A 57,671-nucleotide genomic window follows, 5' to 3' on the forward strand; every position below is an offset into this window, starting at 1 on the left:
TGACATCGTGAATTACCAGCCGGCATGGACTGAATCGGGCTGCGAACTGTCTGGCGCATGGTGTGAAGAGGTTGGTTTAACCATGCCAATTCTTGATGCAGAAAGTGCGATGTTGGTGACGTTCGAACGTATTCACTAAATAGACGCTTTCGACGTTTCTCCTTGGTTTTTTATTGCCGTACAGATGTCAGATTTGTACGGCTTTTTGCGTTGTTTTACGCTCTGTTTGAAATCGTTCTCATGTATTGGTGTCGAACTTTGTCGATAAAATAAGGGAAATGTACGCAATATCGTGAGTTTTTGTTACTTTAAAATTGTTCAATGTCTCATTTTGAAAATTGAACTGTAAACGTTTCCATAAAGTAGTTTTTGATCACAGTAAGGCATTCAGTGTGTGAGTAGCATTAGCATCGAAAACTAAATAAAAGACGTCGACGTGATGGCTTCTCGATAGGGGAGTGCAGCGCGATACGATACTAAGGAATGATTATGTCTGAAAAAATTACGCTACAAACCAAGCTGTCCTACGGTCTTGGTGCACTCGGTAAAGACTTTGCCTGTGCACCTATCTATATCTTCTTAATGTTCTACTTTACGGACGTGGCAGGCTTGTCTGCTGCTTTCGTTGGTACCATCTTCTTAGCCGCTCGTATTATCGATGCGATTACTGACCCAATGATGGGGGTGATCGTCGACAATACGCGTTCTAAGTTCGGTAAGTTCCGCCCTTGGATTGTGATTGGCACGCTGTTAAATGCGATTGTCTTAGTTGGCCTTTTTAGTACGCACATGTTTGAAGGGACAACGCTTTACATCTACGCGGCCGCGGCTTACATCCTTTGGGGTTTAACTTACACCATTATGGATATTCCTTATTGGTCAATGATTCCTGCGCTATCAAGTTCTCGCCAAGAGCGTGAAAAGCTGGTGGTATGGCCGCGCCTGTTCGCAAGCCTTGCATGGTTCATTACGGGGACATACGGTCTGCACATTGTCGGCGAGCTGGGTAACGGCAACCAAGGCGACGGCTTCTTTAATGTTGCGATGCTTATTGCCGTTCTGTTTGTGATGAGCGCATTCTTGATTGCGCGTAACGTCAAAGAGAAAGCGGCGCCGGCAAACGCGAAACCCGCAGAGAAATTCAGCTTCAAAGATGTACTGACTATCATCGGTAAAAACGACCAGCTTAAAGCGCTGATCGGCACGGTTCTCTCTTTCCAAATTGCGAACCTATTGGTGGGTGGTTTTGCGATTTACTACTTCTCTTACGCGCTGGGTAACGCAGAGCTATTCCCAGTTTACATGGCGGTGGCAGGCGCGGCAGAAGTAGCGGGGGTGTTCTTGTTCCCTCGCATTGCTGCTCTACTACCACGCAAGTTGCTATGGCCTATCGCTTGTGGCTTCCCAATTCTGTCTTGTGTGCTTCTACTACTGATGGGCTTTGTTGCGCCAGCTAACGCTCTGATGATTGGTATGGCGGGTGCGGCAATTAAGTTCGGTGTAGGTATCGCGAACGCACTGCAAACGGTCATGCTGGCGGACGTTGTGGATTACGGTGAGCACAAAACCGGTCGTCGTAGCGAAAGCGTTATCTTCTCAGTACAAACCATGCTTGTGAAATTCGCAGGCGCAGCAGGTGGCTTCATTGTCGGTGTGGGCTTGTCGGTTGTCGGTTACGTCCCTAACGTAGAGCAATCTGCAAGTACCATCATGGGGCTTGAATTTATGATGATTGGTTTACCAGCCATCATGATGACCGTCAGTGGTGTGATTTACCAACGTTACTACCATCTGCATGAAGGGTTTGATAAGTCTGCAGTTGAATCTGAGGTAAAAGGAAAGGCTTCTCTGGCTCAAGCCTAACCCGAACAAGCATCAGTCTGGCGTAGCGCCAGACTGATGCTTTCTGCTTATCTTGTTTCCATTCAATCCCCTTTAGCTCGTCGCGGCTTTGCTCTATAATTCGCACGCTTTTATCTGGGACAATGCAATGATTTCAAAAAACCAACTAAAACTGCTTCGAGCTTTGGGGCAAAAGAAACAGCGCAAAGCGCTTGGCTTATTTCTGGTTCAAGGTGAAAAAAATGTCCTTGAGTTGGCCAACAGCACGCTCAAGGTGAAACAGGTTTTTGCCACGGCAGAGTTTCTACAGCAACATGCGGTTGAGCTGGCTGGTTATGAATGCATTGAAGCATCGCTGGATGATTTGACGAAGGCGAGCACACTGGTGAGCAACAACGCGGCGATTGCGGTGGTAGAAATCCCTGCGATTGAAACGCCAAAAGCACAAGGTTTGATGATCGCCCTTGATGGTGTGTCTGACCCCGGTAACCTTGGCACCATCATCCGCGTGGCGGATTGGTACGGCATCAAACACATTATTGCCAGCAGCGATTGCGCCGACCCATACAACCCGAAAACCATCAGTGCCACCATGGGCAGTTTTGGCCGTGTGCAGGTGAGCTTGGTTGATCTGCCCAGTTACTTAGAGCAGGCAAATTTGCCAATTTACGGTGCGTTTCTTGAAGGGGAAAGTGTTCATAAAACGACGTTTTCAGCGCAAGGCATTTTGCTGATGGGCAGCGAATCTCACGGTGTTCGTGAACAAGCGTCGAAGTTCGTCACCGACAAGATCACCATTCCAGCGTTTGGTGGGGCAGAATCGCTCAATGTGGCGATGGCAACGGGCATTATTCTCGACAATATTCGCCGTCAGCACAGTTAGTTAAGCGTACTGTTTTGCCGCTGTGAAATAGCAAAAAAGCGTCGTGGAATACGACGCTTTTTTATTGAATCCGTTTTTCTCGAATCGGCTTAACCCATCGATTCGCTGGGAAAACTTATCTTTCGAGCATGTCCAACTTGTTTGGCACGCCATTCCACTTTTCTGCCTCATCCATTGCTGGCTTCACTTCGGTTTGTACTGGCCAGAGCTCGGCCAATTCCGCATTCAGCTCTTTGTAGATCACTTGATCTTCTGGCAACTCATCTTCTTGGAAGATTGCCGCTGCGGCACACTCGTCCACACACAAACCACAGTCGATGCACTCGATGGGGTTGATCACCATGAAGTTCGGCCCTTCGTGAAAGGCATCCGCCGGGCAAACGGCGACACAATCCGTGTATTTACATTGGATACAGTTATCAGTTACCACAAATGCCATGACATAGCGCTCTTTAGTTCGGTGAAACACATTCTTCAATGACACGTTGCGGTCAAAAATGAAGAAGGGGGATGATACTGATCCCAAGGCAAAATTCAACATTGGTGACGGCGATTGTTATGGCGAACTTTGCCTCGTTCTGGTTTTTAGTATGACCCAGTCCTGCTTTTTGTATGACATAGAAAGCAAATTCTCGTAAAATGCGCGCCATTGTGAGCTGCGCGGGTTGCTTTTTCTCAAAGGAAATGATCCAGCAAGGCTAAGACACCAACTGTAACGAGACATCCCATGATACGTTTAACTGAACTTCGACTTCCTCTCGACCATGAGGAAGGCGCGCTTCTCGAAGCCATTACCGCCAAGCTAGGCATTCCCGCAGAGCAGGTTCTTTCTTTTTCCATGTTTAGACGTGGTTACGATGCTCGTAAAAAGACCAACATCCAGTTGATCTACACGCTGGATATTGAAGTGGCGAATCAAGATAAGTTGTTGGCGAAGTTCAGTAAAGATCCCCATGTTCGTGAAACGCCGGATATGGAATACAAGTATGTGGCTCAAGCGCCAGCGAACCTCACTGAGCGCCCAATCGTGATCGGTTTTGGCCCTTGTGGCTTGTTTGCTGGCCTTGTGTTGGCGCAAATGGGTTTCAACCCAATCATTGTTGAACGTGGTAAAGAGGTGCGTGAGCGTACCAAAGATACTTTCGGTTTCTGGCGTAAGCGTACGCTGAATCCGGAGTCAAACGTACAGTTTGGCGAAGGCGGTGCGGGCACCTTTTCTGACGGTAAACTTTACAGCCAAGTAAAAGATCCTAATTTCTACGGCCGCAAAGTGATCACCGAATTCGTTGAAGCGGGCGCACCTGAAGAGATCCTCTACGTAAGTAAGCCGCACATCGGTACCTTTAAGCTGGTCACGATGATCGAAAAAATGCGCGCGAAAATTCTTGAGCTCGGCGGTGAGATCCGCTTTAGCACGCGCGTTGACGATATCCATATGGAAGATGGCCAAATCACGGGCGTGACGCTGTCTAACGGTGAAGAGCTAAAATCTCGCCATGTGGTGCTTGCTGTGGGTCACAGTGCGCGCGATACCTTTGAAATGTTGCATGAGCGCGGTGTTTATATGGAAGCTAAACCGTTCTCTGTCGGTTTCCGTATCGAGCACAAACAGTCGATGATCGACGAAGCACGTTTTGGTTCAAACGCGGGCAATCCAATTCTCGGCGCGGCAGATTACAAACTGGTGCACCACTGTAAGAATGGCCGCACGGTTTACAGCTTCTGTATGTGTCCGGGTGGTACGGTAGTAGCGGCGACCTCTGAAGAAGGCCGCGTTGTGACAAACGGCATGAGCCAATACTCACGCGCAGAGCGTAACGCCAACAGTGCGATTGTGGTGGGCATCTCTCCTGAGATCGATTACCCGGGTGATCCGCTCGCGGGTATCCGTTTCCAGCGCGAGCTTGAATCCAATGCTTACCGTCTTGGTGGTGAAAACTACGACGCACCTGCACAGAAAATTGGTGACTTCCTAAAAGGTCGCGATCCAAGTGCTCTTGGTGACGTGGAGCCATCATTCACGCCAGGTATTAAACTGACGGACCTTGAGAAGGCGTTGCCACCTTTTGCTATTGAAGCGATTCGCGAAGCGATTCCCGCGTTTGATCGCAAGATCAAAGGGTTTGCGTCTGAAGATGGTTTGCTGACTGGTGTGGAAACGCGTACCTCTTCTCCTGTGTGCATCAAGCGCGACAAAGAATACCAAAGCGTGAATCTCAAAGGTTTCTACCCAGCGGGTGAGGGTGCAGGTTATGCAGGCGGTATCCTTTCTGCGGGTATCGACGGCATTAAAGTGGCCGAAGCCGTTGCGCGTAGCATGGTGGCTCAGCTAGAAAACGCGTAAATAAAAAGAACGTTGATCAAGGGCTCGTAAGAGCCCTTTTTTGATCCTTCTTGGCTGCAAAGTTCATGTTCCTTTCAGTGGCTTAGTGTCTTGATGCCCAACCTAAATTCCTGATGCTATTCAGCATGTCTACTCATGTCAGTGCGTGATCAAGATCGTCATTTCATTTGAATCTATGGATACACATCACGTTCACAAACCTTTGAAACGTTGTCCCATCAAAAATGCAGTATATTTTATTTCTATAAATGAAATGATGTTTCATAATTTTAATATATTAATTTTAAATTAAATAACAATGGATTTTAAAAGGGGTATGAATGAAAAGATTTAAACTGTCGGCACTCACACTATCGTTGTTTGCAATCAGCGGGTGTCATGAAGAGGTGAAGTACAAGTATGTAGAAACCTCAAGTTCTTCAAACATGGCTAAGGGCGCGGTTGTGGCTGAAGTCAGCAGCGATTTCCAAAAGTTACAAAGTAGGGTTGTTCCAGATCTAATTGCCAGTGAAGAAAAACGTGCCGCTAAAAACGGTGGTACATTGTCATCTTTAGCCCAAGAGTATCTGATTGCATTGCAAGATGACGGCAGTTGGCAAGGGATAGATTACGCAAGTACTGATAGAAAGAACTGGCCATCGAAATTGCACCTTGAACGTCTTCGCGTGATAGCAGCTGCTTTTGCGCAGACGGGCAATAGCGAATTTGAGCAAGCCGCGATTAAAGCACTCTCCTATTGGTTTCAAGTTGACCCGAGCGCACACTGGTGGTGGGAAGAAATCGGTAAGCCCAATTTCCTTGGCCCTGTAGGCATGATGTTGGGTGAAAGTCTACCGTTGAACTTGCGCTTTGAAACCGCCAATATCTTGCCATGGGGAATCGGTCATCAGGATTCGTGGAAGTTGACTGGTGCCAATCGCACCGATATTGCTATGGGAGTTCTTTACCGTGGCCTATTGACAGAAGACAGTGATCTGGTGGGCACTGCACTCAAAGATATCGAGGGTACTATCGTTATTTCTACGGAGGAAGGGATACAAGAAGATCTTTCTTTTCAACAGCATGGCAAGCAACTTTACACTGGTGGTTACGGGGAATCGTTTTTCAATCCTGTGATTCGATGGGCTTATAATGTGAACGATTTGCAGTGGAAGTTCAGTCAAGAAAAGATCGACATTCTCACGAACTTTTATCTGGATGGTATGCGTTGGATGACCCGAAGTAATACGTTGGATTACAACGTTAGCGGACGCAGTATTACTCGCGAAAATGCACCGCTTACTCAACCTACAGAAGGCGCACAGCAGATCAAGCTGGATAGTATGACCACGATGGACATGGTCGCGGCACTTTCCCCAGAGCGAGCAGCGGAAGCGTTGGTATTCAAGGAGCACGTCTATAACGATGGACCATCCGGTATCAACGGCTTTAAGCACTTTTGGCGCAGCGATTACTCTGTAAAGGTGACAGATGATCACTTGTTTGGCATTAAGATGAACTCTAAGCGTATCGAACCGACGGAAACAGGTAATGGTGAAAACCTTTTAGGCTATTGGCTAGGCTTTGGCAGCACCTTCTTGATGCAACGTGGGGATGAGTACCACAATATTTTCCCTGTTTGGGACTGGAAACTGATTCCTGGTGTCACGGCACCTGAGTATGAAGAAGCATCAGCTTGGTGGGGGGAAATTATGCAACCAGATGTTTCTTTTGTCGGTGGTGTTTCCAATGATAAGTTTGGTGTCAGTGCGATGGATATGAACATAAATATCACCCATCTGGAAAGAATTGAGTCTGACACAAGTAAGGAAAGAGGCAAGAGGATCCCACTAATCGAAGGTGGTGGTAATACCAAAGCGAAAAAAGCTTGGTTTAGCTTTAACGATGAGGTCGTTGCTTTGGGGGCGGGAATTCACTCAACACATAGCGAAAACGTTAATACGACTCTAAATCAGACACTGTTAAATGGAACCGTCACCGTCGATGGCACTCCGCTCGACCAAGGAAATCACGACATTTATAACGCTAATTGGGTACATCACGATCTTGTGGGCTACATTTTTCCGGAACAGGGCCAGCGAATGCTGTCCAATCGAACACAAACCGGCTCTTGGCAACGGATCAACAGTGGCCAGTCTGCTGAAGTAGTGAGCAAGGATGTCTTTACCTTACGTATTCCACACGGTGTCCAACCAGATAATGGCGCGTATCAATACATTATTCTTCCTGGTAAAACAGCCGAAGAAACAGCTACTTACTATCTTGATTTGCCGATAGCTATCTTAGAAAACAGTACGCGCATTCAGGCTGTACGCCACGATGAACTGAAAGTCAGCGGAATAGTTTTCCATCAGGCGGGGTCTATCGTCCTGAACAGTGACTTAACACTTAGTGTTGATCAGCCAAGCATCGTACTGTTGGATGAAAGTGGCAGCGAACCAGTCGTGACGCTTTCTACCCCTGATCAGGTGTACGCTAAAGTGAATCTTACGCTCGATTCCAAAGCAAGAGGTGAGGCCGTGACTCAACTTGTAATCACTCAAGGTAAACCGGAACGACAAGGTAGCAGTATCACTTTCCCTTTTTATAAGGGAGCGGACAATCAAGCAGTTTTAGATGAAATTGCTCAAACCAAAGTAGAAGAAGATACCAGTGCAGACAGCGCAGCAGTAGAGAAACAAGCAGCGGCAGATAAAATGGCCAGTGATACTGGGCTAGTGATCATCACCGGACAGGATGCATTCGTTCGTGGTGGGACAGAGGCTGATAAGGTGTTTGGTACGAACAGCTACATGGGAGTTGAAAATCACACGCTTTACGATCATCTAAAATACAAATCTTTGCTGCGTTTTGATATGACGAGTCTAGCGGGAAACAAAGCAACTTCCGCCAAGCTCAAAATCTATTTGCGAAACGTCAACGCGAGAGGTGAAGCCCATGTACGTTTACAAGCATACGCCGTAGAAGTAGGGGACTGGACTGAAAAAACAATGACCTGGAATAGGTTGCCAGCTATTGAGGGTGCCGCTACATCGAATGTTCTTAGCTTGGTTCATGAAGAAAAAGACAAATGGATTGAGTTAGACATTACAGATATTGTCAACCAACTGAATGGAGCAACAAGCTTGGATTTAGTGTTGAGCAATCCGGATCTACAAAACGGGTATATAGGGCTTTCGACAAGAGAACATGATGGTGAGAACAAAGCTCCACATCTCGTTTTGAAGTAAGTACTCATCTCGGCAACGATAGAATAGGAGCAGGAAGCTGCTCCTATTTGAGGCTGTAACGAAATCTATGCCCGTGTTAGGGATGTAGGCTACTCGGCTATTTTGGTGGTGCGGGATACCGCTTTGCCTCTGAAATGCACTGGCATGGCGAACCGGAGGTATTGGTCCCGAGAGCTGGTGAGCAGTTATTAACTTTGTTTGAACAATACCGTCAACAAATCAACCACTGGACACGAATTCGCCCCGGATTTAGCAACCACTTGCTCGCCGATTTGATTTTAAGTTGTCTGATCAAGCTTCAAGCCATGAGACCTGAACTCGACAATGGCTATATCGAGCAGCAAGCGAAACTTTGGTTGGATGCATTTCATTTATCTGACAAACACTTAGCGAGTCTCATCCAAGAGGAAACTGAAGGTAGGCTCAAACACATTAGGATGAGCTGTTGTTTAGCATACAAGTGCAGCAACGGAACCCTCTGCCAAGATTGCCCCAGACTTTCCACGAACAAACGTTAAAGGCTTGTAAGTTGGGGGAATGCCAGTGTTTTGGTGATCGACTCTATCACGTTGAGTTTGAAAGGGGCGAGGAGGTGAATGCTGGTGCCTATTACTTAATGCGAGTCACATGAAATCTACAAAATAGTTACTTTCACAGGTGACTTAAGTACGTCTCATTTTTCTGAATGAAATGAGCATTTGATCTGAGGCTGTGAATTTTTAATTTAGTATTGATATTTGCAATGACAAGCCTGTTTGACAAATCCATAAAACTGAATGCGAATGTCATTAAAGGGCTGATGGTGATTTTTATCAGAGGAAAAATATCATTATTAAGTATCTTATTGATGGTTTTAGAGGAAAACCCAATTTTGTAAGCAGAGCTCATGCTCGATATCGAATTGATGATCATCTCTATGAATTTTCGTTTCCTGATAATTACTCTAGTTTTAAATACTATCTTCAGGAAACGAACTTAGACGTACTTAATGGCTGTACTGATCCCAACTTTTTTGAGCATAAAGTTGATCTGGGTTTCTTCTCATATCGATTTCACAACGTCATTATTAACCCCATCGATCCCTATAATAGCCAAGGCTTACTGCTAGTGATCGTGAGGCTTAAAAAAGTGCCACAATCATTTGATGGCATTGAATCGTTAAACGCTGTGATAGAACAAGAATATCTAGACTTTTATCATGATCCTGTACCAGTAGAAAGAACGTTGCGTGGTCGGCATACAGAGGATATGAATCACGCCTTTGAATATGCAAAGAAAAGATGGGATGATTATTCGGATGATGAGGATAAGAAATCAAGAGATACCTATATTTTAGGGAACTACATGAGGGCCTATCCGCCAATAAAATGTACATCTCTTACTCTTGGTAAACAGACATATTCTAAGTACGTTGAAGGTGATATTAACTACAAACATATTTTCCAGCGAGTGTACAACCTTCCGCTCAAAGACAACTATGTGTTGAGCTTTTTGTTTAAATACCGCTTAGAAGGCGAAGCGTCTAAGAAAAAATTCCGCAAGTGGCTTCTTTCTTCGGATGAAGCGTTTGAACATAAAGTCCTTGAAACGCTCGAGATATCTCGTTTGGTCGATCCCCAGTTAAACGCTATTTCCGCTAAGTGATAGATATATTATGTTTATTAAAAACTTTCGAGATGGTTTTAGAGGTAAGCCTAATTTTGAAAGCTTAGAACTAGCTCAATATAAAATAGATGATTATTTCTACGAATTTTCATTTCCAAACAATTACTCTAGCTTTGTCTATGAGACGGTGTGTGTGTCTTTACCTATATCTAATGACACTTTTGTTAATGAGGATCATGAAGAAATTGTTCATCTTGGTTTTGTGTCCTATCGATTTAGCAATGACATTAAGAATCCTTTATTTCCATGTAATAGTCAGGGTTTGCTACTTGCTATCGTTAGAATAAAACAAGTGAAAGAAAACATTGATGATGTTGAATCCCTTGGTCGTATACTTGAAGAAGAGTATGTTGGCTATTATCACGACCCAAATCCTGATAATAAAAGCCAGCGCGGAAGGCATACTGAGGATATGAAAAATGCATATAGATACGCTAATAAAGTTTGGGGGAATTTACCAGATAGTGACGATGATTCTATAGAAAGAAATGACTATCTGCTTGGTTCGTATCTGAGGTCATATCCGCCAATAAAATGTGAATCTGTGAAAATAGGAAAATACTGTTATTCTAAGTATGTAGAGGGGAACATCGATTATAAAAATACCGTTAGAAGATTCTATAATTTGCCTATTAAAGATAACTATATATTGAGCTTTGAGTTTAAATATCGATTAGAGGGGAATGCGTCTAAGAAAAAATTCCGTAAGTGGCTTCTTTCTTCGGATGAAACCTTCGAGCATAAAATACTCGAAACATTGGATATTTCTCGTTTGGTGGATGCCTCTACTGAGAACGAGATCGCGTTCATCTCAAACCAAGGTGAGCAGTAGATTCGGCACATGGTTATGTTTCGGGGCTCATTGAGCCCCTTTTGTTACTTAATACCTAATCGCTTGGCTAGACGATGAAGGTTGCCACTGTCGAGCTCTAATTGCCTTGCGGTGGCGGCCCAGTTGCCTTGGTTAGACTCTAATGCTCGTAAGATCAGTTGTTTTTGAAAGGTGTCGGTTGCCTGTTTCAAACCGATGTCGCTGTGAATTTCGTGTTGAGCTTGCGAGGCTGCAACGGTTGGCAGCATGGGAGAAGTCGGCGTTTTGATGTCGAAATCTTGCGAGATCAGTTCGATGTCCATTTGCGGCGTGCGCGCTTTGGCCAAAACGGCGGCGCGTTTTATGACATGCTCCAACTCGCGCACATTGCCCGGCCAGTGGTAGTCCCTAAGCTCTGCGACCAGAGAAGGGGAGAGCCGAACGCTGTGTAAGCCGAGTTTGCCTCTGACTTGTTCAGCAAAAAATCCGGCTAGCAAAATCACATCCTCTTCGCGCTCGCGTAGGGGGGGCACATGCAACGGAAAGACACTGAGCCGGTGATAGAGATCAGCACGGAAACGCCCCGCTTTGACTTCCTCATGCAGAACTCGGTTGGTTGCGGCGACGATACGCGTATTAACGCGAATATGACGATCATCACCAACGCGTTGAATGTCGCCATATTGCAGCGCTCGCAATAGCTTGGCTTGTAGCTCTAACGATAATTCACCCACTTCATCGAGGAACAGCGTGCCACCATCGGCTTGCTCAAATTTCCCTTTGCGGTGGCTGATGGCGCCAGTAAATGCCCCCTTGATGTGACCAAAAAGTTCGCTCTCCGCTACCGATTCCGGCAGTGCTGCACAGTTGAGGTAAACCAAGTTGTTTGATGCTCGGTCAGAACGATGATGAATCGCATTGGCGACCAGCTCTTTGCCCACCCCAGTTTCGCCCATGACCAATACAGACAGCTCGGTGTTGGCGACCGCATCAATCTGATCTTGCAGTGTTCTCATCCCCTGTGAGTTACCGATAATCTCATTACTGAGCGTGCGCTTCTCGGCGTAAGATTCACGCGGCAAGCTGGCTTGGGTTTCCAACTGTTCCAAAAGCAGCGCGGTATGCAAGCCACCGGCGGCCAAGGCACTGATAAAACGCAGTTCTTGGTTTTTTAGCTGATCAAATTGGTTTGGGTCTAACGCATCGATGGTGATGGCACCAATCAGTTGGTCATCAATCAGCAATGGTAAACCAATGCACGAGTGAACGTGGAGTTTGCCTTGGTGGTTGGTGATCAGGCCATCGTAGGGATCGGGCAAAGTGCTTTCAGAGGGAAAGCGCACAATGTCTCCTGCTCGCGCGATGGCTTCCAAGCGAGGATGCTGTTCAATGGAGAAGCGTCTGCCAAGAACTTCTTTGGCCAAACCATTGATTGCTAACGGCTTAAAGTGTTGATCTTCAAATAAAAGCAGCGCAGAGGAGTCGCAATTGAGTACGTCGCGAATGGTGGTGAGCAGGGTATCGAATCGCGCTTGGCGTGTGAGCGCAGAGTTGAGGTCCTGAGTAATGTGCAGCCACTGGGCGATAAGCGAAGTCATAAGGTCATACCAATAATGTCAATATGACAATTATAGTGTCTAGATGACAAAATTCAATAGTGTCATTTGGACACTGCTAAAAGTTGGATTGATTTTAACTTATTGAAATATATTGGTTTTAAAAGTTGGCATGGTCGCTGCAATAAGAATAAGTAGATGTTTAACCAAGAAAAAATTTTCACTTATTTTGCAAGGTAGTAATCATGACGATTCATGTAAAAAACAACATTCATTGGGTAGGACAACGCGATTGGGAAGTACAAGATTTTCACGGTACAGAATACAAAATGACCAAAGGTACCAGTTACAACAGCTACTTGATTCGTGAAGAAAAGACCGTACTGATTGACACGGTTGATCATCGCTTTAGCCAGCAGTTTATTCAAAACCTGCAAATGGAAATCGATTTGCAAAGCATCGACTTCATTGTGATTAACCATGCTGAAGAAGATCACTCAGGCGCACTTTCGGCGCTGATGGAGAAAATCCCCAACACACCAATTTACTGCACAGAAGCCGCAATTGATTCCATTGTTGGTCATCACCACCACCCTGAATGGAACTTCAAAACGGTCAAAACGGGTGACAGCATTGATATCGGTAATGGCAAGCAACTGGTGTTTGTTGAAGCCCCAATGCTGCATTGGCCAGACAGTATGATGACGTATCTGACTGGCGATGCAGTACTGTTCAGTAACGACGCTTTCGGCCAGCATTACTGCGATGAGCGCTTGTTCAATGACGAAGTGGATCAAGCAGAGTTGATGGAGCAGTGCCTTCGTTACTATTCCAACATCCTGACGCCTTTTAGTGCTTTGGTGACGGCGAAGATTCAGGAAGTGCTGAGCTTTAACCTTCCTGTCGATATGATTGCCACCTCACACGGGATTGTCTGGCGTGAGAATCCAACCCAGATCATCGAGCAATACTTGGCTTGGGCGAATAACTACCAAGAAGACCGCATCACCATCTTCTACGATTCCATGTCGAACAACACGCGCATGATGGCCGATGCGATTGCTCAAGGTATTCACGACGTTGACCCGAGTGTTGCCGTGAAAGTATTTAACGTTTCCAAGCAAGATAAGAACGAGATCTTAGCCAATGTGTTCCGTTCCAAAGGGATTCTGGTTGGATCTTCAACCATGAACAACGTGATGATGCCGAAAATCGCCGGCATGTTAGAAGAGATCACCGGGCTGCGTTTTAAAGCGAAAAAAGCCGCGGCTTTTGGTAGTTATGGCTGGAATGGTGGTGCAGTTGATCGTATCCACGCGCGTTTAACCGATGCGGGGTTTGAGACGGCGATTAGCTTGAAAACCAAGTGGCGTCCGGATGGAAAAGCGATGCGAGAGTGTCGTGAGCATGGTCAGCAGATCGCCAAACTGTGGGCCGTTAAAGATAAATCGACCTTGAGTACGCCCGTAAATGCCTTTCAGTCAGCAACACCAATTGAGGGGATCGAAGCGCAGCAGCCGTTAACAGAAACCACGTCAACCGCAGACGCTGCGCATTCAGCCGATTGCCAATGCATGGTTTGCACCGTTTGTAATTGGGTGTATGACCCCTCTAAAGGGGAACCCAATCAAGGCATTGAAGTGGGCACCACTTGGGCCGATGTGCCGGATTATTTCCTTTGCCCAGAATGCCATTTAGGCAAAGACGTTTTTGTTGAATACCAAGGGTAAGGAGGGGGTGATGTCCGATCCCATTATCATCATTGGCAGTGGTTTTGCTGCCTACCAGTTGGTCAAAAGTGTGCGTCGTTTAGACGCACATATCCCAATTCAGATCTTCACTGCCGATGACGGTGCCGAGTACAACAAACCGGATTTGAGCCACGTGTTCAGCAAGCGTCAAACTGCGGCGGACTTGGTGGTGAAAAGTGGCGAGGCATTTGCCACAGAACACAACGTGCAACTGCACGCTCACACGCAGGTCGAACGCGTGCTGACCCAGCAACAGCAAGTGGTGGCCAATGGCCGTTGCTACCCTTATTCCAAACTGGTGTTTGCCACCGGAGCACAAGCGTTCGTGCCGCCGATGCGTGGGGATGGTCTGGCAAAAGTGATGACGTTGAACTCGCTGCAAGAGTATCAAGCGGCTGAACAGCCGTTAAGCCGCGCTCAGCACGTGTTGGTGATTGGTGGCGGATTGATTGGCGTGGAGATCGCGCTGGATTTGGCAACCTCCGGCAAACAGGTAACGGTGGTGGAGCCCAATGCACGTCTGTTAGCCAATTTGCTGCCGGAGTTTATTGCTCTGCCATTAGAACAGCAGTTGATGAAGCATGGCATTCAGTTGGCACTGAACAGCCGTGTGGAAAGCGTGACAGAGCAGGGTCAAACGTTGGCGATTGCGCTGCACGATGGACGTGAGTTTGCTGTGGACGCGGTACTATGCGCGGCGGGGCTCAAAGCCAATATCGCTGTGGCGCGAGAAGCGGGGTTGAGTGTTGAACGAGGGATTTGCGTTGATCATCAGCTCAACACATCCGAGCCGTACATCTATGCCTTAGGGGATTGCACGCAAATTGAAGGGCGTATGTTGCCCTATTTACAACCGATTGTGCTGAGCGCCAATGTGTTGGCCAAGCAGTTAGTTGGTCAAGAGGCACGGTTGATGCTCCCCCCCATGATGGTGAAGGTGAAAACGCCAAGTTATCCCATTCAGTTGGCAGGCGATTTTTCGCCAGAATCGCATTGGCAGGTGCAGCTGTCGCCAGAGGGTATTGTGGCTAAAGCGCAAAGCCCACTGGGGGATTTTACTGGCTTTGTGGTCACAGGTGAGTATGTCACGCAGGCGTTCCCATTGTTGCGCGAGCTGTCTCAGCGCGCGAATGGATAAGTAACAACCAAATTAAAGAGGGCAGACGATGTCACATATGCGCATTCCAAAACAGTGGACGATTCAACGCTCCACCCCATTTTTTACCAAACAAACCGTGCCAGCAGCGCTGCTGACACACCACAATACCGCGCAAGGGGTCTTTGGCCAGCTGTGCGTGATGGAAGGGACGGTCACGTACTATGGTTTTGCCAACGAAGAGGCAACGGAAGCAGAGCAAGTGGTGGTGATCACTGCGGGGCAGTTTGCGACCAGTCCGCCACAATATTGGCATCGTATCAAGATGAGCGACGATGCGCAGTTCAACATCAACTTCTGGTCGGATCGTGATAAACGAAATGAGGTGATGTTCCACGCGAAAACGGAGTGAGAACCATGAGAAGCCGTGTTGCTGGTCAGTGGTTACCACCAACACGGCATGGTTTTATGCTTGTTGTGCCTCAAACTTACTTGATTCGGCTGAAGGTGAAATTCTCATCTGAGTTCGTAAAGTTGAGGCTTTCATTGTCTGTTACCGTGACAGTTGCGCTAAACATGGGGCTATCTTTATCATATAAGCCGCCCGGACCGTCTGCTTCGCTAGTGATGCTGGTGACGGTGAACACACCACCATTGAGGCTAAAGCGACCAAATTCGCCGGATGTGGCCATAACCGCTTCGCCATTGTAGGCTTCTTGGTTATTGCTGTGCACAATCACATATTGATTATTTGGTAGTATGGTTAAGATGTTATCGCTGCTGATGTCATCTTCTCTCAAGTACCAAGCACCCACCATTGCATTACTGCTGTCGGTGATTTTGCTAAATTGAACCTGCTCACCGGCTTCATCAGCGAAAGTGATGTCTAGAGTCGTTTGTGTGGCCTGAACTTCGAGAGTGATTGAGCCAAAGTCGTCTGCTAATCCGCCGGAATTATCCGATTCACTGATTACGTTAAGCGCCAACATTTGCGTGGCAGGATCGTAGGTATAAGTCCCGTATTCTGCCGAGCCTGCAGGTTGGTCGCCATCGTCAGGGATGTCGGAATGTTCGTGCACTATGATGTAGTTGTTATCGTTGAAGAAGGTCAGCACATTGCGCTTTCCTGCGCCTTCACTCAATAACCAACTGCCGGTCAATTGGCCTTTTAAGGTATCGGTAAAGTGAGCCTGAGCGGCTTCTTCGGTGACTAAGGTTTTACTAATGCTGGTTAAAATGGCGCTAGCGTCTGCGTCAAAGCTATCACTGCTGACATCTAATCCTGTGCCGACAAAAGCATCCTTACTGCTATCGCTAATGGTTATACCATCAGAGAGATTGCCGTTTTCGTCTAGGCTTTGCAGCAACTGCAAAATGTTAACCGTGGTGGTGGTAGCGAGTCCGCCACCGATATCAGCTGGCGTCACTTGAGCAGCTGCTTTGACGGCTGGAAAGGTGAGATCGCCAAGGTAAAAGGTGACCGTTTCACCTTCTAAATAGGTAAATTTGCCACCTTCTGTGGTCACACCTTCACTAATGGTTGCGGTGCGATAATTCATGCCGATAACGGGACTATCTAGAAAGACACCCGTTTTGGTTTGTGGTGTCGGGGTAGATGAATCGCTACTGCCGCCGCAGCCAGCCAAAGCAAGTGCCACACATCCTGTTAGTAGTCGTATTTTCATATGTGCTCCAATCGGTTTTTATTTTGCACAAGGCAACCCTTGTCTTGTCATCCAAGCTTAGTATTTCATCGAGAATTTTGCCCAACAATACCCATATGGGTAATGCTGTTAACATTTCTCACATTTATTTGACATTGCCGAGTGGGGGTTTAATACTTTTTGCGCAGTTGACTGCTTCTAGGTTGATGGGTGGATATGAGTCAAGTTGATCAGATTGATATTGTAAAACAGATTTACAGCACCATTGAAAAGCCAGAGCTATGGCAAGAGGTGTTGGTCCGCCTGAGTGAAATATTAGGGTCTTCGCACGCATTTATTGCTAGCCGATCGAGTGTTGATCATTCGCCGTCTCGGTTTGTTGCCCATGGCTTTGAATCTGGCCATTTTGAAACCTATCAAGAGCATTTCTATAAAGTAGATTTGTGGACGCAGGGATTGGCACAACATGATGCCAACCAGTTCCATGCTAGCCATTTGGTTTGCAATGATAAGGATTTTGTTGGTTCCGAAATTTACTCGGATTTTGCGAAGCCTGCGGCAATCAGAAATTCAATTGGCTGTTTACTCGCTAAACCGGATAGCCCATTGATCACCGAAATTGCGTTTATGTCAGGGCCTGACACGGCTTACTATTCTCAGCAGCAGGTGGCGGCGGCCAATGCCTTTCTTCCTCATATTGATCACGCTCTGGGAATGTCACTGCGTATGCAGCAGGCCAACGCGGCAGGCGCTCAAGATGCGTTACTGGATGTGTTGCCTGAAGCCATTTTTGTTTGTGACCACCATGCTGAGCTGCGTTACTTGAATGCATCGGCTCAAGTTTTATTGTCTAGCAGCACGTTGTTTCAATCATCGACTTTCTTTTCACGTCGATTAAGCTTCGCTTCAGCGCAGACAGATGCTCAATTTAAACTCGGTTTAAATCAATCCGCCGCTATCCTTGGCGCAGAGTTTGATAAGCGTTTTTATGCTTGGGATGCGCATATTGTTTATCGAGTGACATTAAAGCCTTGGTTTTACCAAGTCGTGACACCGATTGGACCACACAATGTCGCTTGTTGTTTAGTGGTGGTGCAAGCTTGCGCGAGTCGGTCAAAAATTCATCCTCAAGAAATCATGTCTTTGTTTTCATTAACCTTAGCGGAAGCAGAAGTGACCAGTTTACTTTGCTCTGGCTCTTTGGTTGATGAAATTGCCGTGCTACGTGCTGCAACCAGCAACACGATTCGACAGCAGATTAAAGCGTGCCTAGCGAAGACCGCAACCCGTAATCAGGCTGAACTGGTTGCTAAAGTCATTCGGAGTTTTACTCTGAGTTAGAGCGCTCAAGTGAGCAGAGTTCAGCAACCAAGCCCTCTTTCGCATCTAAAATAGGGGCGAAGAGCGCCCCTTGAATGTGCTTAACTCAACTCTCTTGCCACTCGGCCTTGGCTGGGAAATGACGGGTAAATAATCAGCCCTTCAGCCTCGACTTCTTTTCCTCTTGCTCAATAAGCAACGACAGTTGCTTTAACAGATAGGTTTTTATATCTTCCTGCAAGGATACCATTGAAAAGTGCTCCTTACTCTTCTCTGGGAGATATGGCCGTATTTCTTCCATCGCTTTTTCAACCGCTTTCTTATCGGGTTCGCTAAGCCCGCCTAAAAAAAAGTCCTCTTCCACCTGTTTTGCAATATATTCGTCATATTGCTCTAATGTTTTGATCATCGCCCAGGCACGAGTGGTATCCTCATACTTGTACATAAGGTAAAAAGTGTAGAGTGAAATCCAATCGCCCTTTGGCAATACTCTGTTTAAAGTAAACTGGTAGAATTCATCTTCTCTGCCTAGGTAAGAGTATGCCAGTCCAAAGTATTTTTCGCTCGCCAAAATCTCGGGGATAATTTGTTCATCAACATTCAGCTCAACGTCATAACCGTTTTTGCCATACATGCTGCTTACTAAACGCATCAGCGGAGAAGGGGAATGTTCCGTATCCAGCCAGTAGAACCCGGCAAGATCACGGTTAGGCTCGTAAGGTAGTGACATCAGAGAAAAAGCGATAGTTTCTCTGACTAATGGCACATCAAAATGAGCTAACAGTGCCAGCTTGTTAAGCGTACGGTCCCACTTTTTCAGTTGATCTAATCTGGCCTGATGACTACCGGAAAAATCGAACTCCAATGAGGCCACCTGCTCTTTAAAGAAACGCAGACGGCTGACGTTACTCATTAGCTCTATTTCATTAAATAGCTCTTTATTAAACACGCTGCGACAAAAAAGTGGTCTGCTAAAACTATAGAGCCCTTTTTCAAACTCTGAAGAGTACTGCCTACCTTTGATATTCTCGGCGCACCAACTAATATTTTTAGCTTCCAACAGCCAATTGTTGTATAAAATGTTCAGCCATAAGTAATCATTACCGTACAACTCCATCAGCCGGCGCGCTTTTTTAAGCCTCTCTGCTGCCATCAAAGCGTCATCATCGTCACCAGATAACGAGATAGGCTTCCGCAAATAATACGCCATAGCGACTTGAAGTGCCCTGATATCTCCTCTATCTGCAAGTTCCAATATCTGCGGGGTATAGCGCTGCTTTATATCATCAGAGAGTTGCAATTTTTCAAGGCCTTTATCACGGCTATATTGTGTTGTTTGCGGCACGGTATTGGACAGAACGATTTTTGCTCTGGCGGAAATAGAGCCAGCGACCGCTTTTTCAACCAGAGTCGCATAATCCTTATTCAGCTCCCACTGAGCATCAAAATTACCAAGCTTTGCAAAGTGGTAATTAATACGCTCAAAACGCCCCTCTTTTAACTCAATGCCGGGACAGCCACCACTCGCTATATAATGATAATAATAATAGTTCGATGGCTCGGTCGTTTTCAGCTCTTCCAAATCATTGGTATAGCGTTTATCACAAGCCTGTTGAACCGGCAGAAAATCCTGGCTCACGGCAGGAAAGCCTATCGCCACACAGAGCGTGGCACAAAAACACAGTACTCTTCGTTTCATTTTTCTCTTTAGCTTACATTAGGCAGCACCCAGACTCTGCCCAGAGTGTCAGTGGTTATTACAGGCGGTTTGAGATTGCGCCAAAGTTAGACTGCTGAGCACTGGCCTGTTTAAAGTCAAAGCCAACCAAAGCACCTAAAGAACCTTCTGAAGCGAAGCTGGACATCGCCTGTGAAAGGTTGTTTAACTGAGCAGACTTACCTGTTGGCCTGCATCCCAGCCTGATCCTATCATTGCGTGGATTCAGTTGCATAGTGTTGATATTAATTAAAGGCTCGGTTCCACGGCCAGGACGACCGCTACCGCTATGGGTTCCATTTCCTCGCGACTTACCCCGCTTCAGTAACCGACAGTTCTCCGCGTCAAGATTATAAGCTTTGCTGGATATTAAATTGCCCAGCTTTCCAAGGATTTTCAGTTGTTCAAACTTGCCCTCGCGAGTGTTGATCGTCTCAGAGAGGATTTGGCATGCGTTGCATTAAGCGGTAAAACGGAAGCATCAATGCAGTGTAATGTGGTAACTCTTAAAGCGGACACGATACTTTATGGATAACGTTTCGCCGTTTCCCCGCGGTGGTCACGTACGACAAAAGTGAAGCATAATTAGCAACAGTTATTTAGTTATTGTCAGGCTTAAAAAGTTCTAATCATTTGAAGTTCTTTCACATCCAAAATAGGGGCGAAGTGCGCCCCTCGAAGGTGCTTAACTCAACGCTCTTGCCACTCGCCCTTGGCTGGTGATGGTGTAGTGTTCACAGTAAGCGGGAATGAAAACCGATTGGCCCTTTTTGAGCAAACAACGTTCGCCATTGGCGTGGTTGAGTTCGAGATCGCCATCCAGAGGCAGCAAGATTTCCGCGCTGGAAACGTTGATCGTCAGCGTCTCTGCGGGCGGTAAAATCGCAAATTGAAAATCGGCGACAGGAATCGGGTAGTGCAGACTGCCATCACTCAGGTTTGGCTCAAGGCGCAGTTGTTCCAACGGCTTGTGTTTGAACTGAGTGCACGCCACCAATTCATCAATATCCATGTATTTTGGTGTTAAACCCGCGCGCAACACATTGTCGGAGTTGGCCATGATTTCTAAGCCCGTGCCATGCAAATAGGCGTGCGGGGTCTCGGCTTGCAAGAACATCGCTTCACCCGGTTGTAAGGTAATCACATTGAGCATCAATGGTGCGAATAGGCCGATGTCGTTGGGGTACTGTTTTTCCAGTTCAACAATCAAAGCAAAGAGCGGCAAATCAACCTGTTTTGCTTGGTGGATCAAGGCCTCTACGGCGTTGGTTTTCGCTTCGCCTTGCAATGAGAGTAAGCCAGAGAAAAAGTCACTCAACCCTGGTTCGGTTGGGGCATTTGAGAACGCATCCACGAGGGAGCTCAACTCGTCAATCGCCAGCTCGGTGAAGACATTGAGAATTTCATCGATAGCGCGAAAGCCGTTCATCGCTTGGTATTCGGTAAGCGCATAAACCAGCTCTGGCTTGTGGTTTGGATCTTTGTAATTGCGGTTGGCGGCGGTCAACGCAATACCTTGCTGCTCTTCACGGGCAAAGCCCAATTCAGCTTGCTGCTTGTTGGGGTGCACCTGAATCGACAGCGCGTTTTCAGCGGCGAGAATTTTAAATAGATAAGGCAGCTCCCCAAACTGTGCGGCGGTCTGCTCACCTAAAATCAGCGCTGGATTTTGCGCAATAAAGTCAGACAATTTAACTTGCTTACCTGCCATCGTGACGCATGAACAACCATTGGGATGCGCTCCCATCCACAGCTCGGCTTGGGGTTCATTGGTTGGATTTTCGATGGCAAACAATTGCTGCATGGCGGTTTTGCTGCCCCACGCATAGTTTTGTATCGGGTTGGTCATAGGGAAAAACACCGCCTGCGGCAGGGTTGCTTGCGAAGCTAGAATCTCAGACATCTTTCTTGCCTTCAGAAAAGTTATCTTTAGAAAAGTGACCTTCAGAAAAGTCACCATCGAAAAGATGGCTTGAGCGTGCGCCCAAGCCATACGGTGAAAATAGGGGAGTTAAGCGGTTGCGGCCGCCAGTTTTTGTGCGCGGATTTTCTTCAGCGTCACGCAAGTGATCGCAGTGACACCCGCACCTGAGGCCATACAAACCAGCGCAAGTAGTGGGTAGTTCATCGCGCCAAGCAGTGCCACCACAGGGCCACCGTGCGCCACGCTGTTGGTGATGCCGAAAGAGAACGCCATCACTGCAGCAACCATAGAACCCAATACGTTGGCAGGAATAACCGACATCGGATCTTGCGCCGCAAATGGAATCGCCCCTTCCGAGATACCGACTAAGCCCATTGCGCCCGCCGCTTTACCTGCTTCAATTTCTGACGATTCAAATAAATCGAACTTGCGACCCATCGCGGTGGCGAGTGCCATGCCAAGTGGTGCAACCGGAATGGCACACGCCATCGCGCCCATGAATTGGGTTTGGCCACTGGCAATCATGCCGACAGAGAACAAGAACGCCACTTTGTTGAATGGGCCACCCATGTCAAAGCCGGCCATCCCTCCCAGCACAATGCCCAGCAGAATCACGTTACCTGTACTCATGCTGGTGAGCAGGGCGGTTAAACCGTCCATTAAGCTGGCAATAGGGGCGCCGATGACAAAGATGAACAGACCAGCAATGAACAGCGATGCGGTGATAGGTGCGATCATGATCGGAACAAGTGGTTGAATAAACTTGTGGTAGTTGATTGAGGTGATCCACTTAACGAAGTAGCCAACAAGCAAGCCTGCGATGATGGCACCAATAAAGCCTGTTCCTGCTTCAGCGCCGTAGAAAGAGCCGTTGTTCGCAATCCAACCACCGATTAAACCCGGAGCCAGTGCTGGTCGGTCTGCGATTGCGTAGGCAATGTAACCCGCCAAAATCGGGATCATCAGTGTGAAAGCAACCACGCCCACTTCAAGAATTTGGTTCCACATACTGCCGGGAGGAATCGCCATGCCCGCTTCGGTTGGCTCGCCACCGACCGCAAGGGCTAAGGCAATCAGAAGACCCCCTGTGACCACGAATGGGATCATGTGAGACACGCCGTTCATCAAGAAACGATAGAGATCAGAGCGCGCTTGGGACGCTTTGTTCGCCACCGACTGCGTGCTGGCACTTTCGGCTTGGTAGCTTGGCGCGTTTAACGCTTCGTTAATCAGCTTCTGAGCGTCGCGAATGGGTGCTTTGACGTTGGTTTTGACAACACGTTTACCGGCAAAGCGCGCCATGTCGACCTGCTTGTCACACGCGACGACAATCGCCTCTGCGCGTTCAATTTCTTCTGCGGTTGGGCTGTTTTTTACCCCAATCGAGCCGTTGGTTTCCACTTTGATTTGGTAGCCCAACGCCGCCGCGCCTTTTTCCACTGCTTCTGCCGCGAGGTAAGTGTGGGCGATGCCTGCAGGGCAACCCGTCACACCGATGATCAACCCTTTGCTCTCCGATGGGTGGGTGTCTGGCGCAGGTTCAGCCTTTTTCAGCAATAGCTGCAGCGCCTGCTCGGCGTTTTCGGCATTAAGGAATGCGTCGATGAAGCCTTCTTCGATCAGCTTGGAAGAAAGTTCAGCCAACACTTCAATATGGTGGTTATCGCCTCCATCGGGGGATGCGATCATGAAAAAGAGTTTGGAAGGCAAACCGTCTTCTGCGCCGTACTCAATGCCCTGTTTGCTCACGCCAATGGCGACGGCAGGTTGGGTCACGGCGGCACTTTTCGCATGAGGGATCGCGACGCCGTCTTCAAATCCAGTGTTGCCTAACTCTTCACGCGCTTGGATGTCTTGCAGGAAGGCCGCTTTATCTGAAATACGTCCTTGCGAATGCAGGATGTCAATCAGCTCTTCAAAAACGGCTTGTTTTGTATTTGCTTGCAGATCAAGCTGAATTAAATTGGCATTAATCAGTTGGTTGATCATAGAAACCTCTGTGTTTTGTCTTTTTTATCCCGCGCCGACCTCACGCTGCTGCGCCAAGTGGCCTGGGTATTTGTCAGAGGTATTGTTTAATTTTGCGGATCGAGCGAGTAGTGAAGAAATAGAACATTTACTGGACAATTGTATCGGTATGAGTTGAATGTGATTTGGATCGCTATGAGATTTGGTGAGTGTTTCTGCCTCTAAATTAGTCTTTGTTAACGTTAAATTTCTGTTATTTCATTAAGTTAAAGTGTGTTTGTTGTTTTTAAATAAGAAAATGGGCACTAGAGAATTGGTGCTGTGACTGGATTTTTGTATCATTTGGCTGGGAGTGTGATTTCGTTCAAGGAGCGCTGGTAAGAATCGTTGTATACCTTACGCCGAAACGAATTGAGCAATGCGATGAGAGACGAGAGATGATGTTTGATGATTTGATTTCATCGGTACTAAATGAACGTGAATCCTTTCATCATATTTGGTTCGCTGGTGATTTTCATACGCCACCTGAATTTAGCTATCAGGTTAACTTTCCCCGTTTGGAGTTAGTCTTGGATGGGGAATACATTAATGAAATGGAAAGCCACGATCGCAAAGTAAGCAAAATTGTCGCCAAAGCGGGTGATGCGATTTTTATTCCTTCTAACTGCTGGAATAAGCCGAATTGGGATACCGATTGTTCGGTGCTGAGTATGTTGTTTGGTCGCCGCCAGTTGGGGCTCAGTTTGGTGAGCAAACGTAAAGGCGAAGCCAACTTTTACGATATCCAAAAGCACAGTATCCAAACCCGTTCAGGTTTTGCCATCGATAACATCTTAGAAGCTCTGAGCTCATTGGCGCGTGAAAATCACAAAAAGCCGATGGACGAGTTGTTGCTGCAAGCCTTGCTGCAATACGCCAAAACCATGCTCAATGCCCCCGTTGAGCAGTCGCACAACCGCGTGCAAGATCTCTATCAAGGGATCTGCATTTATATCCAAGAGAATTTCCATCGGCCAATTACCCGAGAAAGTATTGCATCGCGTTTTAGCATCTCTGCCAATCATTTATCGCGGCTGTTTCGCCAGCAAGGGCATATGACGTTGGCCGATTACATCACTTGGGTAAGGGTGGACCGCGCCAAGTTTATGCTCAAGAAGTATAACTTTAAGCTCAATGAAGTGGCGCTGCGCTGCGGGTTTAAGGATGTGAACTACTTCTGCCGCGTGTTTAAAAATCGCACGGGGCGCACACCAACCGATTACCGCGCCTCAATTTAGCAGGCGCGACATGGCGTACATCAGCAGCGCTTGCAGATCGACGCCACTGCGAGTCAGCAGTAGCCTCTCAACCATCTGATCACACAGTAAATTACGCGTTAAATTGGTCGCGGCGATGATCTGCTCTCGATTGGGTTTGCTTGGCATCACCAAAGCAATGGCTAAATGCACGTCGCCCATTTTGGAAGCCCAATCCATCGATTCGTCGTTTTTGATCACCGCCACAGCAATGTGTTCAATGCCTTCAAACATCACATGAGGGATCGCGATGCCGGGTGCAACGCTGGTGGAAGAACGCTCTTCTCGCTTGATAAACGCCAAAATCAGTTCATCGGGCGAAACGGGGTAGATCAGTTGCGCTAACCCTTTCAAACACTCGAATTTGGTGAGCTCGGTGTGTGCTTTGGCATAGTGCCATTTGACCTCGGCAGGTGGGCAAATTTGCGGTAGACGCTCGGCCAGATGGCTGGAAAACTCATAGTTGATCTTTGAACCGACCACGGTGAAGTGATCCGACAGCATGTCTTTAATCACAAAGCAGGCGAGTTCGGCATCAATGCCAATGGCGGTGATTTGGCAAAAATCCCCTTCTTGCAACCCCACTTGCAGTACCGCGAGTGACTTTGCCAGTTCTGCGCTGCGATTTTGCGTGATATTGATGATGTGTAGCGTGCTTTTGAACTTTCGCGCAACACGAGACAATGGCTGGGCCACATGAGCGCTGGCGTTAACATCGTTCACCAAGAAGGTGACTTGATATTCATGCATCATGCAGGTGTTCAGCGACAGTGGACAAGAAACACTTTGTCAACGTTGAGCAGCACATCTTCGATGGAGAGTTTCACCACGTTCATGCCTTCAAAACGTCCAGGCTGTTCGATTTCGATATCTGAGACAATCAATACCTTATCCGCATGGGCCACGTCATAAGGCGTCAGTTGGTTTTCGATCCCCATCGCACCTTGGGTTTCGACTTTGATCTGCACATTGTACTTTGGTGCGGCTTTGGTTAATGCATCGGCCGCCATGTAGGTGTGCGCAATGCCCGTTGGGCAAGCGGTGACCGCAACAACTTTCATCGGACTATCTCGTGGTAACGTTTGGCGGGATATTAGCACAGCGTAAGGCAAATGCGGCTTTTTCGCAGCAGACCCAGTTCACAGTTCGCTTTTGATGTTACAAAAATCCAGTTATTGCATCTTTCGTCCTATGTTTTGAAACCGCTTGGCTGGTTAATCTAGGCCTACGCGCGCGTGCGCGAACTAACGCACGCCTCAATAACATGGACAACAGTATGGACAACGCAAGGTAAAGCCATCGTGGATATGACCAACCTGATCGAACCCGAAGTCATCTGCTTAGATCTGAACGCCAACAGCAAAGAAGAAGTGCTGATTGAATTGGTGGAGTTGTTGGATAAAGCGGGGAAATTGACCGATAAACAGCAATTTTTAAAGGATATTTGGCTAAGAGAAGAGATTGGCAATACCGGTTTTGAAGAGGGAATTGCCATTCCCCACGCCAAAAGTCACGCTGTTGCCTTACCCGCTGTGGTGGTGGGGATCAGCCGCCAAGGGATTGATTATGGCGCGGAAGATGGTCAGCTTTCCGACGTGTTTTTTATGCTCGCCTCCCCCGATGGCGAAGATCATCACCACATTGAAGTGTTGGCACAAATCTCCAGTAAATTGATTGAAGAGGGTTTTGTTGAGAAGCTCAAAGCCGCGGAAAATGTCGATCAGGCGCGAGCGTTGTTTGTGGACCACAACGGTGCAAACACCACGCAAGGGCATGGCATGGGTGAGTATGTTCATCAGCCGCTTAGCCCGATGGCGCAACGCGTCGCGCGTATTAAGGAGCATTTGCTGTTTGGCACCTCTCATATGATGCCGTTTATTGTCGCGGGCGGGGTGTTACTGTCGCTTTCTGTAATGATCTCCGGCCATGGCGCCGTGCCAGAGCAGGGGGTATTAGCGGACATCGCGCAAATGGGCATTGCTGGCCTAACCTTATTTACCGTGGTACTTGGTGGTTACATCGCCTATTCCATGGCAGACAAACCGGGTTTAGCGCCGGGGATGATTGGCACTTGGATTGCGGTCAATCAATACCATACGGGCTTTTTAGGTGCGATCATTGTGGGCTTTTGGGCGGGCTTTGTGGTGCGTCAGCTGAAAAAAATCGAACTGCCCGACAGCATGAGCTCGCTCGGCTCCATTTTCATCTATCCTCTGGTCGGAACGTTCATCACCTGTGGCGCGATCATGTGGGTGATTGGCTCTCCTATCGCCAGCAGCATGTTATGGCTCAATCAATTTCTGGCCTCGATGGCCGATTCTGGCAAAGTTGCTTTAGGCGCAGTACTGGGGGCGATGACCGCGTTTGACATGGGCGGGCCAATCAACAAAGTCGCCACGCTGTTTGCCCAAACGCAAGTGAACACCCAACCTTGGTTGATGGGCGGGGTCGGCATCGCAATTTGTACCCCACCATTGGGGATGGCGCTGGCCACGCTGTTGTCACCCAGTAAATTCAAACGTGATGAACGTGAAGCGGGTAAAGCGGCTGGCATTATGGGCATGATTGGCATCAGTGAAGGGGCGATTCCGTTTGCGGCGGCAGATCCCGCACGTGTGCTGCCGGCGATCATTGCTGGTGGCATCGTCGGCAACGTGATTGGCTTTCTCTTCCAAGTGCTCAATCATGCACCTTGGGGCGGCTGGATTGTGCTTCCTGTCGTTGATGGGAAAATTGGCTACATCGTCGGCACGATTGCTGGTGCCATGACCACGGCGCTAATCGCCATTGCACTGAAGAAAACCGTCAATGAAGACGAGAATTCGCCAGGCGATACCTTGGCATACTCTTCGGTAGTGGGGGAGGGGCAAGCCGATATTCTTGCCGTCACTTCGTGCCCTTCTGGTGTGGCACATACTTTCTTGGCCGCGAAATCGCTGGAAAAGGCGGCATGCCTGCTCGGAGTGAAAATCAAAGTGGAAACGCAAGGTGCCAACGGCATCATTAATCGAATTACCGCTAAAGATGTTCAAAGGGCCAAGTTGGTGATCTTCGCCCACGACGTCGCCATCAAAGAACCCGAACGTTTCAAACACATCAAAGTCATCGACGTCACCACCAAAGATGCGATTTTGAATGCCGCGGCATTGATGCAGATGAAACGTTGATGGGGAAGAAGGGGAGTTTAAGCCCCTTGCTCTAAATAATCAGTGAGATGGAATGATGAAATGACAATTTCTTCTGCTCTCAAAGCATCATCTAAGCACAACGCCATATATGAGTCATTCCATCCGTCGTGAGTAAAGTCGATGACTAAGTAGAAGTCATTATTAAACAAAAAACAATAGTGATTTTTTAACGATGTCAAGCTACGTGAGGATTCATATTTTACATAATGAGTAGATATTTTGATATCAGGTATTTTTACCAATGAAAGATCTATTTCTTCTTGAATAAAAGCATTTCTAACTTCTTCATTTGCAACGGATGCTTCACTATATTGCTCATGTATTTGACGTAATTGGTGTTTATTATATCCTCTTCCAGTCTCAGAGTCATAATTATCAGCATTATAAAAACCATCGTATCTATATTCAATGTCTTGTTTTATATCTTCTAACTCCCTATGCTTTTTCAAATTGTCAACATAAGGAACTAGCTTTAAATTGAATATTAGCTTTCCTAAAAAACTATAACCCATAGGGTAAGGAAATAATGTATGATATTGCCAATCTAAAAAGTCGATTAATATGTATTCTTCATGCTTAAAAGAGTTTAGTTCATTGTTCAATACATCGAATTCTATTTTGTTTTGTAAGTGTTTTTTATTACTAATCCCTTCATGAAATCCTAATGGTATTTTAATTTCGCAAATTAAATCCCCAAGGCGATATAGTTTACTTTTGGATTGCAATATATTAGCACCAAATCGATATTTCTTTTTTAAAAATGAAAGTATGCTCATTTAGTATTTGCCTTTTTTCTCGTATTTTGAGATTAAATTGGCTCTTTTTTCAAGCCCCAATTCTCTTAGTTGCCTCTCGTAGGTCCTAAGACCAAGATAAGGAAGCGTGTGTGGACTTCCTCCTTCTGTTGTTGAGTGGAGACATGCACGGATCAAGTCCGGATTTGAACTTAGCTTTAACTTAGTTAAGCTTGTAATTCCATTGAAAGCTATTATATTTGGTACGAAGTCACCCGGATTTGCGCGTAACTTTTGAACATTCATTCTAAGACTTTTTGCTAATATAGATAAAATTGAGTAATGGCTCCCTGGGGCATGCACTGCAAGCTCATGTCCTTCAAGCGATAATCCTGGCCTCTTTAGTAGTACTTGCTCTAGAGCTGATCGAAATATTATTGCCCCTTGACTGTGTACGGTCCATTTTACTTTTCTTTTTTCGGATTGTGCTTTTAATATTAGAGATGCTAGTTGTTGAGAATTTCTACTTTTAAATATCCTAGTCTTATCGAAAAGGCATTCAACTAAATCATATCCAGCTCCATCTGTAGGATTATGAAACAGGTTGTATCTAGCTACGTTATCATCTTGATATGCGATATCAGTATGAACACCCATCAACTTAGCTGCTGTATTATAATCATTGTTCATACCATTAACGGCCACATGTTCTCGGTTTATTTTTGGAACAATCCTTGAACCATTTGCATTCCAAGCCTCTAAAGCATTTTGTACATCTTTTTTGAGACAATTTTCTTCGCTATATCTAGCTTTTCCTACTTTTTCAATATCGTATAACAAAGTACGTTGATGCTTAGATTCAACACGTCGACCATGTAATGATGTATCTAAAACAATATCTTCAATTACTATTGTTCCAGAATCTGTCAACCTGTAAATTATCATGAAATGATAATTTTTGAAAGGGTTGATATTTCTTGCTATGCGCCAAAATGGATTTGCTTTATGTTTTACAAGGCATGCACTATTTGGATTTTTTATTACATATTTAATATCTTTAATAACGTTCTTTTTATCAAAGTCAGTCATTAATTTAAAAGCCATCAGAGCTTGCCTAGTTAAGTTAATTTCTCCATCACCGAGTATTTTGGGATTTATTCCTAGCTTTGCTAAATGTGAACAGCTTTCATTGATAGGTATTACATCTCTAGCATTGCTAACAGTTGGATTTTGGTTTATCAGTTTCCAAGTCATAAAATGATCTCGCTAATTTAAAATCTGTAAACTATCAAATGAAAGTTAAATCTCTACATAGTAATGTTCGTGCTTAGACAAATATAACAAATTTTTGTAATTAAATAGGATGTTAATTACATGTGTGAAACATAGGGTTTAATGGTTTTAGTTGTCTGTTTACCGCCTCTTAAATATAAAGCTGATCCTTTTTGTGACTTTTATCTTATTTTAATGTAATTGTTATGTTTGGAAAAAATGGTGTTTATTATTGAGATTGGGTTATTGCTGCAGCGAGCAGACTCAGCTCATCTTGCACTTCTTGGGTTAATTCAAACCCAATGTTGATGCGCAGACAGTCGTTGTAGAGCGACAACGTACTGAACAGTCGCCCTAAGCGGATATCGATCCGGTTCTCTTCGAGCAACGCGGCGAACTGGCTCAGATTCAAACCAGGAACTTGCAACCAGAGCACCATGCCTCCTTGTGGGTGACTGATATTCACTTTACTTGGTAGCCGTTCAGACAAAAAGGCGAGATAGGCCAGCTTTTGTTTTTTGCCGTGGCGCTCTATGGCCCTGAGATCATTGAGCAAGCAGTGAAGGTTTGGGATGTCAGCACCACCGTGGCGGTGGTTTTTCAAGCTTATCCCACCACCTTGTTTGGTTATTGGGTGTGGAACCGACTACTGATTCGCTACCCACTCAGTACCACAGCACCACTGACTTTGTTGGTGCCCGTGTTTGCCTTGGTCTCTGGTTATTTTATGTATGATGAAGTGCTTGGCAGTGCGCAAATTCTCGCGTGTGTCCTGTTTTTTGTGGGCATCGGTTTGATTGTGAAACCAGCAGGGAAGGGGCAAACGTTGTCACGCTATTCTCCTCAAGTCAGCAAAACCTAATGCTGGAAATAAAAAAGAGCCCTTGGGGGAAAGGGCTCTGGGGGAGGAGCTTAAGGTTTAAGCTTGGATAAGTTCGGCGGCTTTTTTCATTGCCTCCTTGGTCGAACATTCGATGACTTTCGCGTTGGTAAAGCGGTGTGCATCTTTCACTTGGATATCGTGAGCCAGAATCACCAGTTTCGCGTTTGCCACATCTAGGTCTGTGATGCGGTTCTGGATACCGTTTTGACCTTGAGTTTCTACTTTGATCTTGATTCCCGCTGCCGCGCCTGCTTTCTCTAGTGCTTTCGCTGCCATGAATGTGTGTGCTACGCCAGATGGGCAACATGTTACTGCGACGATGTCGTACTCGCCTTCGCCGGCTGCTGGAGCCGCTTGAGCTTGCATCGGTGCTGCTTCTGCGATGTCGTCTTCTGCTTCTTCTTCCGCGACTGGTTTCCAGAAGCCAACGATAAGAGCGGTTGTTAGTGAGCCTAGTGCGATACCCACAACGTACATTGGGATGTTGCTTGATACAGGAGCTGTGATTAGACCGCCCCATGGTGCGTGTAGTAGTACGTCTGTTAGGAAGCCGAACACACAGCCAACGATACCACCAGCAACGATTGAAGGAAGAACGCGTACAGGATCGTTTGCTGCGAATGGGATAGCACCTTCAGAGATACCGATAGAACCCATGATTGCTGCTGCTTTACCTGCTTCTTGCTCTTGCTTAGTGAACTTCTTCTTGAATAGGAATGTTGCTAGCGCCATACCGAGAGGAGGCGTACAGATTGCGATACCAACACCACCCATTAGCCATGGTTGAGTATCCACTTGAGTTTGAGCGAATAGCGTTGCGACTTTGTTGATTGGACCGCCCATATCGAATGCAGTCATACCACCAAGAATCGTACCTAGAACCACTTTAGAAGCGCCAGCCATAGAAGCTAGGAATTCGTTCATAGAAGCCATGAAGATCTTGATTGGCTCACCGATACCCCATAAAACGATACCTGCAGAGATAAGCGTGCCGATAAGAGGGTAGATAAAGTAAGCGCCCAACGCCGTCATGTTAGCAGAAAGAGGGATCTTCTTAAGTTGGAATACCACACCACCTGCGATGAAGCCCGCTACGATACAACCAAGGAAGCCGCCGCCCATATCCGCCATGATGCCAGAAGAGATCATCGCTGGCGCAAGTGCTGGTTTGTCTGCAATGGAATAACCGATGAAGCCGCCAAGAATAATTGGGAACAGCACCAGGCCTTTAATACCGATATTAGAAATATCCGCCAATAAACCGTCCGCAGGAACTGCACCTTTACCTGATGCCATGACCGCTAGCGCCAGTAGTACACCACCTGCAACGATAAATGGAAGCATGTGAGAAGTACCGAATAAAAGGTGACCTTTCATCGTGCTTAGGAGTTTTTTGAAATCGCTACTATTATTAGTAGCTTGAGCGGTTAGGGTACTCATAATTTCACGCCTTATGATTGAATTAAAATATTAAGAATTTGATGTTCGTCTTTTGCGTTATGAATATCTTCAATAAACTCTTCGCTAAATTTTCCGAATAATTCTTGAAGAACATAAATATGGTGGTCTGCGCCGTTATCTGGCGAAGCAATCATGAAGAATACGGTCGGTTTGACGCCCTCTTCGTCGCCATACTCGATGCCTTCGCGCTTTACGCCAACAGCGATGGCAGGCTCTGTCACCGTTTTGCTTTTTGCGTGCGGGTAAGCGATGCCGTCCATTGAAGTGACACTTAACGCTTCACGTGCTTCGATGTCGGTTAAAAAAGCCTCTTTGCTGCTGATTCGATTATTTTCGAATAGCATTTGTGCGAGTTCCTCAAAGACTTCTTTTTTATTATTTGCTTGAAGGTTGCCTTTAATTAAATTGACGTTTGTTAGTTCAGTGATCATTTATTTGCTCATGAAGGTATTTAACTGATGAGCTAAAATTAATGGATGTAGAGTTTTACCGAAATAGCAAAAATAATTCACTCACTATACTTTTGTACCACACGTAATTAAGTGTGATGGAAGTCATTCTGAAAATGTAGTGAATATGACTTTCTCTTTTCAAACTAATGCGTACTGGATCAGACCATCACTCAGCACCACTCAGTCCACGAAGATTTGTTGATGCGCCAGTAGCTACGTTAAGCCACATAGAGTTGGTAGGACAGTTTCTCTCACTTGTTTACTAAAGACGTATTAATCGCCTGCGTTTTTTGTGACAAATCTCTTGTTAAATGATTACTTACCTTTCGCTAATGATTTTGCTGAATTTGGCTACAGATCATAAAAGTAAACGCCGTTTCAAAAATATTGATCGATATTGTCACAAAAATTATCTCTTCATATATGAACTCTATTGATCATATTTGAATGGTTGTTAGGCTGGTTTTAACGACATGGAGGTAATCATGCATACCAACTACAACAGCAATCCACTGGATGCAAAACACTACGACACACAGCGCTTAAGATTTGAGTTTTTGAATGAAAATTTGTTCAAAACCAATGGGATAAATGTGGTTTACAGTCATATTGATCGTGTGGTCGCTCTTGGCGTTTGTCCAGATAATGAACCATTGAGACTTGATGATTTCATCGACAGTAAGGCTTTCGGCGTTGAGAGTTTCTTACAGCGAAGAGAACTCGGTGTGATTAACTTGGGTGGAGTTGCAAGAGTGAAAACTCGGGAGGCAACCTATACTTTGGACTACCTTGATGCGCTGTATTTAGGGATGGGGGAGTCTGACGTAGAGTTTGAGGCGCTAGATCATTCTCAACCTTCCGCGCTGTACTGTTTAAGTGCACCTGCCCATCACCACTATCCTTCAACGCTTATCAATCGAGATAAAGCCAAAACACTGACACTCGGTTCGGCTGAGAATGCTAATGCACGCCGAATCACTCAATATTTGCATCCTGAGGTAGTCAGCACTTGCCAACTCTGTATGGGGGTAACGCATCTGGAGCCCGGAAGTGTATGGAACACTATGCCTGCACACACTCATGAACGAAGAATGGAGGCTTATCTCTACTTCAATATCGCTCCAGAACATGTGGTGTTTCACTTCATGGGTCAACCTGATGAAACTCGACATATCGTGGTGCGAGATAAACAACTGGTCCTTTCTCCCAGTTGGTCGATCCACTCAGGGTGTGGCACGCAAAACTATAGCTTTGTCTGGGGGATGTTAGGAGAAAACCAAACATTCGATGACATGGATTTTGTCGATATGGAACAGATCAAATAACAACAAAATGTACCTTACGGAGTAATCACTATGTTGGTGAAAAAAACACTTAAACTCGCTACAGTCGCTGCGTTTGTAACCAGTGCGATGAGCTTTTCTGCTGTAGTCAACGCTGCCACTGAAATCAAAGCGGCGTTTAATCAGTCAGATCAACATCCTCAGTACGTTGCCTTACAAGAATTCGGTAAAAAATTGCAGGAGCAAACAGAGGGACGCTACAAGTTAACGATATATCCCAATGAATTGTTAGGTGACCAGCGCGCGGCGTTGGAGTTGGTCCAAAATGGCGCTATTCAAATGGCCATGGTGGCTAATCCACTGGTTGAGAATTACGATAAAACCTTCCGTATTATCGGCATGCCCTATGTCTATAGTGGGATGGAGCATCAAGAAACGGTGTTCACTTCAGGGGTATTGGATGAACTATTTGCTTCCACTAAGCGTTATGGTTTTGAAGTGCTTACGGCTTATACCGCAGGAGCGCGAAGCATGTATACCAAGGGTGCTCCAACCACGACGGTTGAAGAGATGCGAGGTAAAAAAATCCGTGTAATGCAATCTGACAGTATGATCAAAATGCTTTCTTGCATGGGGGGAACAGGTGTCCCCATGAGTGCTGGTGAAGTGTATACCGCTGTCCAACAAGGTGTTTTAGATGGGGCTGAGAACAACGAGATCACCTATGTAGACATGAAGCAATATGAAGTAGCGCCATATTTCTCAGTGACTCGTCACTTGATGGTTCCGGATCTGATGGTGATCAGCAGCTACTTTTTGAACACCATGTCGAAAGAAGATCAGGCGACTTTGCGTCAGCTGGCTAAGGAAAGCACACCGAACCAATTTAAGCTTTGGGGTGAACAAATCGAGATAGCAAGACAGGTCGCACAAGAGAAGGGAGCCATATTCACGGAGGTTGATATCACACCTTTTCAGCAAAGCTGTCAGAACTTGCAAAGTGAACTCACCGAAACGCCACCACAAAAGCAGTTATTCAATAAGATTGCAGCGCTTCGATAACTCTTCTCGCTCACAATGGCTGGGTTCTTCAACCCAGCCAATCGAGGTATTTACCTATGTCTGAATTCCACAATTATGGAGTGGTTCGTGCTGTCGACGGGCTCAAATATTGGGTAGACAAACTATTATCCAGCATCTGTATTGCCATCGTTGGCGCAATGACTCTTTTGGTCACCTATCAAGTGGTGGTTCGCTATTTGTTTAATAGCCCGAGCGCCGTGAGTGAGGTACTGTCACGTTATCTCTTTATCTGGTTAATTTTGTTTGGTGCAGCTTACGTATTTGGCTTAAAAGAGCACATGTCCATTACCTTCATCAAGCAGAAATTTAACGAAAAAATACAGATTTTACTGGAAATATTGATTGAACTGACCACCGTCACCTTCGCACTCTCAATCATGATTTTTGGTGGTTATAACAGTTCTGTTCGGCAGATGTGGCAGCTTGATTCTGCTTTGCAAATTCCGATGGGCGTCATCTATGCCGCTGTTCCCATTAGTGGCGTGTTGATGGTGTTTTATTTCTTCTACAACCAAATGCACTTGGTGCTGCGGTTGAAACAACTACTATCACGTCGTCAGTAGGAGAATCGATATGGATCTCGCTTTAACCGCATCACTGGTTATGTTTTGTGGTGTTGTTTTCTTCTTAGTGATTGGAGCACCAATCAGTATTAGTGTCGGAATCTCCTCGTTTGCAGCAATGTTGGTCATTTTGCCACCTCAGGGAGCCATGGTGACCTCTGCACAACGTATGTTTGTAGGTCTCGACTCCTTTGCATTACTTGCGATCCCATTTTTTATTCTGGCGGGTAACATCATGAATAATGGTGGAATTGCAATAAGGCTGATCAACTTTTCCAAGATCATTAGTGGTTTCTTCCCAGGTTCTTTGGCACAAACCAATGTCGTGTCGAATATGTTGTTTGGTTCGATAAGTGGCTCTGGTGTTGCTTCCGCTGCAGCCGTTGGGGGAATCATGTCACCTATTCAAGAGAAAGAGGGCTACGACAAAGCGTATAGTACGGCGGTCAATATTGCTTCTGCTCCAACGGGAATGCTTATTCCTCCAAGCAATACGCTGATCGTTTACGCAACCGTTGCGGGAAGTGTTTCGGTGTCTGCTCTATTTATGGGAGGCTACGTTCCCGGTATTTTATGGGGGTTGGGTGTCATGGTTGTCGCTGGAATCATGGCGAAGAAAAGGGGCTATATTGCCAGAAATGCCCTTTCTCTCAATGACTGCATCAAAGTGACGTTGGATGCCATTCCGAGTTTGTCATTGATTGTGGTTGTCATTGGCGGGATTCTAGGTGGTATCTTTACCGCAACGGAAGCGTCTGCCATTGCGGTGGTGTATTCGCTGTTACTCAGCTTTTGCTATCGTACGTTAAGTTTCAAGCATCTCCCCGCCATCTTCCTGAACACCGCTAAGATGTCGGCTATTGTCATTTTTATGCTGGCCGCTTCTTCAATCATGTCTTGGGTCATGGCGTTTACCCAGATCCCGGCAATGATCGCCAGTGTACTGACCTCCATCAGTGACAATCCTGTTGTGATCCTACTCGTGATCAATTTGGTCTTATTGTTTGTTGGAACCTTCATGGATCCGACACCTGCGGTGCTCATTTTTACCCCCATTTTTCTGCCGATTTGTGTGGGTTTAGGTATGGACCCGGTTCAGTTCGGTATTTTAATGGTGTTTAACTTGTCGTTAGGGACGATTACGCCACCCGTAGGCCCGATCTTATTCACCGGATGCAAAATCAGTGGTATGAGCATTGATGGCGTAGTGAAAACCTTATTGCCATTCTTCTTCGTCATTGCATTGGTGCTGATGTTGGTGACGTATGTCCCTGCTATTTCGATGGCGCTACCGGAGGCGATGGGGTTAATTCGTTAAGTACCATCTTATAAGTCGATTTGCGTCTCGGTAACTTTGATGATTTCTCAACGTAACCGAGACGCAGGTAGCGTTAAGTGCCTTCCTTTCTCTGGAACTTGTTGTAGTATTCTGCGCAATGCCTATCAATAAGTGTGTCTATGGAATCGCAAAAGAAAACTGAATATCGAGCGCCAGCGCTTGAAAAGGGCTTAGAAATTTTGGAATTACTGGCTACTCATGGTGAGCCGCTTTCAAAAAAACAAATTGCCGAGAAGTTAAACCGAAGTATTTCAGAAATTTTCCGCATGTTGTCGGTCTTGATCGAACGCCAATATATTGAGTATGACTCTGAAAGCTCAAACTACTCGTTAACATTGAAAATGTTTGCGCTATCGAATCAGCATCCTCCTATGGCTCAATTGCTTAAACGTGCCGCGCCAGCAATGGAATCACTGTGCCATAGAGTGAATCAATCTTGCCATTTAACACGGTATAAAAATGGTGAGTTGATTGTGATCGCACGCCAAGAAAGCCCCTACAAAATGGGTTTTAGCTTACGTCTTGGTTCGCAGATAGACGTTTGTTCATCAGGTTCTGGAATTGTACTGCTGGCTTTCAGTGATGATGCGCAGCGTAAAGAAATTCTCAAAAAGTCAGGGGCGACCAAAGAAGAGATATCCCATGCCTTAAGCCAGCTAGATCAAACATTGCAATCTGGCTACTACGTTGGCGAAAGCCCTCAAATATCGGGTGTCACAAATATCAGTGTTCCGCTATTTGGCGTGCTAGGCGATGTGATTGCGGTGCTGACTGTGCCTTATATGACCTTAAACTCCAATACCGTTCACCACCACATTGAGGATTTGGAATACACCAAACAACAGCTCATGACGGTCGCGAAACAACTGAGCCAGCACTTAGTTTAACCCCAATGCAATACCGTCCAGTTGGGGCGATGGGCATGTTGCTTAAGTTGCGGACAGGGATTCACCAAATAGGCGAAATCGGCGTACTCGCACAAGGGTAAATCGTTGATGGAGTCGGTATAGAAGTGAATCTCGCCGTAGTGCTTTGGCTGAGTTTCTTGCCACTGTTGTAATCGAGTGACTTTACCTTGGCGGTAGCTCGGTACGCCCTCAATTTCTGTGCTATAGCGGCCATGAACTTCCCGCATATTGATGCCTAAAGTTTGTCGGATTCCGATACATCGGCCGACTTCTGCTACTAAAAAACTGACACTGGCAGAGATGATCAGCATATCTATTCCCTCATTGGCCAAGTGGTTGATGAGCGTGTTCGCTTGCGGGAAAAGCTTATCCACAATGCGCGTTTCAACGCACTCTTTGACCAGCTGCTCAACCTCACTGGTAGTGAGGTTTGCAAGGGGAGCGATGGAGAAGCGCAGGTAATCTTCCATGTCCATTTTTCCCTGTGCATACAACGCCATAAGGCGTCGGTCTTCGGCGATAAAATCTGGAGAAGTGGCAATGCCTTTATCTACCAGAAACGCATTCCAGATCATCGCACAATCGCCTTGAATTAAGGTTTCATCAAGGTCAAATACATATAGGGGTGAAGGCATCGCACATCTCTTGGGTTGGTGTTGGCTGGGCTCGACTATCGCAGAGAGAGGAGCAAGCATGGTGTGATGAGATTACGTCATTTCTATTGCAGGTTTATGTCAGGTGTTTTTGGTGGCTATTGTTTTTGGCTGCAATTGTTTGTCGGGAGAAACTGCTTTCGCCTCTGAATATTTGGTTGAGATTATTGAAAATAAAAAACGCCGTGCAAAATTAAATTGAACTGCTATCATTCCTTGCGTCAATAAGTTGAGGGTGTTGAATATGAAGTCTCTATTTGTGGTGCTATGCGCTGTTTCTTTGCCACTATGGGCGCAAGAGTCAGAGATTTTTCTACATCAATTAACCGAGTCCAAATTACTTGAAGAGGCGCCCATTCCGCCGGAATGTTTTAGCGACGCTTGTTTGGAAAAAGGGATGCGCAGCACTGTCCCTACTGCCGATGCGCCACCACGCGAGCCAAATGAAACGCTCGCCGTGATTGGGAGTGTTGTTTATGTGCTTGGTGAGTTTGGTTTGGCCGATCAGCGCTTCAAGGAAAGTGAACAACCGCTCAACTAATGTTCAATTCTTCTACTATTTCCCTCATTTATCATTTGAACAAATTAGAGTAAAGGCTCTGCTGTGCAGCGCCTTTTTGCTTATATCTGCTTCACATTCTGCATGATATTTCCCTAGGAAAGTTATGGATATTGAGTATGATGTCACACGGAGATTCCCCTAAATTTACTAGGGTTAAAAATGATAACAATTGAAGTAGCTCAGCGAGGCTGGAAAGTGGCCTCGTTTAAAGTAACTACGTTGCTTTTTTGCTGCCAAAGTCCGGTGAAACATCCCGGCCTAAGGGGTAACGTATGATCCAAATTGTCATAGACGGTAAATACCGTATCGTTGAGGCGGGGCAAACCGTTCTGCAAGCCGCCAAAGTGTGTGGGGTTGAGATTCCGTCTCTGTGTGGCATGAATCGTTCTGGTGAGAAGATCCCATGCGATTTGTGTGTTGTTGAGGTCGAAAGTGGCGGTACTCGCCGAGCTTGTGAGCTTGAAGTCTACAACGGCCTAACGGTAAACACGCAATCCGAAGCGCTGTCTGCGCATCGTAAACAGGCGCTCAACCGCATCATGAGTGACCACTACGCCGACTGCGAAGCGCCGTGCAAAACGGCGTGCCCAGCGGGCGTGGACATTCAATCCTATCTTTACCATATTGCGCAAAACGACCATCAAAAAGCGATTGAAGTGATCAAACGCACGCTGCCGATGCCTTTGTCAATTGGCCGCGTTTGTCCTGCGTTTTGCGAATCCGAATGTCGCCGCTCGCTGGTGGATGATGCGATTGCTATCCGCCAACTGAAACGCCACGCTGCGGACGCGGACCTTGCTGCGCAAGAAGCCTACACACCCGAGAAAAAAGCGGACAAAAACAAACGTATTGCGATTGTCGGCAGTGGCCCTGGTGGTTTAACTGCGGGCTATTACCTTACCAATGAAGGCTATCAGGTGGATGTGTTTGAAGCGATGCCACAAGCGGGTGGTTGGCTGCGTTATGGCATTCCCGAGTATCGTCTACCGAAGAGCATTCTCGATAAAGAGATCGCGTTGATGTGTCGCAACGGTATGGCGATTCATACTGATAAAAAACTGGGTCGAGACATCAGTTTGTCGCAGTTAAGCCAAGACTATGATGCGGTGTGTTTGGCAGTGGGTGCCTCAAAAGCGGTGGCGATGGATTACCCGGGTAGCGATCTTGATGGTTGTTATTTAGGGGTGGATTATCTGAAAGATTTTGTCACTGAGCAGCGTTTCACCACAGGCAAAAAAGTGGCGGTGATCGGTGGGGGTAACACGGCGATCGACTGCGCGCGGACGGCAGTGAGAACGGGGGCGGATACCACCTTGATCTATCGTCGTACACGCGATGAAATGCCCGCGGAAGATTACGAAATCGAAGAAGCAGAACATGAAGGCGTCAAGTTTCACTTCCTGACCAATCCTGCGCAGAACATCGCCGACGAACATGGGCGAGTGTGCTCAGTGAAGCTGGAAAAAATGGCGCTGGGTGCGCCCGATGCCTCTGGTCGCCGCCGACCTGAAGCGACGGGTGAGTATTTCACCGAAGCCTTTGATACCGTGATTGCTGCGGTTTCTCAACAAGCCGATTTGAGCTTTATGCAAGGGGAAGCGTTAACGCTGCCTCTGACTCGTTGGAATACCGCTGATGCAAATCCAGAAACCATGCACAGTGGCACCGGCAATATCTTCAGTATCGGTGATTTTCGCCGTGGTCCAGCTACCGCGGTTGAAGCGGTCGCGGATGGGCGCATCGCTGCGCAGGCCATTGACCGTTTCTTCGATGGCGACATGGAAAATATTCCCCTTAAGCCCTTCAATTCTCGTAAAGAGCAGAAGTTGAAACAGGTCGACCCGCTTCATTTTTCTCACCTGCAGAAAGTGGCGCGCACCATCATGCCTGAGCTGACCTCTCAGCAGCGCGAGCAAAGCTTTGAAGAAGTCGAATTGGGCTTTGATAACACCGAAGCGATGGCGGAAGCGGCGCGCTGTTTAGAATGTGGTTGCCAAGTCAACACGTCGTGTGACCTGCGCGATTACGCCACTGAGTATGGCGCGGAACAGCACTTCCACTATTCGGTGAACATCAAAAGCCATGATGAGTGGCAAGCATTGCGTCAAAACGACCCACGTCATAAATACACGATCGACCACAGTTCTGAGTTTATTGTCTTTGATGCGAACCGCTGTATTAGCTGTGGTCAGTGCATTCAAGCTTGCCGTGAACAGTCAGTGCAAGGTGTATTGAGTTTCATGAACCTTGAAAAAGGTCGCCCTGTGGTGCGTCCGGATTGCCGTCCGAACTTCGGTGGTCAGGGGGTGAGGATGGGCGACTCACGCTGCGTGCAATGTGGTGCCTGTGTGCAAGCTTGCCCTGTGGGGGCGATGACCGATGCGCGCGATCGCTCGCAAGGCCGCGAAACGCCTTTGAAGAAAGTGGACACCATTTGTACCTACTGCGGGGTCGGTTGTAAGTTGACCATGCATGTTGACGAAGCAGCCAACCGAATTCGCTATGTCGAAGGGGCGCATTCACCCGTCAACGAAGGCATGCTGTGTGTCAAAGGGCGCTATGGTTTCGATTTTGTCGCCAGTGAAGAGCGACTCACTACGCCGTTGATCCGTAAAGATGGTTGGTTGCAGCCAGCCAGTTGGCAAGAAGCCATCCGCTTAATTGCGGATAAATTCAGCATCATCAAGCAAGATTTCGGTGGCCGTGCATTGGCGGGGTTCTCTTCGGCGAAAACCACCAATGAAGATAACTACGCCTTCCAGAAATTCATGCGTCGTGAACTCGGCACCAACAACGTCGATCACTGTGCAAGGCTTTGCCACGCATCGACCGTCACCGGGTTAGAGGCGTCGCTGGGCAGTGGTGCGATGACTAACGACATTCCAAGCATCAAGCACTCGGATGTCATCTTCATCATTGGTTCGGATACCTCGGCGGCGCATCCGGTGATTGCGTCTCACATCAAACAAGCGGTTCGACATCATGGCGCACGTTTGATTGTAGCGGACCCCAAACGCATTGGCATGGCGGATCACGCTGAGCTCTATTTGGCGCATCGCCCCGGCACGGATGTGATGTTGATTAATGGCGTGATGCAGCAAATCATCAAGAATGGCTGGTATGACATGGAGTACATCGAAGAGCGTGTCGATGGCTTTGATACCATGCTGCAAGAGGTGATGTCGCCGGCCTATGCGCTCGACAAAGTCGAATTGGTGACGGGCGTAAAAGCCGATGACATTTTTGCCATGGCTCGGATGATCGGTACCGCGAAGCGCACCGCCGTCTACTACTCAATGGGCATCACCCAGCACACCACGGGGCATGACAACGTTCGCTCTATCGCTAATCTGCAACTGTTGTGTGGCAACATTGGTATCGAGGGTGGGGGCATCAACCCATTGCGCGGGCAGTCGAACGTGCAGGGCGCGTGCGATATGGGCGCGTTGCCTAATAACTACCCGGGCTACCAAAAAGTGTATAACCCACTGGTGCGCGAGAAATTTGTCATTGAATGGGATGCACCCAATCTCTCTGCAGAGCCGGGATTGACCCTAACCGAAATCATCGATGGGGCGTGTCGCCGTGATGTACGAGCGCTTTATGTGATGGGCGAAAACCCCGTATTGAGCGACCCCAATCAGGCGCATGTGATTGAAGGATTGGAAGCGCTGGATTTCTTGGTGGTGCAAGACATCTTCCTTACGGAAACCGCACAATACGCCGATGTGGTGTTGCCTTCTTGCTCGTTTGCTGAAAAATCGGGTCACTTTACCAATACGGAGCGCCGTGTTCAGCGTATTTATCCTGCGGTGAATCCGCCCGGTGAAGCAAAAGAAGATTGGCGAATCATTCAAGAGATCGCCAATGCGATGGGCAGTGATTGGCATTATCGTTCGGTGGCAGACATCACCAACGAAATCACCCGCGTGACGCCGCAATACGCAGGGCTCAAGTGGGACAACATCACCCGCGAAGGCGTGCAGTGGCCGAGCAACAAAAACAACCCAGCAGGCACGCGAATTATGCACCAAACGCAATTTACTCGTGGTAAAGGCCAGATGGAGGCGATCCCGTTTCGCTATGCTGCAGAACTGCCTGATGAAGAGTACCCACTGGTGCTTACCACAGGGCGTGTTCTTGAGCAGTTCCACACCGGTACCATGACGCGCAAAACGCAGGGTTTGAACAATCTTGCGGGGCCACGAGCGATGATCAGCGTGCAAGATGCCGAGGCGCTCGGCATTGGCAATGGCGACATGCTGAAAGTCTCAACCCGTCGTGGTGAAATTGAAATCGCGGCGTTTGTCACTAAGCGTATGCAAGCTGGCGTGGTGTTCATTCCGTTCCACTTTGTTGAGTCGCCAGTGAATCGACTCACCACCACGGCGACCGATCCTCATGCGAAGATCCCAGAGTTCAAAGTGGCGGCGGTGCGCATCGAGAAACTGCACACTGCACTGGTGGAGTAAGTTACCACTAACTAGCAACCCTATATTCAAAGGCTCACCCAGTGTGAGCCTTTTTATTTCTTGAAGTACGCCGCAATTTATCAGTCGTTAACAATACCTTGAAAAAATCAGGGATATGGGCCACTACACTGAGCAAAGCCAATAACAACACAATAGGTTTTACTATGCGTTCGCATGCGACTTTTGCTTCCCAATCCTTACATTCTGCTGAGCTTAATTTAAATGGTGAGTGGCGACTCACTTCTCCTCAACGCCCTGACATTTCTGTGCCGATGATCATTCCCGGCGACAACGTCTCCGCGCTTTTGCAAGCGGGCATTATTGATGACCCTTATTGGGGCGAAAACGAAAAACAAGCACAATGGATCGCGCAAGTCGATTGGCACATCGAACGCTCGCTTTGGCTTGATGAATCTCTCCTTCAGGCCCAAGCCATATGGATGAGCCTCACGCGTGTTGATACCTTGATGACGCTGTTTATCAATGAACACAAAGTGCTTGAATGCAGCAACATGTTTGCGCGTTATCAAGTCGATATTCGCCCCTTTTTGCAACGAGGGGAAAACCAAGTGCGCGTAGAATTTCGTCGAGTAGACCAAGAAGCAAATCAGCGTGCCAAAGCACTGCCCTTTGTGATCCCTTCTGCGATGGGCAACAATCAACTGCCGCACATGAACTTAATCCGCAAAACCCAATGTCACTCTGGTTGGGATTGGGGCATCTGCTTGATGGTGTCTGGTATTTACGATGAAATTGAGCTGCAAGCGGTCAATCACACTTGGCTGAAATCACTCACCACTGAGCAGCAATGGCGCGACGATGGCAGTGTAAAGGTGTTGCTGAGTGCCGACATCGAAACCACGTTGCCGACGTCACTTCAGTTCCGTTTGGCAGAGCAAGAGCAGCGGATGGAAGTTGGGGAAACGGGCGTTGTTGTGTGCGAGTTTGAGATCGAAAAACCGCGATTGTGGTGGCCAAATGGCTATGGCGAACAGCCACTTTATACCGCCTCTGTGCGTTGTGAGGAGCAGCATCTCTGCCGACGGATTGGCCTGCGTCAACTGTCGCTGAATACACAACAAGACGACCTTGGTTCAGCGATGGAGTTTGTCGTCAATGGCGTGCCGATTTTTGCCAAAGGGGCGAACTGGATCCCGATTGATGCGATGCCATCTCGAGAAACACCAGAACGCTATCGCCAGCGTTTACAAAGTGCGGTGGATGCCAACATGAACATGATTCGCGTATGGGGCGGTGGGCAGTACGAAAGCGATGTTTTCTACCGTTTGTGTGACGAGCTTGGTTTGCTGGTGTGGCAAGACATGATGTTTGCGTGCTCACTTTACCCCAGTCACGATGCCTTCTTAGCAGAGGTTTCCCAAGAGCTGGCGTATCAAATCCCAAGGTTACGTGAACACCCGAGCGTTGCGCTTTGGTGCGGTGATAACGAAGTCATTGGAGCGATTGGTTGGTACGACGAATCGCGACAAAACAAAGTGAAATACACGGTCAATTACGATCGCCTCAATCGCCATATTGAAAAAACCATTGCCGGCATTGATAGCAGCCGAGCCTTCTGGCCAAGTTCCCCCTGCAACGGTGAACTCGATTTTGGCGATGCATGGCACGACGACAACAAAGGCGACATGCATTTTTGGGATGTGTGGCATTCCGGTAAACCGTTTACGGCTTATCAAAGCGTTAACCCCCGTTTTTGCTCGGAATTTGGGTTTCAGTCTTGGCCTTCTTTGGCGGAAGTCAAACGCTTTGTACCAGAGGAGGATTGGAACATCACTTCACCCACCTTTGAAGTGCACCAAAAGAACCCAAGAGGGAATAGCATCATTACCGAGATGTTCACTCGCTACTTCCGTTTCCCAACCAGTTTTGAACAGATGCTCTATCTCAGCCAAGTGCAGCAGTCAATGGCAATAAAAACCGCCAGCGAACATTGGCGCGCCATCTCCCCAGTGTGCCGAGGCATTCTTTACTGGCAGCTCAACGACAACTGGCCTGTGAGTTCGTGGTCGAGTTTGGAATACAGTGGCCGCTGGAAACAGCTGCACTACCAAGCGAAACGCTTTTTCGCACCGGTGCAACTGATCTTCTCTCAGCCCCAAACGTCGCAAAATGAAGCGCGCGGCGCAGCGTTGAATTTGCATTTGCTCAACGACACCCGCCAAGCCTGTGAAGTGAGCGGACGGGTCAGTTGGATCAATTGGCAAGGTGAGGTAGAGCAAAGTTGGTGTTTTACGCAGAGTGCGGGCGCGGACAGCAATCAAGTGGTGTGGCAAAATGAACTGGATACAGCTCGCCTCAAACACGGTTTCTTTTACGTTGAAGCCAGAGTGAATGGCGATACCCTCGCCAACCTATCGCCACTCAATAACACATGGTTCCCCACTCACGAGCTCAAGAGCTTGCCTATGGCCAAAGCCGACATTGAGGTAAGCATCGAAGGCAATCACATCACCTTGATCGCAGACAAACCGGCCTTTTATGTCCATTTAGAATGTGATACCGAGGGGCGATTCAGCGATTCCAGCATCACTTTACTCGCAAACCAAGCCGTGACCATTGAGTTTCTCGGAGAAGATACAGAAACCATGGCCAACACCCTCAAGGTGTATCATTTGATGCAGTAAAACGATCAAGATAAGGATGCAACACAGTCAGGCCACAGTGAGCGATTGAAATGACCCAATGGATAATTGCAAGGCTAAATGCAAAAGAGCGGTTATTCACACGTGCGCAAATCGCCGCGTTCTACAGAAAAAGAGTTAACTGTTATCAGCTAACGTACCAAACGCGTCTGCTCCACAATGCAAACGCAGTGAAAAACTAAGTTGTGCATTCCAAACCAATTTGGAGCAAACACATCAAGCAAACAGTGGAATGCAAACTGGGCCGCAGTTTGCTTCGACTTGTCACTTACCCAGACAAATCTCCTTTAGATTAGTAGGGCGTGCTACGCTTAATAGCATTAATAATAAATTTATAATTAAGTGACTGGTTTTTCTCAATTGAAAGAGTAGAGCAAAATGATGCGGTTGTTGCTGATTTTATTATTGTTTTCTAGCCAGAGTTTTGCACTTGTGCTGCCCGTCGTGGTTGAAGAGAAGGTGCTGAAAGATTACCAAGCTTTCGTCAATGATCGAGACCCGCTTACGATAGACGATTTTACTGGCCCCAAAGCACGGCGCAGCACGGTAGAAATTGTGCTGCTTCAACAAGCGTTTATGTTGGGTGGGGTGCCCGTTACATTAGAGTTTCATACTGCCCCGGTGGCTGAACGTATTCGCCGTATGTCGATGCTGCCCGACTATGCCATGGCAGCGAACACCATTTGGGATTCCGCAGTGGGTGGGGATGGCGATCGTTTATGGGTCAGTGATGCGGTGATTCGCCAAGGGGAGTTTGAAGCGGGCCTGTATACCGTTAGCACCCGTGAGGATCTGCTCAATGAGCAGCTGCCCATTCATATTGATCAGCTCTCTGCCGTCAGTAGCTCGCAATGGGTGAGCGATTGGAACACTTTACAAGCCTTGCCGCTGAGTAACTTACTCAATGTGGCCGACTGGGGCAATATGGTTGATATGGTGGGCCGCCACCGAGTCGATTTCCTGCTGGCGCCGTTTCAGGTGTCTGATGATCTCTCGTTTACCACCCGAGGTTTTCAGTTTTACCCTATTCCGAAAGTGAAAATTGGCTTAACCGGTTCGCGCCATTTCATTCTCTCCCGACAATTCCCTGAAAGCGAAAAACTGGCTCAAGCGCTCAATCAAGGCATCGCGATCCTTAGACAAAAAGGGACCATTGAGCGGGCGTTGATCGAATGTGGCTTTATCAACACCAAAGTCTCGAGCTGGAGCAAAATTAACTGAACACGTTTGCGCTCTCGAGTTAGGTCTAACTGACTCAGTCTCAAAACGAAACGGCTTCTTCAGATGCCGTTTCGTTTTATGGCGTGCAGCACTTTGACTTGAGCTAGTTTTTGGGCTTGTAATGTTCGTTTTCCGATTTGTAGCCTAGTGTGCGAATGTGCTCGCCATGGATGGTATTTTTCATAAGCCCCCACAATGTATCTAAGAACTTGATGTGTATGCGATGGTGGCGAATGTATTTCACATGAACATAGCCATAGATGCCAGCGAAGACCACCAGGGCGGTGAGCAAGCCAATAGCTTCATCGGGAGAAAGTAAGTTCACAGTAAACTCCAAATTGTGATGGTCATATGTGACGAGTTGGTTAATCTGTTTACGATTTTTATAACGATAGAGATAGTGAGGGCCCTCAAAAGCGCCTGAGATCAAACTCAGTTTGATGAAGTGAGCTGCGATGGCCACATTGTTGGCGATATGCAAACCTCCTGTCAATGGACGGTTACGGCTGACGAACATCTGCAAGTTGACCTCATTTGCATTCATCGTTTGGCTCAAGCATTAGAGCAACAGCCGGAAATGATGGTGTTTTTTGCCTCTGCACTGGCGGAAGATTATCAAGATTCGATGGATATCTACACCAGCCGCTTGCTTCACCCCATTGCGTACCACATCGCTTTTGATTTATTGCAGCAAAAGCAGCGCCCAGTCATGCTCGGTGGATTTGATAAGGTCAACCAAGAAGCAGAGCGTTTTGGCACCTCAAGCCGCGTTTACCGTCGTGCCGTCAAAGAGCTGATGGACAAAGGCCTTGTTAGCAAAGGAGAAAACGGTTTAGAGATTGTCGACGAAGAGCAGCTCAGACGTTTTCTTGAGAGCAGTGAGTAAAACGGGTAAGTTAATCGTATTATAATAAGAACAACAAACTAGTTAACATTATTAGTTACATGTTAATGTGAAGCTGGGCGAAAACTTTAAATAACTATTCATCAATGGTTGTTCAATTCTATTTGTTTCTATATATTTTAGACTGGGTTTAGGGATTTATCAATGATTAAATACATATTCCTTTTTGTTATATTGTTGTTTTTTTCTATGGTTAATAGTGAAATGCTGGATTTTTTAAAACCAAATAAAATAATAGTAAGTCCACCAGTCTCTGGAGTGGTATTAAAAGGTGGAGAGCCTGTGGAAAATATAGAGTTGTCTATTTTGGCTGGATTTAATAAATATTACCATAGAGTTACCAGAACGAATGAACAAGGACGGTTTTATTTTGAGCCAATAAATCACAGTCAGTGGTTTAAACCATTATCCATTAATACGAATTTAATCGGAATTCAAATTGTAGCAAGTTTCAATAATCATGAAGTACTATTATGGTCTTCTCATACTGGTTTAAAATTGTACGATTATATTCTTGAAAATTTAGATAATCTTGAATGTGATATAGATGATGTGCCTCACGAGTATCATTTTAAAAATCGAGTTGTTCCTAGTGGACGTTCCCATTCTGTTTATGGAATATGTCGTTTACGAGGTTATGAAGAAAAAATAGCTAGAGAGGATTTATGACTCCATTATCTCCCAAATTGGCATCAGAATTAGCGTATCTCCCTTATCAATTTATAACAAATAGACACGAAAAGAAATTTATTGCTGATGGTTTTGTAACTAAAGAGTTTAGTTTAAATAAAGAATCACAAGCGTTTAAAGGTCAAACTGGTGGCATATTTGGTATAGGCAGGAAAACGGAAGGATTTGCTTTAATCGGTATAGGAAAAGGCAAACGAGAAAATGAATTGGTGATTTCTGTTAGAGGGACTAAAACTGGTCATGATTGGATGACGAATTTAAATCTCGGATTAAAGGGTTCACCTAATAGCGCCATAGCTCATTCTGGTTTTGTGAATACATTTCATTCTCTTAAACCTCAAGTTAAGAGATTTATACTTTCTCGAAGTAAAACACCTAGTCATATACACTGTGTTGGACATAGCCTCGGAGGAGCTTTAGCATCTTTATTCTCTGATTGGATTAAAATAGAACTAAAAGTATCTACAACACTTTATACTTTTGGAGCACCTAGAGTTGGGCAGATTTCCTATGCTCGAAAATCTACAGAAACCAATAAAAATATATATCGTTGTACACATGGCGCTGATCCTGTTCCATTGATTCCTTTGTGGCCTTTTGTACATGCGCCATATAATGGTACAGAATATCGATTAGATGATGGTGTTGGAGTCTATTTTTCTGCACATGGTATGGGAAGTAGTGATACGCCAGGATATTTGAATACTGCCAATAGTGAGAATTGGGGGGCATTAAAAGTGCGCTCTTTTGACTATTTAAGTCGCCCTACTCGTTTGAAATTTGATGACAGAAATCAAGCTTCTTTTACTGGGTATTGGGCGAACAAACTGAGTGCAGCGTTAGTGACTCTCCTTAACGATGCCGGTCCACAGCATGCGAGAGCTATTGAGTTACAAGCACGTATATCAACAGGGATGACTTTCTACGATCAGTTGGCTAGAAATATCGAAAAAATAGCAGCAGCATCTGAAAAGCTTACGGAGCAGGCTAAAGGTTTGTTAGGACATATGTTAGTTTTTGCTGGAAGAGGGGTCAGTAAAATTACAGATCTTTCTGCTCATTTTATTCGATGGGTATTTCAAGTCACAGTAGGGAAACTTTACAGCACAGCTAAACGTGCTGTGGATGCAATTTTCTAGTAGTGATCAACAGTAACTTTCTGATTAAGTCGCTAAGTTGCGACTTGCCGATAGGTGATGTGTCGTACCATTCTTCCTTTTGTGACAATTAGCGAGCCTGCCATACAGGTTTCGAGTTCATGAGTTTCGGTTTATAAAAAGAGTGAGAGGGTGTCTTCTCGCTCTTTTCTCTAAAGAGCATTCGATGTTATTCGCTCTCTCTTCTTCTTTCCCACAAGCTAGCTAATCTCAAAGGGTGCTCTTAGTCCTATTCTAAATTAAACAATTAGTCCTAATTATAAAAACCTAGAGTGGTGTGATTTGTCTTTCTCATCACACTCTAGCCCGATGTCTTTCTTGAGATGGTCACTCATGGTGGTCGTACACTTTTCTTTTTTGCTTAAACTCAATGATATTATTTTAAATTTCAGCTTATTAAGTGTTTTCTTGATGTTAATGTATCTCGCTGGTTTCATGGCGACTTCCTTGATTACTTATCAGATAGCGCTATTATCAAGGCAAACAAAATGGGTTACGAACAACGATTTATTAAAGGAACTATAACCTCAGCTTATGGACAATAGACTGCGTTATCTCTCAGCACTGCGTTTTTTCGAATCGGCCTCGCGGCTAAAAAGTTACAGCAAAGCGGCCGAAGAGCTGCATGTTACCCAAGCTGCCATTAGCCAAAAATTACGCCAGCTTGAAGATCGTTTAGGGTGCAAATTGTTTGTTCGTCGTGGGCGGGAAATGCATCTCACCGATAAGGGGCAGATCCTGCAAAAACATGTGAATGATGGCTTCAAAAACATTGTTACAGGGCTCAATCGAATTCAAAACGAACCGCTTGAAGGCGTATTGAATGTTAGCGCTCCTCGCTCGTTTTCGACTCGCTGGTTAATGCCTAGATTGTGGAAATTCACCATGGAATTCCCTCATGTACCTATTCGTGTGCAAAATGCTAAGGGCATTGATATCCGCCACACAGAAACGGATGTGCTTATTTGGCAAGGTGATGACACCGTCGAGCATCTTGAGCTTGAGCAAGAGACGTTATTTGAAGAGGCCATTTTTCCCTACTGCTCACCACAGTTAGCAGAATCCATGAAGTTTACTGAGCCAGAACAACTGCTACGCTGTTGGCTGATTGACTTTAACTCTGCCTCCTTCAACTGGGATCAATGGTTTCACTGTGCTAATGTTCAAGCCAAGCGTGATGGGATCCAATGGATGGAAGTCAGTACATTCGATATGGCGATTAATGCCGTTGTTGCGGGTCATGGTGCATGTTTGGCGACAGAGAGCATTACCGCCGATTTCGTTGAGCGCGGCTTGTTGGTCAAGCCATTTAATATCGGGCTCAATCCTGGCGTTCGCATCTCCGTGATCAGTGATCCTTCGTCATCACGTGTGTTAAGGATTAACGCTTTCAAGGAATGGTTACAAAGAGAACTTCATTTTCAGTAGCCTATGCTTGTTGCTTTCACCTCGCTCCCTGGCTATGCGCAAGTTGATAATGTCTAGGCTCATAGTGAGCCAAATAAACCAAAGCGAGCCGAGGCTCGCTTTGGTTTGTCTTAAAGTGATGGATTCAAAGAGGGGGAACCCGATCAGTTATCCCGAGTCGAGGTAACAATCACACTAAACAGGATGAGTGCGCCACCGAGCAATTGCAGCGCGGTGAGGGATTCTTGTAACCACACCATCGCGAAAATGGCGCCGAACAGAGGTTCACTGCCCATTAGGAGTGAAACTCGAGTCGGTGAGGTTCTGCGCACGGCGTAGTTTTGCACGTAGAAAGCAAACAGCGTACAAAACAGCACGAGGTATGCCACTGTGAGCCAAAATTCGAGTGAGACGGGCAGTACAATCTCTGCGGCTGGTACATACACCAAAACCCCAACAATCGCACAGCTTGCCACCACAAGTGATTGCAGGGAAGTGAGTGTGGTGGTGGTGATGGCTTTGCCTTCGGTGAAACGTTTGGTCATGGTGACCATTAAGGCACGCAGCAGTGCCGCGGTTAAAATGAAGTAGTCCCCCGTGTTGAGTGAGAGCTCAAACCCTTGTTCGCTGGTGAGCAAGAGTACGCCGATGACACTGCACACAGTGAGAGCCAATAAGGTATTACTGATGCGTTTTTTGTTGATCACCAGTTCGGCAAACGCCGTGAGGATAACGGTAAGGCTGATCAAAAACGCGGCATTGGATGCAGAGGTTTGTGAAACCCCAAACACTTCGCAGAAAAAAATCGCCGAGAGGATAAAGCCGGTCGGTATGGCAATCTTCCAGTCCTTATTGAGTCCTTGGCGAAAGTCTCGAATCACGACAGGTAGCATACACAGGAATGTGACCGAGAAACGAATCGAGATAAATACTAAAACAGAGGTGTAAACCAGTGCGCTTTTGGTGAGCCCGTAACTGGTTCCCCAAAACACGGCCACTAACAGCAGCAGTGTTTCAGTGAGGGGAAACTTAAAACTTCCTTTTCCTAACGAACTCGTTGCGGTTGTCATATTAATTCTCCATTTTGGTAAAAGCGATGACCAGAACATCCCTAGTTGCTGATGTCTCGCTGCTAGCGGGGTAAATCGTGGAAACTTCATGCATCGTAGCGGCATCGTCCGCCATGACGATGTCGAAGGTTTTATCGAGCGTGATGCGCTCGAGTTCATTTTGATTGGCATCGGTGATGCGGGTTTCGCCACCGTGTACATTGATCTTGTTGATCATCATCGAGGCGATATACGTGACACCATCGCGGTGTAACCCTTCAGGCGTTGGTTCGCCTGCTTCAGCTTCCGTTGCGGTAATGCGATATGGGTGCAAACGAATGTTCCAGTTCTGTGGCGAACCTTCGACATCGTCGTATACTTCGCTCATCATCTTGAGCAGTTTTTCCAACACGGGCGATGTGACAAAGCGATCCGTCAGCGGTTCAAAATGCCTTTCCACACCACCGTTGAGCGTGTTGATGTACGACGGTTGAACATAGGGTTCATGCGGCATCATCACGATTTCTTTGCTGCGTGCAAGCTTGGTAAATTGACCATAACGACGGTAGCGATACGTACCACCATTCGCCATATAGCGATCGCGTTCTAACTGGTTCCAGCAGTTTTTAAACTTGATTACCTCGCCAACATGAGTACTGAGCAATAACGTCATTTGTCGTCCATTGATAAAGACGTATTTGTACTTTTTCAGTTGTTGTGAAATGGGAAGAACGCTCTGCTTGGTTTTGTGAGTCGTGCTTTCTGTCATCTGCGCCTCCATTATGCGACTTGATGTTTTTTATCAGATGTCGGTTCAATTTGAACCGAGCGCATACTACGGGTGTGCGCCACGGATATCTCCCAATTGTCGCGATCACGCAGGTATCGTGCATTATCTGCAACGATGCTGGTGGCGATTGCATTGCCTCGGGAGAGTTTAAAGAGGACACTGCCAGAGACATGCTCGGCAGTGTGAGCGATGAACGCATAGCTGGCTTGCTGCAGTAGGCTACCAAAGCGGCCTTCGACCGCTTCTTGAGTCCACGTTTCGTTATGCCATGCTTTGGCTTTGAGAACATCGGTAGGTAAAGTTGCCGTTTCCAACAACTTATAAGCCTTCATCAAGAGCGTTGCGGCGGGTGCTTCGCGCACCTCTAACACTTTTTCGTCTTGATCGAGATGATCGAACCCTACATATCGACCTATCTCGTACGCGCCAACGTGGTTGTTAATAAACGCTATTAACTCGAGTAATGTTACCGGCTTGTCGTTTAGGGTGACAGGGTAACCTTGCCTGAAGCCAATCTTGATGCTGTCGCCATCAAGTTGCTGCTCTGGGCGCCATTGCGACCAGGTAAAAAGCGAATCTGAGAGGGTGAATTGTTCTGGGTCATCTAAGATGCCGGATTCAAATTCACGACACCATAGGTTGGCATCACCACTGACATTTCGTGACTTAAAGCCAATAAGTCCTGAATGAAACAGTGTCTGCGCCTTTTCTTCACGGCTGATGGCGGAATATTCGTATGGGGAGCCGTAGTAACCTTGATAGCCTGAGCGTTCAATCGCGCCATTGAGACGGCGTAAGCTGTTTTGTGATTGATTCGCAGTGTGGAAAATGGCATCGCAACCTAGGCGGTGAGCCAGCTCGAGCGCTTTTTTGACAATAATTGGACGAGAGAGTGAGGAGCTCACAGGGTAGTCGCCCAAATAAAGAGCTTGTGCTTGTATGGCAGAAACTAAGCTGTGTTCAGCAAACTCTTGTTTGGCATCGAGGATCTTTAAGTCGAAGCCGTAGTGGTCGGTCACCAGTTTTAGTTTTGATTCGTCGATCTCTTCGCCAAGATCGATAGCGACGGCGGTCACTTTAGCGTGGCTGTCCTTTAAGATGTCGAGTAGGTAGGAACTGTCTAGTCCTCCACTAAATAGAGTCAAAATGTGTTGGGCATGTTTCGCCACATGTTTTACATCCTCAATGCTTCTGACTTTCTTCATCTCTCAATCCTTGAGTTTGACTCATTGCTGTCAATTGACTTATTTAGTATCTATAAGTAACTTCAACGGAACAATATAGTGAAAATGCAAAGGATAATTGCGCCATGGACACAAATAGGCTCATTCCACTGCTTTCAGAGATGGCTATTTTCGTGAATGTCGTCGAAACCGGTAGTTTTTCAAAAACCGCGCAAAAACTCGGTGTGTCGCCTTCTTCGGTGAGCCGCTCGATTACGCGTTTGGAAAGCGTGCTAGAGAAAAAGCTCTTGGAGCGCACGACCCGACAAATGCGCTTGAGTGCGACAGGGCAAGAAGTGTACAGCCTGTGCAGTGACATGATGAATGCCGCCAAAATGGCGGTTTCAGCGGCGCAAACCGACATGAGTGAGGTGTCGGGTTCGCTTCGTGTCGCGGCACCAAAAGCGCTCGCTCGCCAAGTGTTGATGCCGCTCGTGCTCGACTTTCTTGCTGAGTACCCCAAGATTTCGCTGCAACTTAAGGTGGCCGATCACTATATTGATCCGATTGGTGATGAGGTGGATGTGATTATTCAAATCACCGACAAACCGACGGAAGGGCTAGTGGCGCGAAATTTGGGCCAATGCCGTCTGGTGTTGTGCGCCAGCGAAAGCTATTTGCAGCAGCAAGGCACGCCGAATCATCCAGACGATTTAGCAGGACACAACTGCTTATGTTTAGGGGAGAATCCCCGTGATAGGTTGTGGGATTTTACCCTTGGTAGCCGCAAGATCTCGATCAATGTGAAAGGGTCGTTTGCGGTCAACCACAGTGAAATTCGCCGCGAAGCGGTGTTACGAGGCTTTGGGATCTCTGTGTTTCCAGAATTTGCGATTCGCCAATACATCGAATCCGGTCAGTTAATCCAACTACTTAGTGATTGGCATGTGGGCGGCAACTATCAAGGGCAGATTCTGGCACAATACGCGCAGTCGAAATATGTGCCGCAGCAGATCAAAACCTTTGTTGAGTTCCTACAACAACGTATGTTGGTGTAGCGATGAATTTGCAAAAGCAAACTATTTGGCCTGAAAAGAGAAACCCCGCGATGAATGGATCATCGCGGGGTTCGTTTTCATCTTAATGCGAGTAATGATTCATTAAGCGTCAGCACGTTTTAGGTGTACTTCTTCTTCTTTCTCACCTGCTTTCGGATCGGCAAAGCGGTCAAGATCTAAGGCACCTTCTGATTTCGCAACAATTACAGAAACACACGCGTCACCAGTGATGTTTACGGCGGTGCGGATCATATCCAGCAGACGGTCGACACCCATGATCAGCGCGATACCTTCCAGTGGCAGACCCACTTGGTTGAGTACCATCGCCAGCATGACCAGACCAACGCCCGGAACACCAGCAGTACCGATAGACGCCAATGTTGCGGTGAGTATCACCATCACATAGTCACCCATGCTGAGGTCGATGTTGAATGCTTGAGCGATAAACGCGGTCGCCACACCTTGCATGATGGCCGTACCATCCATGTTGACGGTTGCGCCCAACGGAACCGTGAACGAGGCGATTTTGTTGTCTACGCCTAGGCGGTTTTTAACCGTTTCCATGGTGGCTGGAATGGTGGCATTCGAGGAGGCCGTTGAGAAGGCAAACATAATGGCATCTTCCATTTTCTTCAAGAAAGTCAATGGATTTAGGCCAGTGAAGCCTTTTAGCATCAAGCTGTAAGTGACCAAACCGTGGATGAGCAGCGTTGCCGTCAACACTAGGAAGTATTCACCTAGATTGATGATTGCGCCCAAACCTAGGCCAGTAAACAGTTTCGCCATCAAGAAGAACACGCCGTAAGGGGCTAGGTTCATCAGTAGCGCAACCAGCTTCATGATCACTTCGTTAAGATCAGAGAAGATCGCCGCAATGCGTTCGCCCGGTTTACCAGCTGCACTGATGGCAATACCAAACAGCAGTGCGAAGACGATCACTTGAAGCGTTTTGCCTTCGGCCATCGCACTGATTGGGTTGGTCGGGAACATATCGATGATCACTTGACCCAATGACGGTGCTTCTGCCGATTTGAACGAGCTTGCTGCGGTGAGATCTGCACCAGCTCCAGGTTGGAATACCGTGCCCATGGTCAGAGCGAGTGTGATAGCAACGGCGGTGGTGGTGATGTAAAACGCCAAGGTTTTACCACCCATGCGACCTAGGGTCGAGATATCTTTCAGTGAGCTGGTACCACAAACAAGCGAAACAAAAATCAGTGGTACAACAAGCATTTTTAAGCTGGCAATAAAGATTTTACCGCCGACTTCAAAAAGTCCATTTACGATGTATGCGTCAACAAATCCATTGTCAGCAAATAGCGCGCGAATTGCGAATCCTGTCAAGATACCCGCAACCATGCCAAGTATTACACGGCCGGTTAGCGACATCGGTTTCTTGGTATTCATATGAACACTCCTTATAGTTATGCACCTTGAGTTCAGTTCAAGGGGAGCAGCAGGGTAGCAGTGTCCACTAAAAATAAAAAAGTAAATTGATGAATTGGATTAATAGATGTGATCTATATCACCTGAAAATTTAGTACATTCACAAGGTGATAACAAAGTAAGCTAGAATATTTATCTGTTGAATTAGGTTGTTTATCTTTTTTATCGATAGATAAACAAACCTATCAATTCCTACCAGATGAT

General features: G+C 46.7%; 45 protein-coding genes and 3 pseudogenes (1 of these 48 running past the window's edge). 29 read left to right on the plus strand and 19 right to left on the minus strand.

Translation table 11 applies throughout. From position 1 onward, the window contains the following. The 3 genes from LZU85_RS01615 to LZU85_RS01625 all read left to right on the plus strand — a co-directional run. Window positions 1–139, plus strand: the final stretch of a protein-coding gene (locus LZU85_RS01615) for an alpha-galactosidase (protein ID WP_237286200.1). It extends 1,979 nt beyond the left edge of the window; only the last 139 of its 2,118 coding nucleotides appear in the window; its start codon lies beyond the left edge, outside the window; it ends in the stop codon at window positions 137–139. 350 nt (window positions 140–489) lie between these two features. Continuing rightward, entirely contained in the window at window positions 490–1,863 is a 1,374-nt protein-coding gene (gene melB / locus LZU85_RS01620; RefSeq protein ID WP_237286201.1) for a melibiose:sodium transporter MelB, read from the plus strand. Between the two features lie 127 nt (window positions 1,864–1,990). Further along, complete coding sequence (locus LZU85_RS01625; RefSeq protein WP_011151593.1) at window positions 1,991–2,725, plus strand: RNA methyltransferase; 735 nt, start codon at window positions 1,991–1,993, stop codon at window positions 2,723–2,725. A gap of 115 nt (window positions 2,726–2,840) precedes the next feature. On the opposite strand, the gene fdxA is transcribed toward LZU85_RS01625, so the two are convergent. After that, the gene (gene fdxA / locus LZU85_RS01630) at window positions 2,841–3,164 is read right to left on the minus strand and encodes a ferredoxin FdxA (protein WP_011082218.1); all 324 of its coding nucleotides are present in this window, start codon (window positions 3,162–3,164) and stop codon (window positions 2,841–2,843) included. Window positions 3,165–3,452: 288 nt separating this feature from the next. Between fdxA and LZU85_RS01635 the strand changes: the two genes are divergently transcribed. The 5 genes and pseudogenes from LZU85_RS01635 (at window position 3,453) to LZU85_RS01655 (ending at window position 10,796) form a co-directional block, all read left to right on the plus strand. Next, on the plus strand, window positions 3,453–5,069 hold the full coding sequence (locus LZU85_RS01635) for an NAD(P)/FAD-dependent oxidoreductase (RefSeq protein WP_047111547.1): 1,617 nt from the start codon (window positions 3,453–3,455) through the stop codon (window positions 5,067–5,069). A gap of 320 nt (window positions 5,070–5,389) precedes the next feature. Continuing rightward, window positions 5,390–8,299: a polysaccharide lyase family 8 super-sandwich domain-containing protein gene (locus tag LZU85_RS01640; RefSeq protein WP_237286202.1), complete on the plus strand. Its 2,910-nt coding sequence runs from the start codon at window positions 5,390–5,392 to the stop codon at window positions 8,297–8,299. 122 nt (window positions 8,300–8,421) lie between these two features. After that, window positions 8,422–8,817: pseudogene (locus LZU85_RS01645) on the plus strand (siderophore ferric iron reductase); the annotation flags it as partial. 589 nt (window positions 8,818–9,406) lie between these two features. After that, complete coding sequence (locus LZU85_RS01650; RefSeq protein ID WP_237286204.1) at window positions 9,407–9,943, plus strand: hypothetical protein; 537 nt, start codon at window positions 9,407–9,409, stop codon at window positions 9,941–9,943. Window positions 9,944–9,953: 10 nt separating this feature from the next. Further along, a complete protein-coding gene (locus LZU85_RS01655) occupies window positions 9,954–10,796 on the plus strand; it encodes an Mg-dependent DNase (protein ID WP_237286205.1) in 843 nt (280 codons plus the stop codon). 44 nt (window positions 10,797–10,840) lie between these two features. On the opposite strand, the gene norR is transcribed toward LZU85_RS01655, so the two are convergent. Beyond that, complete coding sequence (norR, locus tag LZU85_RS01660; RefSeq protein WP_045618930.1) at window positions 10,841–12,373, minus strand: nitric oxide reductase transcriptional regulator NorR; 1,533 nt, start codon at window positions 12,371–12,373, stop codon at window positions 10,841–10,843. A 203-nt stretch (window positions 12,374–12,576) separates the two neighbouring features. On the opposite strand from norR, the gene norV reads away from it, so the two are divergent. The 3 genes from norV to LZU85_RS01675 are packed head-to-tail and all read left to right on the plus strand — an operon-like array spanning window position 12,577 to window position 15,590. Next, window positions 12,577–14,061, plus strand: coding sequence for an anaerobic nitric oxide reductase flavorubredoxin (norV, locus tag LZU85_RS01665; RefSeq protein WP_237286206.1), 1,485 nt, complete (start codon window positions 12,577–12,579; stop codon window positions 14,059–14,061). A gap of 10 nt (window positions 14,062–14,071) precedes the next feature. Then, on the plus strand, window positions 14,072–15,220 hold the full coding sequence (gene norW, locus LZU85_RS01670) for an NADH:flavorubredoxin reductase NorW (protein WP_237286207.1): 1,149 nt from the start codon (window positions 14,072–14,074) through the stop codon (window positions 15,218–15,220). 28 nt (window positions 15,221–15,248) lie between these two features. Then, a complete protein-coding gene (locus LZU85_RS01675; protein ID WP_237286208.1) occupies window positions 15,249–15,590 on the plus strand; it encodes a TehB family protein in 342 nt (113 codons plus the stop codon). A 76-nt stretch (window positions 15,591–15,666) separates the two neighbouring features. On the opposite strand, the gene LZU85_RS01680 is transcribed toward LZU85_RS01675, so the two are convergent. Continuing rightward, a complete protein-coding gene (locus tag LZU85_RS01680; RefSeq protein WP_237286209.1) occupies window positions 15,667–16,863 on the minus strand; it encodes an adhesin in 1,197 nt (398 codons plus the stop codon). A 195-nt stretch (window positions 16,864–17,058) separates the two neighbouring features. On the opposite strand from LZU85_RS01680, the gene LZU85_RS01685 reads away from it, so the two are divergent. Continuing rightward, complete coding sequence (locus LZU85_RS01685; protein WP_237286210.1) at window positions 17,059–18,183, plus strand: helix-turn-helix transcriptional regulator; 1,125 nt, start codon at window positions 17,059–17,061, stop codon at window positions 18,181–18,183. Window positions 18,184–18,316: 133 nt separating this feature from the next. Here LZU85_RS01685 and LZU85_RS01690 read toward each other — a convergent pair whose 3' ends face one another. From LZU85_RS01690 to LZU85_RS01700, 3 genes are all read right to left on the minus strand, one after another. Next, window positions 18,317–19,861: a hypothetical protein gene (locus LZU85_RS01690; protein ID WP_237286211.1), complete on the minus strand. Its 1,545-nt coding sequence runs from the start codon at window positions 19,859–19,861 to the stop codon at window positions 18,317–18,319. 703 nt (window positions 19,862–20,564) lie between these two features. Beyond that, entirely contained in the window at window positions 20,565–21,782 is a 1,218-nt protein-coding gene (gene manA, locus LZU85_RS01695) for a mannose-6-phosphate isomerase, class I (protein ID WP_237286212.1), read from the minus strand. A gap of 108 nt (window positions 21,783–21,890) precedes the next feature. Beyond that, complete coding sequence (locus LZU85_RS01700; protein WP_237286213.1) at window positions 21,891–23,792, minus strand: PTS fructose transporter subunit IIABC; 1,902 nt, start codon at window positions 23,790–23,792, stop codon at window positions 21,891–21,893. Window positions 23,793–24,208: 416 nt separating this feature from the next. Between LZU85_RS01700 and LZU85_RS01705 the strand changes: the two genes are divergently transcribed. Beyond that, a complete protein-coding gene (locus LZU85_RS01705; RefSeq protein WP_011082233.1) occupies window positions 24,209–25,048 on the plus strand; it encodes a helix-turn-helix transcriptional regulator in 840 nt (279 codons plus the stop codon). Here LZU85_RS01705 and LZU85_RS01710 read toward each other — a convergent pair. Together LZU85_RS01710 and LZU85_RS01715 are read right to left on the minus strand one after the other, a co-directional pair. After that, window positions 25,040–25,819, minus strand: a complete 780-nt coding sequence (locus tag LZU85_RS01710) for a PTS sugar transporter subunit IIA (protein ID WP_047111565.1) — start codon at window positions 25,817–25,819, stop codon at window positions 25,040–25,042. The two genes, LZU85_RS01705 and LZU85_RS01710, sit on opposite strands and share 9 nt — an antisense overlap. A gap of 8 nt (window positions 25,820–25,827) precedes the next feature. Beyond that, window positions 25,828–26,127 carry a PTS fructose transporter subunit IIB gene (locus LZU85_RS01715; RefSeq protein WP_015727454.1) on the minus strand — a complete coding sequence of 100 codons (300 nt, stop codon included), beginning with the start codon at window positions 26,125–26,127 and terminating at the stop codon, window positions 25,828–25,830. Window positions 26,128–26,367: 240 nt separating this feature from the next. Here LZU85_RS01715 and LZU85_RS01720 point away from each other — a divergent pair, with 240 nt between their 5' ends. Further along, window positions 26,368–28,233, plus strand: a complete 1,866-nt coding sequence (locus LZU85_RS01720) for a fructose-specific PTS transporter subunit EIIC (protein WP_237286214.1) — start codon at window positions 26,368–26,370, stop codon at window positions 28,231–28,233. Window positions 28,234–28,250: 17 nt separating this feature from the next. On the opposite strand, the gene LZU85_RS01725 is transcribed toward LZU85_RS01720, so the two are convergent. The 3 genes from LZU85_RS01725 to LZU85_RS01735 all read right to left on the minus strand — a co-directional run bounded on the left by LZU85_RS01725 (window position 28,251) and on the right by LZU85_RS01735 (window position 30,696). After that, the gene (locus tag LZU85_RS01725; RefSeq protein ID WP_103193672.1) at window positions 28,251–29,030 is read right to left on the minus strand and encodes a hypothetical protein; all 780 of its coding nucleotides are present in this window, start codon (window positions 29,028–29,030) and stop codon (window positions 28,251–28,253) included. Then, window positions 29,031–30,242, minus strand: coding sequence for a hypothetical protein (locus LZU85_RS01730; protein ID WP_103193673.1), 1,212 nt, complete (start codon window positions 30,240–30,242; stop codon window positions 29,031–29,033). A 247-nt stretch (window positions 30,243–30,489) separates the two neighbouring features. Further along, window positions 30,490–30,696: a hypothetical protein gene (locus LZU85_RS01735; protein ID WP_237286215.1), complete on the minus strand. Its 207-nt coding sequence runs from the start codon at window positions 30,694–30,696 to the stop codon at window positions 30,490–30,492. A gap of 72 nt (window positions 30,697–30,768) precedes the next feature. On the opposite strand from LZU85_RS01735, the pseudogene LZU85_RS01740 reads away from it, so the two are divergent. Continuing rightward, window positions 30,769–31,122: pseudogene (locus tag LZU85_RS01740) on the plus strand (EamA family transporter); the annotation flags it as partial. Between the two features lie 57 nt (window positions 31,123–31,179). Here LZU85_RS01740 and LZU85_RS01745 read toward each other — a convergent pair. Further along, a complete protein-coding gene (locus tag LZU85_RS01745) occupies window positions 31,180–32,583 on the minus strand; it encodes a PTS fructose transporter subunit IIBC (protein WP_103193674.1) in 1,404 nt (467 codons plus the stop codon). An 11-nt stretch (window positions 32,584–32,594) separates the two neighbouring features. Beyond that, entirely contained in the window at window positions 32,595–33,035 is a 441-nt protein-coding gene (locus LZU85_RS01750) for a PTS sugar transporter subunit IIA (protein WP_103193675.1), read from the minus strand. A 506-nt stretch (window positions 33,036–33,541) separates the two neighbouring features. Between LZU85_RS01750 and kduI the strand changes: the two genes are divergently transcribed. The 5 genes from kduI (at window position 33,542) to LZU85_RS01775 (ending at window position 38,211) form a co-directional block, all read left to right on the plus strand. Then, on the plus strand, window positions 33,542–34,381 hold the full coding sequence (gene kduI / locus LZU85_RS01755; protein ID WP_103193676.1) for a 5-dehydro-4-deoxy-D-glucuronate isomerase: 840 nt from the start codon (window positions 33,542–33,544) through the stop codon (window positions 34,379–34,381). Between the two features lie 30 nt (window positions 34,382–34,411). Next, window positions 34,412–35,401 carry a TRAP transporter substrate-binding protein gene (locus LZU85_RS01760; RefSeq protein ID WP_060533231.1) on the plus strand — a complete coding sequence of 330 codons (990 nt, stop codon included), beginning with the start codon at window positions 34,412–34,414 and terminating at the stop codon, window positions 35,399–35,401. 56 nt (window positions 35,402–35,457) lie between these two features. Further along, window positions 35,458–35,985 (plus strand): TRAP transporter small permease, encoded by a 528-nt coding sequence (locus tag LZU85_RS01765; protein WP_103193677.1) that lies wholly within the window; start codon window positions 35,458–35,460, stop codon window positions 35,983–35,985. Between the two features lie 10 nt (window positions 35,986–35,995). Beyond that, complete coding sequence (locus tag LZU85_RS01770; RefSeq protein WP_085761549.1) at window positions 35,996–37,303, plus strand: TRAP transporter large permease; 1,308 nt, start codon at window positions 35,996–35,998, stop codon at window positions 37,301–37,303. Window positions 37,304–37,443: 140 nt separating this feature from the next. Then, a complete protein-coding gene (locus tag LZU85_RS01775) occupies window positions 37,444–38,211 on the plus strand; it encodes an IclR family transcriptional regulator (RefSeq protein ID WP_060533237.1) in 768 nt (255 codons plus the stop codon). On the opposite strand, the gene LZU85_RS01780 is transcribed toward LZU85_RS01775, so the two are convergent. Beyond that, entirely contained in the window at window positions 38,208–38,867 is a 660-nt protein-coding gene (locus LZU85_RS01780) for an HAD family hydrolase (RefSeq protein ID WP_103193678.1), read from the minus strand. The genes LZU85_RS01775 and LZU85_RS01780 overlap by 4 nt on opposite strands. A 262-nt stretch (window positions 38,868–39,129) precedes the next feature. Here LZU85_RS01780 and LZU85_RS01785 point away from each other — a divergent pair, with 262 nt between their 5' ends. From LZU85_RS01785 to LZU85_RS01800, 4 genes are all read left to right on the plus strand, one after another. Continuing rightward, entirely contained in the window at window positions 39,130–39,426 is a 297-nt protein-coding gene (locus tag LZU85_RS01785) for a hypothetical protein (RefSeq protein ID WP_060533241.1), read from the plus strand. 293 nt (window positions 39,427–39,719) lie between these two features. Further along, the gene (gene fdhF, locus LZU85_RS01790; RefSeq protein ID WP_103193679.1) at window positions 39,720–43,919 is read left to right on the plus strand and encodes a formate dehydrogenase subunit alpha; all 4,200 of its coding nucleotides are present in this window, start codon (window positions 39,720–39,722) and stop codon (window positions 43,917–43,919) included. A 164-nt stretch (window positions 43,920–44,083) separates the two neighbouring features. After that, window positions 44,084–46,564, plus strand: coding sequence for a beta-mannosidase (locus tag LZU85_RS01795; protein WP_237286216.1), 2,481 nt, complete (start codon window positions 44,084–44,086; stop codon window positions 46,562–46,564). Window positions 46,565–46,960: 396 nt separating this feature from the next. Continuing rightward, window positions 46,961–47,803, plus strand: coding sequence for a hypothetical protein (locus tag LZU85_RS01800; protein ID WP_237286217.1), 843 nt, complete (start codon window positions 46,961–46,963; stop codon window positions 47,801–47,803). A 103-nt stretch (window positions 47,804–47,906) separates the two neighbouring features. Here LZU85_RS01800 and LZU85_RS01805 read toward each other — a convergent pair whose 3' ends face one another. Next, the gene (locus tag LZU85_RS01805; protein WP_237286218.1) at window positions 47,907–48,347 is read right to left on the minus strand and encodes a hypothetical protein; all 441 of its coding nucleotides are present in this window, start codon (window positions 48,345–48,347) and stop codon (window positions 47,907–47,909) included. Between LZU85_RS01805 and LZU85_RS01810 the strand changes: the two are divergent. From LZU85_RS01810 to LZU85_RS01825, 4 genes and pseudogenes are all read left to right on the plus strand, one after another. Beyond that, a pseudogene (locus tag LZU85_RS01810) lies at window positions 48,237–48,689 on the plus strand (Crp/Fnr family transcriptional regulator); the annotation flags it as partial. The gene LZU85_RS01805 and the pseudogene LZU85_RS01810 sit on opposite strands and share 111 nt — an antisense overlap. Window positions 48,690–48,851: 162 nt before the next feature. Continuing rightward, a complete protein-coding gene (locus LZU85_RS01815; RefSeq protein ID WP_237286219.1) occupies window positions 48,852–49,376 on the plus strand; it encodes a DUF4198 domain-containing protein in 525 nt (174 codons plus the stop codon). After that, window positions 49,373–50,536, plus strand: a complete 1,164-nt coding sequence (locus LZU85_RS01820; protein WP_237286220.1) for a lipase family protein — start codon at window positions 49,373–49,375, stop codon at window positions 50,534–50,536. The genes LZU85_RS01815 and LZU85_RS01820 overlap by 4 nt, the downstream gene beginning before the upstream one ends. A 552-nt stretch (window positions 50,537–51,088) precedes the next feature. Further along, the gene (locus LZU85_RS01825; RefSeq protein ID WP_237286221.1) at window positions 51,089–51,982 is read left to right on the plus strand and encodes a LysR substrate-binding domain-containing protein; all 894 of its coding nucleotides are present in this window, start codon (window positions 51,089–51,091) and stop codon (window positions 51,980–51,982) included. 143 nt (window positions 51,983–52,125) lie between these two features. Here LZU85_RS01825 and LZU85_RS01830 read toward each other — a convergent pair whose 3' ends face one another. The 3 genes from LZU85_RS01830 to LZU85_RS01840 are packed head-to-tail and all read right to left on the minus strand — an operon-like array spanning window position 52,126 to window position 55,005. After that, on the minus strand, window positions 52,126–53,031 hold the full coding sequence (locus LZU85_RS01830; protein ID WP_237286222.1) for a DMT family transporter: 906 nt from the start codon (window positions 53,029–53,031) through the stop codon (window positions 52,126–52,128). A gap of 1 nt (window position 53,032) precedes the next feature. Then, the gene (locus LZU85_RS01835; protein ID WP_237286223.1) at window positions 53,033–53,779 is read right to left on the minus strand and encodes a 2OG-Fe dioxygenase family protein; all 747 of its coding nucleotides are present in this window, start codon (window positions 53,777–53,779) and stop codon (window positions 53,033–53,035) included. A gap of 11 nt (window positions 53,780–53,790) precedes the next feature. After that, complete coding sequence (locus tag LZU85_RS01840) at window positions 53,791–55,005, minus strand: argininosuccinate synthase-related protein (protein WP_237286224.1); 1,215 nt, start codon at window positions 55,003–55,005, stop codon at window positions 53,791–53,793. 104 nt (window positions 55,006–55,109) lie between these two features. Here LZU85_RS01840 and LZU85_RS01845 point away from each other — a divergent pair, with 104 nt between their 5' ends. Further along, window positions 55,110–56,021 carry a LysR family transcriptional regulator gene (locus LZU85_RS01845; protein WP_237286225.1) on the plus strand — a complete coding sequence of 304 codons (912 nt, stop codon included), beginning with the start codon at window positions 55,110–55,112 and terminating at the stop codon, window positions 56,019–56,021. Window positions 56,022–56,123: 102 nt separating this feature from the next. Here LZU85_RS01845 and LZU85_RS01850 read toward each other — a convergent pair whose 3' ends face one another. Next, a complete protein-coding gene (locus LZU85_RS01850; RefSeq protein ID WP_011151642.1) occupies window positions 56,124–57,428 on the minus strand; it encodes a dicarboxylate/amino acid:cation symporter in 1,305 nt (434 codons plus the stop codon). Window positions 57,429–57,671 lie beyond the last annotated feature (243 nt).

The sequence above is a fragment of the Vibrio floridensis genome (assembly GCF_021852965.1).
Classification (GTDB): domain Bacteria; phylum Pseudomonadota; class Gammaproteobacteria; order Enterobacterales; family Vibrionaceae; genus Vibrio; species Vibrio floridensis.

Coding starts and splice junctions, on each gene's coding strand:
- melB (WP_237286201.1), top strand. CDS start 490: ATGTCTGAAAAAATTACGCTACAAACCAAGCTGTCCTACGGTCTTGGT.
- LZU85_RS01625 (WP_011151593.1), top strand. CDS start 1,991: ATGATTTCAAAAAACCAACTAAAACTGCTTCGAGCTTTGGGGCAAAAG.
- fdxA (WP_011082218.1), bottom strand. CDS start 3,164: ATGGCATTTGTGGTAACTGATAACTGTATCCAATGTAAATACACGGAT.
- LZU85_RS01635 (WP_047111547.1), top strand. CDS start 3,453: ATGATACGTTTAACTGAACTTCGACTTCCTCTCGACCATGAGGAAGGC.
- LZU85_RS01640 (WP_237286202.1), top strand. CDS start 5,390: ATGAAAAGATTTAAACTGTCGGCACTCACACTATCGTTGTTTGCAATC.
- LZU85_RS01655 (WP_237286205.1), top strand. CDS start 9,954: ATGTTTATTAAAAACTTTCGAGATGGTTTTAGAGGTAAGCCTAATTTT.
- norR (WP_045618930.1), bottom strand. CDS start 12,373: ATGACTTCGCTTATCGCCCAGTGGCTGCACATTACTCAGGACCTCAAC.
- norV (WP_237286206.1), top strand. CDS start 12,577: ATGACGATTCATGTAAAAAACAACATTCATTGGGTAGGACAACGCGAT.
- norW (WP_237286207.1), top strand. CDS start 14,072: ATGTCCGATCCCATTATCATCATTGGCAGTGGTTTTGCTGCCTACCAG.
- LZU85_RS01675 (WP_237286208.1), top strand. CDS start 15,249: ATGTCACATATGCGCATTCCAAAACAGTGGACGATTCAACGCTCCACC.
- LZU85_RS01680 (WP_237286209.1), bottom strand. CDS start 16,863: ATGAAAATACGACTACTAACAGGATGTGTGGCACTTGCTTTGGCTGGC.
- LZU85_RS01685 (WP_237286210.1), top strand. CDS start 17,059: ATGAGTCAAGTTGATCAGATTGATATTGTAAAACAGATTTACAGCACC.
- LZU85_RS01690 (WP_237286211.1), bottom strand. CDS start 19,861: ATGAAACGAAGAGTACTGTGTTTTTGTGCCACGCTCTGTGTGGCGATA.
- manA (WP_237286212.1), bottom strand. CDS start 21,782: ATGTCTGAGATTCTAGCTTCGCAAGCAACCCTGCCGCAGGCGGTGTTT.
- LZU85_RS01700 (WP_237286213.1), bottom strand. CDS start 23,792: ATGATCAACCAACTGATTAATGCCAATTTAATTCAGCTTGATCTGCAA.
- LZU85_RS01705 (WP_011082233.1), top strand. CDS start 24,209: ATGATGTTTGATGATTTGATTTCATCGGTACTAAATGAACGTGAATCC.
- LZU85_RS01710 (WP_047111565.1), bottom strand. CDS start 25,819: ATGATGCATGAATATCAAGTCACCTTCTTGGTGAACGATGTTAACGCC.
- LZU85_RS01715 (WP_015727454.1), bottom strand. CDS start 26,127: ATGAAAGTTGTTGCGGTCACCGCTTGCCCAACGGGCATTGCGCACACC.
- LZU85_RS01725 (WP_103193672.1), bottom strand. CDS start 29,030: ATGAGCATACTTTCATTTTTAAAAAAGAAATATCGATTTGGTGCTAAT.
- LZU85_RS01730 (WP_103193673.1), bottom strand. CDS start 30,242: ATGACTTGGAAACTGATAAACCAAAATCCAACTGTTAGCAATGCTAGA.
- LZU85_RS01745 (WP_103193674.1), bottom strand. CDS start 32,583: ATGAGTACCCTAACCGCTCAAGCTACTAATAATAGTAGCGATTTCAAA.
- LZU85_RS01750 (WP_103193675.1), bottom strand. CDS start 33,035: ATGATCACTGAACTAACAAACGTCAATTTAATTAAAGGCAACCTTCAA.
- kduI (WP_103193676.1), top strand. CDS start 33,542: ATGCATACCAACTACAACAGCAATCCACTGGATGCAAAACACTACGAC.
- LZU85_RS01760 (WP_060533231.1), top strand. CDS start 34,412: ATGTTGGTGAAAAAAACACTTAAACTCGCTACAGTCGCTGCGTTTGTA.
- LZU85_RS01765 (WP_103193677.1), top strand. CDS start 35,458: ATGTCTGAATTCCACAATTATGGAGTGGTTCGTGCTGTCGACGGGCTC.
- LZU85_RS01770 (WP_085761549.1), top strand. CDS start 35,996: ATGGATCTCGCTTTAACCGCATCACTGGTTATGTTTTGTGGTGTTGTT.
- LZU85_RS01775 (WP_060533237.1), top strand. CDS start 37,444: ATGGAATCGCAAAAGAAAACTGAATATCGAGCGCCAGCGCTTGAAAAG.
- LZU85_RS01780 (WP_103193678.1), bottom strand. CDS start 38,867: ATGCCTTCACCCCTATATGTATTTGACCTTGATGAAACCTTAATTCAA.
- LZU85_RS01785 (WP_060533241.1), top strand. CDS start 39,130: ATGAAGTCTCTATTTGTGGTGCTATGCGCTGTTTCTTTGCCACTATGG.
- fdhF (WP_103193679.1), top strand. CDS start 39,720: ATGATCCAAATTGTCATAGACGGTAAATACCGTATCGTTGAGGCGGGG.
- LZU85_RS01795 (WP_237286216.1), top strand. CDS start 44,084: ATGCGTTCGCATGCGACTTTTGCTTCCCAATCCTTACATTCTGCTGAG.
- LZU85_RS01800 (WP_237286217.1), top strand. CDS start 46,961: ATGATGCGGTTGTTGCTGATTTTATTATTGTTTTCTAGCCAGAGTTTT.
- LZU85_RS01805 (WP_237286218.1), bottom strand. CDS start 48,347: ATGAATGCAAATGAGGTCAACTTGCAGATGTTCGTCAGCCGTAACCGT.
- LZU85_RS01815 (WP_237286219.1), top strand. CDS start 48,852: ATGATTAAATACATATTCCTTTTTGTTATATTGTTGTTTTTTTCTATG.
- LZU85_RS01820 (WP_237286220.1), top strand. CDS start 49,373: ATGACTCCATTATCTCCCAAATTGGCATCAGAATTAGCGTATCTCCCT.
- LZU85_RS01825 (WP_237286221.1), top strand. CDS start 51,089: ATGGACAATAGACTGCGTTATCTCTCAGCACTGCGTTTTTTCGAATCG.
- LZU85_RS01830 (WP_237286222.1), bottom strand. CDS start 53,031: ATGACAACCGCAACGAGTTCGTTAGGAAAAGGAAGTTTTAAGTTTCCC.
- LZU85_RS01835 (WP_237286223.1), bottom strand. CDS start 53,779: ATGACAGAAAGCACGACTCACAAAACCAAGCAGAGCGTTCTTCCCATT.
- LZU85_RS01840 (WP_237286224.1), bottom strand. CDS start 55,005: ATGAAGAAAGTCAGAAGCATTGAGGATGTAAAACATGTGGCGAAACAT.
- LZU85_RS01845 (WP_237286225.1), top strand. CDS start 55,110: ATGGACACAAATAGGCTCATTCCACTGCTTTCAGAGATGGCTATTTTC.
- LZU85_RS01850 (WP_011151642.1), bottom strand. CDS start 57,428: ATGAATACCAAGAAACCGATGTCGCTAACCGGCCGTGTAATACTTGGC.